Here is a 57671-nt window from a genome sequence, read left to right on the forward strand (position 1 = left end):
CTCTCGATACCATCGACTATTTGACACGAGAGTCCGATCACGCCTGCCTCGAACGCCGCGAACAGGCCTACTGGACCGGCGCCTACGATCAGCACATCGGTGCGTATATCGGACACGCTGGAGTTGGTTGTCGTGGATACCATATGGATTCCTCATGGACGTCACGCGGGGCGCACCAGAGCCCCACGACTTCACCATACAGTTCCAATGCCACACCCGCAACGAAACTATTACAGCCGGCGCGGGATACTCCGGGGAATGAGGAAAATGCAGTAGCGTGGCGGCACTTGCCACCTGCGTGCCGAAATATGAGTGGCTCCCCGATGTCGATTAGGTAAACGAAACTGGCTCGCCACCGCGACAAATCGCAATGACGAGCCAGCAGGGGCAACCACCGGATCACGACGGAAAAGGCGCTCCGCCGACAACCCTCGGCTTTCTAGCCGGAAAGCTTACTGTGCAGCGTTGCCTTGCTGCGACGTGCCGCTGGTCACACCACCCACTGCAGCGTTTTGCGCGGCAACACGGGCTTCGGCGGCCTGAATGTTCGACGGGTATTCATTCGGGTTCGAACGCGCCGGGTTGTAGCCAGCCTTTTCGATCTGAACCAGTTGTTCACGGACTTGCGCGCGGGTCAGCGGCTGGTTCGATTGGGCGAACACAGCAACAGGGGCAGCAAGGGTGGCGGCGATAACGACAGCTTGAACGAGCGATTTCATGACTATTACCTCCAGGTTTGTTTTGTTGGCTGCGAAGGGGTATGTCTGCAGCGCTGACGACAGTGTAGGAGGGCGAGATACTAGGGTAAATACCTAAATTCCGAATTCACTGTTTTCGCTGAGTAAACAATAACGTTGGAACCCGGTCGGGGTCTCGGCCGCACGGAGACAGTCTGCGTGCAGCGCTCGCCACCGGGCGGCGCCCTTCCGGCGCGGCCAAAGGCTCAACTTCAGCCCGATCAGACAGATGCGCAGGCATCGAATGGGGAAGTCAAACGACGACACAGCCGTGTCGTTTTCACGCCAGTTGCGCGAGATGACCGTGTGGATGGCAGGGCGGGGCCGTCTAAAGTTCAGATGAATTGACGTGCTTATCCGCGACATTCAACGGACGCCGCTTGAAGGCGCTGGGAAGCCGGAACAGATAAAGGCAGTTATGTCTGCGGATTTCGGTGAATGCGATCAATCAGACCGGCAACGCGATAACCAGGCTCGACACTCGCGAACGCCGAACTGGCGATTCAACCGGACCGGGTGAACGTCCACATAGCCGTGAATGTCCGTCAACGCACGTCCGGCAGACAGGCGGGATAGTAGGCTATGAGCAGTGTTCTACACCCTACGGATGTGCACCATGTCTGTGCCTGGCGATAGTACTGCGTTGCTTGATATATCCCGCGAACTGCCTTCAGACGACAAAATTCTTCAGGTTTGCAAGCACGAATTCAAAAGTAATTTGAATCGGCGCCCGTTCAAATTTCATTCATACAACGCATCAGCGAGGCTTGATCGAGATCCCTGGAATCACCTGCTGGGAGATAGGGAATGAGCACAATCGATTCTGCCGCGAGACGGCAGCATTTGCGTCGACGAGTACTGCGCATTGCGCGTGAGTTCTCGGAACTCCCCGTCATAAGGCTCTTGAGTGCGCAGTTCTACCGACGCTATTTTCGCAAGCCCTCTCGTGGTGGAAACTTGTATTTTGGCGTCTACGGTACATATCAAGAAGCGCTGAATGAGGCGCAACGCATCTCTTCGGAGCGGTTGCCGTCTACCTACGACGTCGAAGCGGTGACCACCAAATATCTGGATCAGTTGGACTCGCTGCCAACGTGCTACTACCCATCACTTTTCTGGATCAATCGGATCCTGAGCGAAGGTGGGCGCAGGGTCTTTGATCTCGGTGGCCACCTGGGTCTCGCCTACTACGGATATCAGCGTTACATCTCATTTCCAGCCGACCTGGTTTGGTGCGTGCATGATCTGCCTCACGTGGTGGCAGCAGGCAGGTGCATGGCCTCTGAACGCGACAAATTGGGAGCACTGCAATTTTGCGAAACGCCGCACGAAGCTAACGGCTTCGATGTTCTCATTTGTTCCGGCGCGCTTCAGTATCTTGGATACAGCCTGCCGTCGCTTATTGGAGGGCTTTCGCACCCACCGCGTCACGTTTTGTTTAACCTCATACCCCTGCACCCCGAAAAGGCGTTCTTCACCTTGCAGAATCTGGGGGTCGCCGTATGCCCCTACCGCGTGGAATCGATCGAACGCCTGGTCGCCGACATGAAAACCCACGGCTATCGGGTGCGAGATCACTGGGACCTTGATCGCCGCATGCGCATACCCTTTAAGGACGAGTACGAAGTCGAGAGTTACTACGGGTATTACTTTGAACGTGTCGTACCCGAGGTCTAGTCCACTGAACCAGAAGAATCGCACCGGATGCGGCACGCCGGATCGACGTATTTCCATTTCAGCGGGTCATCCGCAAACGGCACAACCTGACGTGCACCTATCCCACGGAAGCCAGTGGTGGCAGGTATGCCGCTGCGCGCAGTGTTCAGGGCGCGCCCCGTGACGGCTGGCAGCGTTCGTAAACGAAACTGGCTCGCCATCGCGACAAACCGCGATGGCGAGCCAGCAGGGGAAACCGTCAAAACGCCGGGAGCGAAGCCCCCGGGCGAATTTCAGCCGGACAGCTTACTTGACAGCGTGGCCTTCCTCAGACGAACCGCTCGTCACACCGCCCACGGCGGCGTTTTGCGCGGCAACACGGGCTTCGGCAGCCTGGATGTTCGCCGGGTAGTCGTTGGGGTTCGAATGCGACGGGTTGTAACCGGCCTTTTCGATCTGAACCAGCTCTTCACGGACTTGCGCGCGGGTCAGCGGCTGGGCCGATTGGGCGAAAACAGCGACCGGAGCAGCAAGGGTGGCAGCGATAACGACAGCTTGAACGAGCGATTTCATGACTATTACCTCCAGATTTGTTTTGTCGGCTGAGAACTTGTGTGTCTGCAGCACTGACGACAGTGTAGGAGGGCGGAATACTAGGGTAAATACCTAATTTGTGAATTCACTGTTGCCACTGATTTAACAATGGCAACTAGATCTGGCTAAAAGTCGCGAATTTTTGCAGCGATAGGTAACAGCGAGAGCGGAGAAGCGAATAGTCCGGTTGACGGGGTTCGCACAACCGGCAACGGTCCGCCGCGCGGGGTCATGCCGCCGGAGCCGGGGCAGGTCAGGGAACTCAGCCTGGCGCGAGAAGCGCCCAGGCAGCGCGGCGGAACGGTTTGCCGATCCGGGCCGCGCCACCCGTGTCACAACATCAAAGCGCGCCCTTCAGGCAGTCCTCGGCACGCCATCCGTACAGCCATTCGAGCGAATCGTAGAACTGTTCGCGCGTGCGGCCGACCCAGAGTTGGTTGCGTACGAGGCGTTCGACACCCTTCGCGTGATACACGCGGCCCATTTCGCGCGCGCTCCAGAGCACGCGTGCCGTGCGCGGGATGCGCACTTTTTCGTAGAGCCTGAAGGCCTCGACGAAATCGCCATCGGTTGCGCCGATGGCGGCCCCAAGCGTGACCGCGTCCTCAAGCGCTTGGCACGCACCCTGCGCGAGGTACTGCGTCATCGGGTGGGCTGCGTCGCCGAGAATCGTTGCGCGGCCATAACTCCACTGTTCGACCGGATCGCGGTCGGCGGTGGCCCAGCGGCGCCACGAGGTCGGGCGATCGAGCATCTGGTGCGGCAGCGGATGGATTCCTTCGAAGTACGACAGCACTTCCTCCTTGCTGCCGTCGGTGACGCCCCAGACTTCCTTCTGGCGGCTGTGGAACGTGACGACCAGGTTGTATTGCTTGCCGCCGCGCAGCGGGTAGTGCACCAGATGGCAACGCGGACCGGCCCAGACCACCGGCGAATTGATCTGCAGATCCTTGGGCATGTTCTCGACGTCGACCACCGCGCGATACACCACGTGGCCGGTCACAGTCGGCTCGTCGCCGACCAGCGTGGCGCGCACCGCGGACTTCACGCCATCGGCGCCGATCACGGCGTCGGCGTCGTAGCGGTTGCCGTGTTGATCGATCACGGTGACGCCACGTTCGGTCTGTTCGATCCGCTGGACGTGCGTGCTGGTGCGGAACTGGATCAGGGGATTGCCCTGCACGGCCTCGAAGACCGACAAGTGAATGTCGGCGCGATGGATCACGCCATACGGGTTTGCGAAGCGCTCACGGTAGGCGTCGCCGGTTTCGACGCGCGCGATTTCCCGGGCATCGACTGCGTCCATCAGCGTCAGCGAATCGGTGAAGACGGCGCGGTTGCGCGCGGCCTCGCCGGCGCCGAGCGCATCGAGCGCGTTGAAGGCGTTGGCGCCGAGCTGTATACCGGCGCCGATCTCGCCGATCTGGTCGGCCTGTTCGAGCAGCAGTACCTCGACGTTCTGGCGGGCGATGGCGAGCGCCGCGGCCAGGCCGCCGATGCCGCCACCCACCACAATCACGCGGCGGCGGGCCATGGAAGTCTGGGTCATGTCTGTCTCCTTGGTATTACGCATTACTGATTATCTGGGGAGCCCACGGGCGAGGGGGCTCAATTCAGGCGCTAAAGTCCGGCTGGTTCTTCGGTTCGGCCTTGACGAACGCCGGGTGCTCGACGGCGTGGCGATACACCGCCATCACACGCGGATACACGTTGACGTCGCAGCCCATACGCTGTGCGTTGGCGATTTGCGGCACGAGGCACAGGTCGGCCAGCGTCGGCGCGGCGCCGAAGCACCACGGGCCGCCTTCGCGTACCGCGGCTTGCTCGAGCAGGCGTTCGGCAGCGCCGAGACCCTCCGAAATCCAGTGCTTGTACCAGGCGTCCTTCTGCTCGGGCGTGACCTTGAGCACGTCGGTCAGATACTTGAGCACACGCAGGTTGTTGACCGGATGGATGTCGCACGCGATCAGGTTCGCGAATTCGAGCACGCGCGCACGCAACGCAGGCTCGGACGGAATCAGCCGCGTTTCGGGATGCGTGACATCGAGCCAGTCGATGATCGCGAGCGACTGGCCCAGATGGAAATCGCCGTCAACGATCGCAGGCACGCTGGCCGAGGGATTGATGCCGCCGACGTAATCGGCGTCACGATGCTCGCCGACACGAATGTTCACGCCGTGATACACCGTGTCGAGTCCCTTGAGTGCGAGCGCGATGCGCACGCGGTACGAGGTCGAGCTGTTGAAGAAGCTGTAGAGATCCACGTCGGTTGTCCGGTTCGTGCTGAAAGGGTGCGTCGCTCAGACGACCTTGACGGTCAGTTCGCCGAGACGCTCGACGCCAACCTTCATGGTGTCGCCGCGCTTGACCGCACCGACGCCTTCGGGCGTGCCGGTATAGATCAGGTCGCCCGGTTCGAGCTTGAAGAAGCGCGACAGATACGACACGGTTTCCGCAACCGACCAGATCAGGTGCGTGACGTCGCTCTTCTGGCGGGTTTCGCCGTTCACGTTCAACCAGATGCCTGCTTGCTCGAAATGACCGACTTGCGCGACCGGATGGATCGGGCCGATCGGCGCGGACTGGTCGAACGCCTTGCCAATTTCCCACGGACGGCCCATTTCGCGCATCTTCATCTGCAGGTCGCGGCGCGTCATGTCGAGACCGACCGCGTAGCCCCAGACGTACTCGAGTGCCTGTTCGAGCGGCATGTTCGCGCCGCTCTTGCCGATCACGGCAACCAGTTCGGCTTCGTAGTGATAGTTTTCCGTCTCGGCCGGGTAGGCGAGTTCGAGCGTCTGGTCATAGGCGACCGGCACGACCGCGTTGTCCGGCTTGCAGAAGAAGAACGGCGGCTCGCGGTCCGGATCGAAGCCCATTTCGCGTGCGTGGGCGGCGTAGTTGCGACCGACGCAGTACACGCGGCGCACCGCGATCGAGTCGCTGGAACCTGCGACCGGCACGGCGACCGGAGCTTCGGGCTGGAAGACGAATGCCATGGATAACTCTCTTTCTTTCAAATTGATTCGGATGACTTATTGACTGGTGCTGTGTCGCGCGTTTTCACGCGCGTCGCAAGCTCAGATGCGCTCTTCGCGCAGCAAGCCGAGTGCAGCGAGCACGGGGCGATTCGAGTAACTGAACAGGACGGCATCCTCGTCGGACTCGAAACGGACCGGCTGCCACGACGGCGCGACAAACACGTCGCGCGGCGCGAACCGGAAGGTCGAGTCGCCGATCTGCACGGTGCCGTGACCTTCGACGACGCTGAAAACGGTCGACTCACTCGTGCGGTACGCCTTGCCGCGGAATGCTTTCGGCAGCAGTTGCATGAAGGTCGCCATAGTCGGCATCGGATAGCCACCCGTGGCCGGGTTCACGTAACGCAGCTTGTGGCCGTCCCAGGCGTCGGCCTCGCTAGTGCGCGAGAGCACGTCAAGTGCCTCGCGGCTGCGTGCATACGGATAGTTGAAGATCGGCGAACTGCCGTCCTTCACTTCGTGGCGCACCGGCAGCATGTTGTGGCCATAGCGCGCGAAACTGTCGCCCTCCGGGCGGCTGATTGGCTGCGTGTCGGCCGTGAAATTCTCGGCGAAACCCGCATCGAGTTGCTGGATCAGCGGGATGTCGAGGCCGTCCAGCCAGACCACGGGCTCGCCGCCGGCCTCGATGGTCGGGTTGCCGTGGTCGTGCCACTGCCACGACGGCGTGATGATGAAGTCGCCCGGATGCATGGTGGTGCGTTCGCCCTTGACCGCGGTCCACGCGCCCTTGCCCTCGACGATGAAGCGCAGCGCCGACTGCGTGTGCCGGTGGCTCGGCGCGATTTCGCCTGGAAGGATCAACTGCAGGCCGGCGTAGAGGTTCGACGTGATGCTCGCCTTGCCCGGCAGCCCTGGGTTCTCCAGGATCAGGACACGGCGGATGGCCTCGGCGGCAGTGATCACACGGCCGGATTCCATCACCAGCTCGCGCAGTTCGGCGTATTTCCAGTGCGCGGGCACGATCTGCGGGCGTGGCTCTTTCGGCACCAGTGCGTGCAGCGATTCCCAGAGCGGCGCCAGATTGCGTTTCGCGATTTCGCCGTAATAAGCCTGGCGTTCGGCCGACGGGGCAGTCGTCATGCGTGTCTCCTCTGTCGACTGGAGTTAGCGTGTCGACCAGAGTTCGTGCCTTGGCACTCGCTCGGGCCCCTTACGCCGACTCCGGTTCCATGAAAGATGGTTGCTGTATTTCCGGCGTGTCGCAGACGCCGGGGCGCTGCGCGTTTCGGGTTCAACTTGTTGATGGAGCGTATTTATAAGGCAGCCGAGCTATATTTGTATAATCGCGAATTCATCTCATCCATATAATTCTGGATATACCTCGCCAGGGACGCGTGACATGGACTGGACTGACCGCCTGAGACTCAGGCACCTGCAGATGCTGTTGTCGATGGCGCAGACGGGCAATCTGAGCCAGTCGGCGGAGGCTTTGCACACGACGCAGCCCGCGTTGTCGAAGTGGCTCAAGGATCTCGAAGAGGACATTGCGCTGCCGCTGTTCGAGCGCCATGCACGCGGGCTTCGGCCGACCGCGCACGGCGAAGCACTGCTTGAGCACGCGCGACGCATCATTGGTCACCTCGACAGCGCGCGCGACGACATGGACGCGTTGCGCGAGGGCGGCAGCGGACTGATTTCGATCGGCACCTCCGGGGTCTCGGCCGCAGACACGGTGCCGCTCGCCGTCGCGCGTCTCGTGCGGCAGATGCCGCGTGCGCAGGTGCGGCTGGTCGAAGGCACGATGGACCGTCTTATCCCGCAGCTCCAGCACGGCGAGATCGACATCGTGGTGGGGCGCGCGGCGAACCGGCAGATGACCGCGCAACTTCGCGCCGAGATCCTCTATCACGATCCGGTCAATTTCGTATCGGGGCTCGATCACCCGCTCGCGGCGCGCGACAAGGTCGGCTGGGACGATCTGTTCCAGTATCAATGGATCGTCTGGCCCGAGGGCACACCCGTGCGTAACGCGCTCGAAACCGCACTGATTACGGCGGGGCGCGCGATGCCACGCCATTGCGTCGAATCGAACTCGTCGCTTCTCAACATCACGCTGCTCAATCATTCGATGTTGCTCGGCGTGGCTTCGCAACGCGCCGCGCGGCGTTTCGAGCGCTCGAACCTGCTGCGCGTGCTGCCGATGCCGTTCGGGGGCGCCGGAGCCGTGTCGATGTACTGGCGAGCCGACGCCGTGAGCAGGAATGCGGTGACGCTGGCGCTCGATTGTCTACGTGCCTGCGCGGAACCGTGAGCCACTGAGCGTCGGCTTCAGAGCATGGTCCCGCGCACCCGTAGGCGAGATGGCGACCTGCCGCCGCCCGAAATGCGCATTGCTCTCACGCATCCGCTTACATGGATCTGGCGCTAATACCTTGCAGTCATATTGATAGCGCGAAAGATCGTTTCGCTTTGCATTAGGCCCTACCTATACTTCGCCCCACCGGCGTGGACCTTAACCATAAATCAGCTCGCCATTGCGATGACATGGAGCGTCGGGACTCCTTAACTCTGCACGCTAGCCTATGACCACCCATCAAACCCTGCCGGCCGACGCGTCGCCGGCTGAAGCCCCGTCGCAGCGCACCGAGCGCGGCGGGCTCTTTTCCAATGAAGACTGGTGGGCCGTGTGGATCGGCCTTGCTGTAATCGTTGTCGCGTGGGGCCTGTTCAGTAGCGGTCACAGCATCAAATGGCTCGCGGTGGCGCCCGCGAAATGGTCGTCGCTCGCGCAGACCGGCGCCGACTTCTCGCATCATTGGCCGAACTATGTCGCGCTATTCGTCGTGCTTGCGGGGCTGTTCAGCATCAGCATCGTCGCGCTGCGCCAGAAGATCGCCCATTTCTTGCCCGCGTTCTTCATCCTGTTCGTCGCGTCCGGTGTGATTTTCACGCTCGGCGCGTGGACCGGCGCGGCAAAGTACAACCTCGAACCTCCGCTCGTCGCGCTCGCGGTCGGGCTCGTGATTTCCAACGTGTTCCGCCTGCCCGAGTGGTTCGCGGCAGGACTGCGCGTCGAGTTCTATGTGAAGGTTGGGATCGTGCTGCTCGGCGCGACGCTGCCGTTCACGCTGATCGCGTGGGCCGGGCCCGTTGCAGTTGCTCAGGCGGGCATCGTGTCGCTCGTGACGTTCTCCGTGATCTTTTTCACGGCGCGGGCATTCCGGCTCGACCCGCGCTTTGCCGCGGTGCTCGGCGTTGGCGGAGCGGTGTGCGGCGTGTCGGCTGCAATCGCGGTGGCCGGTGCGGTGCGCGCGAAGCGCGAGCAGGTGTCCGTCGCCATCACGCTCGTCGTGGTGTGGGCCATCGTGACGCTCTTTGTGCTGCCGTTTGCGGCTCGCTCGTTCGGGCTGTCGACGGGGGTTGCGGGCGCGTGGATCGGCACGTCGGAGTTCGCCGACGCTGCCGGCATCGCCGCCGCGCAGGCCTATGGCGATATTGCGAAACAGACCGCTGGCGCGATCGCCGGTGCGCCCGATGCATCGGTGCAGGCGTTCACGCTGATGAAAGTGGTGGGCCGCGACATCTGGATCGGCATCTGGGCGTTCGTGCTCGCGCTGATCGCAACGACGCGCTGGGATCGCACGAGCGATGGCGTAAAGTCGAAGGCTGACGCACGCGAAATCTGGGCACGCTTTCCGAAGTTCGTGATTGGCTTTCTGATCGCTTCGGCGTTGGTCACGTGGATCGCCAGCCATTATTCGCTCACCGACTACCGCAAGATCGTTACGCCCGAGTTCGTCGCGCCGATTACCGCGCTGCGCGTTTGGGCGTTCACGCTGTGCTTCTTGAGCATCGGGCTGACGACGCGGCTGCGCTCGCTTTCCTCGACCGGCGTAAGACCGTTTCTTGCGTTCACGGTGGGAGTGGCCGTGAACATCGTGATCGGCTACGCGCTCTCGGCGCACGTGTTCGCGTCTTACTGGAATAGCCTCGGGCAGGGATCGTGATGCCTGGCACCAGCTTGCTGACACGGCTGCGGACGCTGGCGGCAGCGCCCGTGCCCCAGCCGTGCGACGGAGCGGCATGCGCACGCTGTCGCCATCGCGACAATGAGCGCGGCACGCTCGAGCGGCGGATTCCGGGGCTCGTCGTGTTCAGTTCGGGTTACGGCGCGAGCGCGGCTGAGAGTCGGTTGTGCCGGCTGCATGACCGGCTGACCGCACCCGGCGATAGTTGTGCGGAGTTTTCACCGCACAACTGAGCCGCGAGCGGTGTCCGGCGTGGCGGCAAGCGGAGCGCGAAAGCGGTTCGGTCACGCTGGGCATGAGCCAAACGTCGTTTGAGGCGTTTCCGGGCGTAGCTCAACCTGGATCGCTTGTGTTCTCGTCTGCCGGGACATATTCAAACGAGCGGAGTCGCATTCCCGAACTCGCTTCTTTAGGCGATTTTCTCAACCCGACTTTGCTGGCAAATTGAACGGGCCTTTTGTGCCATGCCGCGCGGTCGCGCTCACACCCAATGCGGCTTCGGACAACTGGCGATGCGTGACTTCCCTTTGTCTTGTTACGCAAAAAAAGCCGGACGATACCACCTACCCGGAATTCAACAGACGCATTCTGGTTTCTTCGGCTAAGCAACTAATAAGGTGGTAATGCGAGCTACGCCACATATTCGCGCCGCCCGCTCGTGGTACAAAGATTCCCAGTCGCCGAGGTCACTGCGTACAAGGCATATACGGACGCGTGCGGTATCGCGGTGCTGAGGATGCACATTCGTCGCTTCTGCGGGTGGAAGACATCCCTCTCACTGCAGGAGATCGATTCATGAAGTCTGTATCCGTGGCAATGGCTACCTACAACGGTGGCCGATATCTGCTCGAGCAACTCCAGAGTCTCGCGTCACAAATTCGTCCGCCGGCGGAACTGGTCGTCACGGACGATGTCTCGACCGACGACACGTTAGCCATCCTTGCCGAATTCTCCGATACCGCACCATTCCCGGTGCGCGTTTACGTGAATCCGCAGAGGCTCGGCTATCGCGCCAACTTCATGCGCGCCGCCAGTTTGTGTAGTTCGGACATCATCGCGTTTTGCGACCAGGATGACGTATGGCAGCCCGATAAACTCCAGCGCTGCGTGGACGTGCTCGAACGCACAGACGCCTTGATGGTCTACCACAATGCGATTGTGACGGACAGCGCCCTGAACCCCATCGGTACCCTCGCAAGGTACGCGCTCGCCAAGTCCTACAACCCGCCGTTGAGTGTCGACCCCTTCCTGGGCTGCTATGGCTTTACCTTCGTCTTCGACCGCCAGCTCGTACAGTTTTCGTCCCTATGGGATCGTCCTATCGGTATAAGGGAGGACGGCAAAAATCCGAACCCTCATGACCAGTGGTACTTTTTCCTCGCCCATACCCTCGGCGCGCTCGCCTACGTTGACGCACCTCTAGCGAAGTACCGACGGCACGAGTCTACGACGACGTCATCCGAATCCGATTGGATCGGCGAGTCGCGTCTCTCACTGGCCCCGCATTTTCTGTTCGAGTGCCTGGGTCGCTGGGAACATCTTGCGCTGGTATTCGAGCGACGCGCGGCAATCCTGGATGAGATTGCGCAACAGCCCGCGATCCCCCAGGCGGCCAGCGCACGGGCCGGGGCAGAAAAATATCAGGCGATTGCGCGCCTTTACCGCGAACGCATCGCGCTATATCAGGGTGACAGGATTGTTCGTCGGTTCCGGCGGTTCATGGGCATTCTCACATCGGGTGGATACCGGTCCGGGGACGTATGGGCCAAGGGGCCCAAGAGCGGGATAAAAGATCTGCTTCTCGGCGTACTGGGCGTCAGTCGGATCGTGCCCGCCGCCGCGAAGAGCAAGCTGCGTGGATACTGAGTCGGCCCTGTAAAATTCGAAGCGCCTTGCGCAGCAAGGGTTTGACGCTGATAGTTGTTGATGGATTTGAGCACGCGCGAAACGTCCTTTAAGACGTTACTGCGCGCAGCTCAACGTGGGCCACGCGCAGGCGCTCCCACGCCCGCGCGAACCCGTTAGGCGTCAGTTAGCCATTCAGGCAACGACCTCTGCACCATTCGCGATGACCTTCGTCGTCGTCACCTGCCTCGTTTCGCCTCCCGATACGCGCAAAGGCTTCTGCCACATCATGTCGATGATGGCGACATCGGTATGTTTCATCGGCTGGGTCACCAGTCGGCACAGGTTATTGATTGTGTCCTCAACGTCCTCGCAGACGATTCCGTCACCCGATCCTGCACAAATGCGTTGTCGGGCGAGCAGAACGGACCGGAAGGCGCTGGTGGTGGCTGTCGAAACCTTCATTGCGCAGGTATTGGATGCGCCATCGCAAATGATCCCGCTGATATCGCCGACCATGTTCGACACCGCGCGTTCCAGTACCCCGAAATCCTTGGAGAACAGCCAGCTCATCCCGGCCGCCGCGCCCATGGCGGCCGTAGTCACGGCACACAGTGCCGAGAGGCGCGTATAGCGCGCATGAATGGAGATCGCCACCAGGTGTGAGAGCGCGAGTGCGCGCGCCAGCGCCTCGTCGTCAGCCTGGAGGTGCTCCGCGACGGTGACGACCGGCATCGTCGCGGCAATGCCCTGATTACCCGAACCAAAGTTCGTCATCGCGGGAAGCGTAGCGCCGCCCATGCGTGCATCCGACGCACTGGTCGTATTGATCACGATCCGGTTGAGCAGATCGTCCTGCATCAGACCCTGCGAGATGGCGTCTTGCAGCGTTCCGCCGACGTTGAGGCCGTAGTGCACGCGCCGTCCTTCAGCGGAAAGTGCGCTGTTGATTTTCGCCGCATCGAGCATGAACGCGATGTCTTTGAAGGCGACTGAATCCGCGAAATCAAAAGCGTCCCGCAGGGTAAAGTCGGGCAGCCGATTGTCATTGCTGCGCGAGGCGCGGGCAGGGCGATCGATCTCGACGTGATCGTTGACTCGCAGGTACGTGATATTGGTGTGCCCGCCACTCACAACAATCCTGCACTGATCGTTTCCGCCTTTCAGCGTGAGATCGACATGGAGGAATTCGGCTGTTTCCTTTTGCTCGATAGTGACGCGGCTTTCGTCCACCATCATGCGTGCGTTGGCAACGTGCTGAGGCTCGACGCTGCGGAAAACTTCGAGGCCCACAGTCGGATCTCCGCAGATCGCGCCCAGTGCTGCCGCCAGTTCCACGCCGCACGAATTAGTGCCGGGTATGGTGACACCCATCGCGTTCTTGTAAAGATTCCGGGACACATGGCCCGTAATCCCGGTAACGGGTTCACTCAGGTGCTGTGCCGCTGCAGCTGCGGCGAACGCGATGGCTACCGGTTCGGTACACCCCAGTGCCGGCGACACTTCCCTCTTTAACCACTGAATCAGTACTTGCGGATCCATTGCCATACTTTTGCTCGTGAAGCGAAAAAGTATATGCCGCGGCATGGAGATATTTCTTCCATATTTCACTTCATTAAAGTCGGGTTATGGAATTTTTTATCTGTCAAACGAGCGCCGGGTAGTCGGGTGACCGGTCAGGCAAGGTGCGAGGGTGTTCAATCCCGACGGTAACAGCAGCACCTGCCGCTATCCCTTGGCTCTCTGCGCAACCAGCGCAATCCGCTCCCGCACGACGCCAATTGCCTGCTTGAGGCCATACACGTCCTCAAAATATTTATACGGAATTCGTATCTGGCTCGCGTTAGCGTCGATGTTTTCGATCTCGTCGCGCCATTGCGCAATCTGCGAGCGGGTCGGGTTGCTGTTGCTCCACACTTCGTCTTCCAGTGCCTTGATCTCGCGATACCAGACCACGAGGCGCTTTTTCATCCGCGCTTCGAGCAGGCGCGGCAATGCCTGAATCAATCCGATCAGCAGCGCCGCGAAGGGCACGAGGATCAACAGGCGTCGTTCGATCAGACTCGCGAGCCAGAACGGCAGATTGCGGTACAGAAATGGCTGGCCGGATTTGAAGTAGCGAACGCTTTCGTCGGAGACGGGGAATTCTTGCGAATTCAGGTTCGGGAACGTGCCGAACGGTGTGAAGTAGTCTTCGCCAGTGTGAACGGAGCGGGCCGCATCGAGCAGCAGGTAGACGAGCGCGGGATGCATCGCGTCTTTCGATACGAGCAGCGCCGTTGCCGCCAGCAGCGTGACGTCGGTGCGCGGCAGATCTTCAGCGACATTCGTCGATGCGCGCGGCAAAACGATTTTCACAAGCGACGGGATTTTCTGGGTCAGCGCATCGGCCTGCGCGAAACTCATCAGTTTCAGATCGCTGTTCAGCAGTGTCTTCTGCATGTCGGCGTCGGGTCTGCCGATGAAGAAAGCGGCGTCGATCTTTCCGTTTTCGAGTTCCTGATAAGCCTTAGCGGCATCCAGTTGCAGCAGTGTGGCGTTCTGGCTCGTGATGCCGCTATGGCCGAGCAATTCCTGCGCGACGTTCAGCAGGCCACTGCCGGGCACGCCGATCGAAATCCTCTTGCCACGTAGTTGCGATAGCCTGTCGACCGTGGCGTCGCCGCGATAGAACACCCAGATTGGTTCGTACGACACGGCAGCAATCAACTGCAGATTGTCGGTCTCTTTTGGACGTGTGGTTCCAGACTGGATGAAGCCGACCTGGTAGACGCTCTTCGGGTCCCTCAGTCGCTCATAGTTTTCCACCGAGCCGGTAGAACTGTGAATAACGAGTTTGATGCCTGCGCGCTTCAGGATCGGCGCATAGCGATCCGCAAAACCGCGATAGATGCCGTTGTCCGCGCCGCTCGTGATGACGATGGTGCGCTGGAACGCGGGTTCGACCACGAGCCCCATCCCCCAGCCAGACGCGACGACCAGAACGATTACCCCAATGACCAGCAGGCGTCGTTTCGCCGGGGTCATGGGCCGTTTCTGGCTGCGTTGCAGCGCAGGATTACGTCTACGCATCGTTGTTCACGCCTCCAGGTTTTGCCGTGATCCGGTACGTTAGCGTACGATTAAGATACCAACGAATTAAATTCTCTGGCGGAGCAGGCCCTTGAACGAGCCAGGTCGCGGATCGAAGCCGGGCCTGCGAATCTAGACGGATAGCGTGTCATCGATCTGACGCCGCTCACGACGCCCGTACTCACCCCACAGAGCAATACAGCGGCCGAAAGCTTCATGAAGATAATGAAGGGTACTTGCGTCGCCTTCATGCCGACACGTGACGCAGCAACTGACGTTCGCAATCTGGCCATTGCATTAGCACACTACAACAAACGGCACTAACACCGTGCACCGAAAACATACCGCTCGCCGCGCGTTTTTCCGCGCACGGCCGAATCGTCAACCGCAGTGTGAGGTTGTGCCCGGAAGTACGGCGGAATATCCAGGGGCACAGCGCGAAGCGCGTAGATTCGGGTCAATGCTTTCCACAGTCGCGGTAATCAACAAGTAAGACTTTGGTCCGATTGCCCCGCCCGGCGAGGCGGCCATACGCTAAGGATCGGGCTGGTGTCTCGCGTACCGAGAACCGTCGCGGCGAGACACGTGGGTACGCGCGGGCGGGCGATGCCGCAAGCGCCCATTACCCCGACCGATCACGATTCGTTCTACCTGGCATTATGCCGAGGAGGCAGTGTGGGCAAGTCTATGAAACGCCACATCCGTGTACTGGTTGTCGCGGGACTGTTGCCTGCGAGCCTGGTGAGCGCTGGGCCGATCGTCTATCCGGCGAAGGGCCAGAGCGCTCAACAACAGCAGAAGGATGAGGGCTCGTGTTACGCATGGGCCAAGAGCAATACCGGAATCGATCCGACCCAGGTGTCGACAGCGCCTCCGCCTTCCGGTCCTGCTGTCGGCGGTGGTGAGCGGGTCGGCGGTGCTGCGCGTGGCGCGGCGGGTGGCGCGGTCATCGGCGCAATCGGGGGCGATGCAGGCAAGGGCGCGGCCGTCGGCGCGGTAGCCGGGACGATGGTCGGCGGCGCGCGTGCACGTCAGAATCGACGCAACCAGGAAGCGAACGCGCAAGCCCAGACGCAAGGCGCAATGGACACCTTCAATCGCGCCTACGCCGCATGCATGGAAGGGCGTGGCTACACGATCAAGTAAGCGCGCGCCATTGAGCCGTCGAGCGACGTAGACGAAGCGTCGTTTACTCCGCGCTTGTAGCGGAGGCGGGCGAGTTCGTGCCGTGCAGTTCGCCGACCGGCAGAAAGCACAAGCAAGCGGCAACAACCGGAGGCAACTAGGACCAAGGTCCGATAGAAGCTTTCGTTTGCATTTGACATCATGCAATCACCGTATGGGCGGCGTCACCAGCCGATCCGGTAACCGGCGCACACGTTGCGGGTGGCCTTTGAAGCCAATCGGAGGACGATAATGAAGCGAAGGACTTTTGTGCTTAGGGCTGCTGTGTTGCCCGCTGCGGTGAGCTGGGCCATTTCGGGTTGCAGCACGACAACGAGCAGTGGCGCGAGCGAACAAACTTCCGCATCGAAGCGCCAGGAGATCGACGCCGCCGTGGACGGCGTGATGTCGAGGTTGTACGCGACGGTGCCCGGTTCGCAGGAGCTGGTTTCCAAGGCGCGCGGCGTGCTGGTGTTCCCTTCCGTCGTCAAGGCTGCGTTCATTGTCGGCGGCGCGTATGGGCAAGGATCGTTGCGCGTTGGCGGTCAGACCGTCGGCTACTACAGTACGGCGGCGGCGTCATTCGGATTCCAGGCGGGCGCGCAGTCGACGGCGATCATTTTCCTGTTCATGACCGAGGATGCGCTCGCCAACTTCCGCAATTCGGCGGGCTGGTCGGTCGGCGGCGATGTGCAGGTTTCGCTCGTGAAAGTGGGCGCGAACGGCATGATCGACACGCGAACCGCGACGGCACCGGTGTCGGCGATCGTGATGACCAACACGGGGTTGATGGCGGACGCGTCGCTGTCGGGCACCAAGGTCACGAAGCTGGATCTGTAAAACGCCAGTGTGCTGTACTCGACGCAGTGGCGTGTATCGATCGAGGCATGCGTCGCCGCGTGTTGCGTGTAGCGGCGTATAGCGCTCCGGCGCGCGCCGCCCCTAGTTCAGACGGAGAGATCAATGCCGAAGCTAAAACTGCTCGCAGCCACGGTGATCGTAGGCATCGCGCAGCTTGCATGCGCACAGGCTCAGGCGCAAACGAACGCGGCTATAGCGAGAGCGCCGGGTAAAGTCGCCGCCTCGGGCGTCCACAAGGTGACGGCGGAGGTGCTGAGCGTCGATCCGGCAACGCGCACGGTCAGGCTCAAGCGTGAAGACGGCCAGACGTTTGAAATTCAGGTCGGCGACGAGGCCCGCAATTTCGATCAGATCCGGGTTGGCGACAAGGTCACAGCAACGTATCGCGAGTCCCTCACGATGAGCCTGAAGAAGGGCGGAGGTGAAGCGACTTCGCTCTCGGAGACGCCGTCGATGGAACGCGCGCCAAAGGGAGCGAAGCCCGGCGGGACGGTTGGGCGTGAGGTACGGGTCGTGGCGGACGTCGTGGCCGTCAACGAGAAGACGAAGACAGTCACGCTCAAGGGGCCCGAGGGCAACACGGTTGACCTGGTCGTCGATGATCCCGCGCAGTTGGCGAACATCAAGACGGGCGATCAGGTCGAGGCTGTGTACACGGAAGCGCTGGCCATCTCTGTCAAGGCAGCTCACACGAAGTAACCACGTGTGGGGCGCCTGCGTGCTTTGTTTGCGCATGCGCAGCAGCGTCCATACCTGTAGCCGCGGATCGCCAGGCGTTGATGGCTCGGGAACGACCAATGCCCGGACCGGCTTTTCGGCCTGGTGGATCAAATGAGCGCTTCGAGGCAATCTGTGGCGATCGTGGACGACGAAGAATCCGTTGGGCGTGCGATCCGCCGTTTATTGAAGTCCGCAGGCATCGATGCCGTTGCTTTCGCGAGCGGCGAGGCCTTTCTGAAGGCGTTGCATGCGACGCCTCCGTACGAGCCGGCGTGCGTGATCCTCGATTTCCAGATGCCGGGGTTGACCGGCCTCGACGTGCAACAGCGCCTTTCAGGCTCCGGTCTGCCGGTCATCATCATTACGGCTCACGACGAACCGCGCGTACGCGAGCAGGCCCGTGCAGGGGGCGCGCTGGCGTACCTGTGCAAGCCGTTCGACGAACTGGACCTCATCGACGCCGTACGCTCCGTGCTCGACGGGGACCCTGACGCTTGAGCCGGTATGCCGACATGAAATCGCCTCCCGCTCAACCGCCGCGCGCCGTTCTGCTGGAGAGGCGGGCGATCGTGCCTTGCCGGGTGCTGGAATTCGAGGCGCGGGTCGCGGATATCGACGCGGCCGATCGCGGAACCTGCGAGCGGCGCGATGCCGGGCCGTACGCCGGCCCGCCGGCACGGGAGCATTCCAGATGAATGATGCCGGTCTGCTTCTATGTCACGACTGCGATCTGCTGCAACGGCGCATGCCCTGTCCGCATGGCGGCGTGCTGCGCTGCTGGCGTTGCGGCGCCGAACTCGAACGCGATCATACCGATAGCGGGCGACGTTCGCTGGCACTGGCGTCGGGTGCGCTCGTGCTCTTCGTCATCTCCAACATCTATCCGATCGTGGGCCTTGCGGTCAACGGCAATATCGTCGAAGCGACGCTATGGGGCGCGGTCAAGGTACTGTACCGCGATGGCATGTGGCCGATCGCGGGCCTGGTGTTCATCACGACGATCGTGATGCCCGCGACCCAGATCGTGGCGTTGCTGTGGCTGCTCGTGCCGCTCGAGTTCAGGCGCAAGCCGTGGAGCGCGAACATCGTCTTTCGCCTGATGGGCATCGCGCGGTCGTGGGGAATGACCGAAGTGCTGATCCTCGGGCTGCTGGTCGCGCTCGTCAAGCTCGCCCACATCGCAACGGTCGTGACCGGCGTTGCGCTGTGGTCTTTTGGTGCGCTGATGGTCGTGCTCGTAGCCACCGGCGCGGCGCTTGACGTGCCCGCTCTCTGGCATCGCATCGCGCCCGTTTCTTCCTCGGCGGCGCCGCACGCTGGCCCGCACGCGGCACCACTTCGCGGGCTCACGGGTGCCGCGTGCGGCATCGCGTTGTGCCCTTGCTGCGAACTCCTCGTGCGTATGCCGTCGCAAGGATACGCGGTGGCGTGCCCGCGCTGCGAGACCCCGCTGCATCTGCGCAAGCCCGCGAGCCTGTCGCGCACGTGGGCGTTTCTCGTGGCGTCGGTGGTGCTTTACATCCCGGCGAACGTGTTGCCAGTGATGGACACGAGTTCGCTATTCGGGACGCAAAAAGACACCATCCTGAGCGGCGTGGTGTACCTGTGGGTGTCCGGTTCATGGCCGCTCGCCGTAGTGGTGTTCATCGCGAGTATTGCGGTGCCGATGTTGAAGATTCTCAGTCTTGCGTATCTGGCGTGGTCGGCACAGCGCGCCTCGACGTGGCTGCCCACCGAACGCGCGCGAATTTACCGGGGGGTCGAGCTGATTGGCCGCTGGTCGATGCTTGACATCTATGTCGTCACGATGCTGGTCGCGCTGGTGCAATTCAACGCGCTCGCGATGATCAAGGCGGGGCCCGCGGCAATCGCCTTCGGGGCTGTCGTGGTCCTGACGATGTTCGCCGCAAACGCGTTCGACCCGCGCCTCATCTGGGATCCTGTGGAGGTCGAGCATGCCTGATCCCGGCCCTGGCGACGCGTTGCCCGATCTGCCGCAAGCGAAGCCGGTCGCGGGTTCGCGCTGGCGCATGCAGATTGTATGGCTGGTGCCGATCGTCGCGCTGTTGATTGGCGGCTGGCTCGCCGTGAAGGCGATTCTCGAAGAGGGGCCGACCATCACGATCAGTTTTCGCACCGGCGAAGGGCTCGAGGCCGGCAAGACGAAGATCAAGTTCAAGGACGTCGACATCGGCATCGTGAAGTCGGTCACGCTGTCACCCGATCACAAGCGTGTGATCGCCACCGGAGAACTCGTGAAGGACGCGGCGAACATGCTCGTCGATAACACGCGCTTCTGGGTCGTGCGTCCACGCATCTCCGGCGGGACGGTGTCGGGCCTCGGCACGCTGCTTTCGGGCTCTTACGTCGGCATGGACGCGGGCAATTCGACAAAGGGTCGCCACGATTTTGTAGGCCTCGAAGTGCCGCCGGTGTTTCCGAGCGACATACCTGGCCGCGAATTCGTGCTCAAGAGCTCAAACATGGGGTCGCTCGACGTCGGTTCTCCGGTGTTCTTCCGTCGTCTTGAGGTCGGGCAGGTTTCCTCGTATGAGCTTGATCCGAACGGGCGGGGCGTGACGTTGCATGTGTTCGTGAACGCGCCATACGATCGCTTCGTGCGCAACGACACGCGCTTCTGGCATGCGAGCGGGCTGGACGTGTCGCTCAGCCCGGACGGCGTGCAGATCAATACGCAATCGTTCGTCTCGCTGCTTATCGGCGGAATAGCGTTCGAGACGCCGGAGATCGACCGCAATATGTCCGAGGTCGCCGATAACACGCCGTTCGACCTGTACGCCACGCGCGCGGAGGCGATGAAGGTGAATTACCACATCGTCGATACCTACATCGTGAACTTCTATGATTCGGTGCGCGGGCTGAGCGTCGGCGCGCCGGTCGATTTCCGCGGTGTCCAGGTCGGCGAGGTGACGCGCATCTTTACGCGCTTCGATCCGGTGAAGCGTCAGTTCAGCATTCCGGTCGAGATCAACCTGTATCCGGAGCGCTTCACCTCCCGCTTTCAGAACGACGGTGCGCAGGCGGGGGGACGCCTTTCGAACTCGCCGCATCAACTTGGCGACTTCCTGATCGCCAGCGGCTTCCGGTTCCAGTTGCGCTCGGGCAACCCGCTCACTGGGCAACTGTATATCGCTTTCGATATTTTCCCGGACGCGCCGAAGGCGACTATCGACTGGTCGAAATCGCCGCCGGAACTGCCGGCAGCCCCGCGCACGCTCCAGTCGCTGCAGGACTCGCTGACACGCCTTCTCGCGAAGCTCAACAGCATTCCGTTCCAGCAGATCGGCTCGCAGGCGCAACAAACGCTGCAGAGTACGAACAGCGTTATTTCGAAGTTCGGCACGGACGTGGTGCCTGAGGTGCAAGGTACGTTGTCGTCGGCGCGTTCGGCGCTCAATTCGGCGAATTCCGCCTTGCAGCCCGAGACGCAACTGCAACAAAACACAAGCGATGCCATGCGCGAACTGGCCCGCACTGCTGCATCGGTGCGCAACCTCACGGACTATCTGGAGCGGCATCCGGAGGCGGTGGTGCGCGGCAAGCCAGGAGAGGGACAATGACCCGCGCAACCGTGCTCGCCGCCTGCGTGATCGGGCTCGTCGCCATCGCAGGCTGTCGCTCGCCTGTGGCGACGTATTACGTGATGCATGGCGATGCGCAGCATGCCGATTCGCCCGTGCCCGCGACCATGAGCGTCGTTGTGAGTCCCGTTACCATACCCGACGTCGTCGACCGTCCGCAGATCGTCACGCGCACCGCCGACAACAGGATCGAGCTGAACGAGTTCGCGCGCTGGGCGGAGCCGCTGAAGGCGGACATTGCCCGCGTGATCGCCGCCGACCTTGCGCAGCGCCTCAACACAGCGCGCGTGTCGTTGTACGATCTGGGCGCAGGCGCTCCACCGGAGTGGCGTGTGCGAGTGGACATCATGAGTATCGACAGTGTGCCTGGAGACGCCGTGACGATCGACGCGCAATGGGCCGTGCGCCCACCGGACAGTGGCGCCACAGTGCTGGGGAAAACCGTGGCCCGCGAGCCGGTTGAAGGCAAGGACTACGCCGCGCTGGTGGCGGCTCATGAACGCGCGCTTGGCGTGATCAGCACGGACATCGCCGCGGCCATTCGCGCCGGTCAGACACATTGAAGAGGTGTGCAGGACCGGTTTTCGCGGAAATTGACGGTCCGCGAAGGGAAATACTGATCCGCTCATGCAGCAGCCCATTGCCAGGGCAACAAGTTCGGATCGGGTTCACTACCTGTTTTATTTCGGAAACCTGAACTATTCTGGAAATTAACCTCTACCTGGTCCAGTCACCCGCCCGGGTGTCTCCCGGCGCTATTCATTCCGCTCATGCAACCTGACAAGTCCGATCTCCCCGGCAGGCGTCCCGCAAACAGAATGCACGGTTGGTTGCGTTGGCTGCCAGGCCTCATCACACTGCGGGAGTACCGCCTCAGCTGGTTATCGAAAGATGTGGCCGCCGGGCTCGTCTTGACCACCATGCTGGTGCCAGTGGGCATCGCCTACGCCGAGGCGTCCGGCGTGCCAGGTGTCTACGGCCTCTACGCGACCATCATTCCGCTGCTGGCCTATGCCGTGTTCGGGCCCAGCCGGATTCTGGTCCTCGGACCGGACTCAGCCCTCGCTGCGCCGATTCTGGCCGTCGTCATTTCGACTGCCGGCAGCGATCCCGCGCGCGCGATCGCCGTTGCCAGCATGATGGCCATCGTTTCCGGCGCGTTCTGCATCCTCATGGGATTGCTGCGCCTCGGGTTCGTGACCGAATTGCTCTCGAAGCCCATTCGATATGGCTACATGAACGGCATTGCCATCGCCGTTCTGATCAGCCAGTTGCCCAAGCTGTTCGCCATTTCCATTGAAAAAGCGGGTCCGGCGAGGGACCTGCTGAACCTGGGCATGGCTATCGCCGATGGGAAAACCAACTGGTACAGCGTTGCGGTCGGCGCGGGAACCCTCGTGCTAATCCTGTTCCTCAAGCGCTTCGAAAAGGTACCGGGCATTCTGATTGCCGTTGTGTTCGCAACTCTGTGCGTCAGCGTGTTCCATCTCGACGGCTACGGTGTCAAAGTGCTCGGCAAGATTCCCCAGGGGCTGCCGTCCTTTGCCGTACCCTGGGCAAGCGATGCCGATCTGGTCAAGATCGTCCTCGGCGGATGCGCGGTCGCGTTGATATCGTTCGCGGACACCAGCGTGCTGTCGCGCACCTTCGCGGCCCGTTTCCATACGCGGGTCGATCCCAACCAGGAGATGGTGGGCCTCGGTGCGGCCAATCTGGCGGCAGGGTTCTTTCACGGGTTCCCGATCAGCAGCAGTTCCTCGCGAACGCCGGTCGCAGAAGCTGCGGGCGCGCAAACGCAAATGACGGGCGTCGTGGGCGCGCTGGCCGTCGCGGCACTGTTGCTCGTCGCACCGAATCTGATGCGATATCTGCCCAACAGCGCGCTCGCAGCCGTGGTCATCGCGGCCGCTATCGGTCTGTTCGAAATCACCGACCTCAAGCGGATTTATCGCATCCAGCAATGGGAGTTCTGGCTTTCGATGGTGTGCTTCGCCGGTGTCGCGGTCTTCGGTGCGATTCCCGGCATTGGCATCGCGGTGGTCATCGCCGTTATCGAATTCCTGTGGGATGGCTGGCGGCCTCATTACGCCATTCTCGGTCGTGTGGAAGATCTGCGCGGATATCACGACATCGAGCGCTATCCGCACGCTGCGAGGATTCCGGGGCTTCTGCTGTTTCGCTGGGACGCACCGCTGTTTTTCGCCAACGCTGAGTTATTTCAGGAGCGCCTGCTGGAAGCGGTCGACGAATCTCCCACGCCTGTACGCAGAATCGTGGTGGCCGCGGAACCCGTGACCAGTGTGGACGTCACGTCCGCCGACATGTTGCGTGAGCTTGTTCGAGTGCTGGAAGACCGCGGCATCGCGCTGCATTTCGCCGAGATGAAGGACCCCGTCCGCGACAAGCTCAAGCGTTTCGAACTGACGCCGCTGATCGGCGGCGAGCGGTTTCATCCGACCGTGGGCAGCGCGGTGGATGACTATCTCGGCAAAGTGGACAGCGATCCGCAAGCGGGCCAGGCTGGCGAGGCCCGCCCCTGACTTGAGGATCATGAAGCGAAGGCGGCGCTGTGCATGCCACTACTGTGCGTCTTGCACCTTCGTGTCTTGCACCTGCACCCAGCCAGGACCGGGATCGAATGACTTCATCGCCTGAGCTTTGGCTGCGCTATCGGGCCCGAGGTCGCGCTCATATACCTGGCCTGCGTGGCTCACGATGAAGCTCTTGATGCCGGTGTCGCCATATTGGACCGGCCACGCAACGACGGCGAAACCGCCGAACAACTTGTCGCGAACCAGGTAGTCGTATGCACCGCCCTGGGCGTGCGGCCCTTGCGAGGTCAGCAGCTTGTAGCGGTAGCCGTAGTAGCCTTTGGTCGGTTCGCTACGCTTGACTGCGTTGACGAACGCCTCACCGAGCGGGCTCGGGTCTTCGTTCTCTGCCGTCGGCCAGTAAAGTCCGTCGTGCTTGCCAGGTGTACTGGCGAGGCGGCGCGCGTAGACGTACATCGTGCTGCCGTCGTGGTAGGACGATGCGTACTCACGCTGCGCGTCGTAGACCGCGAGCATTGTCTGGATGACCGCGAGTTCGTTGCGGCCGATGCGCCGTACCCGCATTTCCTGGGCGCCTGCCGCCATGTCGAAATGCCAGCCTTCGGCGTTCTTGACGAGTGGAACAGGGAAGGTCCAGCCGTCGTTGCCAACTGTGATATGAGCGCCGTCCGCGCCCGCGGCCTGGATCCCATGCGATTCCTGCCACTTGGCCAGGAACACCTCTCTGAGTTGCGCGCCAACTGGCGGCAAAAGTTTCCGGAAGTCGCCGCCAAACAGTTTCTTCAGTTTCGCTTCATTGTTGCCGGCGACCGCCTCGCCGAACGCGTTCATTGCCGCTTCGGGCGAGGCGAACGAGGCCTGTGCCGTGGCGGCGAACGGCTGAGCGGGAGCGATTGTGAGCGCCACCGTCAACGCCGCCGTGATCGCAAGGCTGGTGGCAGGGCGAATCCGCGATAGTCCTTTCATGGAAGTTCTCCCTAGCGTCTGCCACCACGGCCACCACCACCGCCGGCGCGCATGCCGCCACCGCCGCCACCACCGCCGCGATTGAAACCCGAGGACTGCAGGCTCGCGTTGCCACGGCTGACATCGCGTTGCATGCCGCCGCCATTGCCGACGCCCTGGAAGGCGCTGTCGCGGCCTCCGCCAGCGTAGCCGCCACGTCCGCCCGGTCCGCCGGCACCTCCTGGTCCACCTACGCCGCCCGCTCCGCCGACGCCTCCCGGTCTGCCCGCGTTGCCGACTCCACCCGCACCGCCTGCGCCACCCGGTCTGCCGGCGTTGCCGACTCCACCCGCGCCGCCTGCGCCACCCGGTCTGCCTGCACCGCCCACGCCGCCTGGGCCACCAGGCCCGCCAGCTCCGCCCACGCCGCCCGCACCGCCTGCGCCTCCCGGCCTACCCGCGTTACCGACACCACCCGCGCCGCCTACGCCGCCCGGTCTACCTGCACCACCCACGCCGCCTGCGCCGCCAACGCCACCTGGTCTGCCTGCACCGCCCACGCCGCCCGGACCACCTGCGCCTCCCGGACCGCCTGCACCGCCCGTACGGCCGCGAAAGTCGTTACGCGCACCGCCGCCTGGCACGTCACGCGCAAACTGCTGGCGTGTGGCGTTGTCGCGGTACGCGACGCCCTGGCGATGGCCAGGGTCGTGCTGCCACTTGCCGCCCTGGACTTTGGTGCTGTCGAAATTACGATTGACGTTCCTGGCCTTGTTGACGTTGATGTTCACATCGCCGCCGCCCCAGTTGCAGTTGCCGAATATCGCGCCCGCCGCTGCGAGTCCGACGCCCCATGCGAAGCCCGTCGCCAACGCGGCGCCAGGGTAGTACGCAGGAGGCGGGGGCCAATAGGTCGGCGGATAGGCCGGGTAGCTCCATGCGCCATAAACCACCGTTGGGTTGTATGCGGGTACGTAAATCACCTGGGGATTGGTGGGCTCGATGCGCACGACGGTCTGCCCGCCTTGTTGTTGGGGCTGCTCGACGACCACCTGTTGCTGCTCATTCGACTTCAGGTTCCCGGCCTGCTGTGCGCGGCCTCGCAGCCGCTGCACAGCGGCGAGCACGTCTTTTTCCTGGGCAAGGAAGGCGTCACCGAGTTTCTGCGTCCAGTCGATTTTGTCGCTCATCGGCTCCAGAATCTGCGGGAAGGCGACCAGGGATTTCACGCTGGTGTCCCACGTCTGGTCCTGCACGGCCTTGATCGCGTCATCGCCCTTGGCGTCCGGGTGTGCCTTGACCCAGCGCGCGGCCTGGACGATCTCCAGCGGATAGGTCGAAGCCATCAGGACCTGTGCGAGCACCGAGTCGGGGTAGAGCGCGATCGGCGCGACGAGCGCCTCGATCTCCTCGGGTTTGTAGGGCGCGGGCTGCGCCTGGGCCTGTGCCGGGGCTTGGGCCTGGTCTTGCGCGAACGCCGCACATGACATCGCGCTCAACAACACCAGCAACAGCAGTCGGAACGCGCCGGAGATTCGTTCAGTGTACCTGGTCATGGCCACTCCTCCCATTGCCCCGCCGATCCAGCCGATGTGCGGATTACGACATGACGCAGCCGACGGCAACCAGCGCGATGTCTCACGAGCAGGCCATCGCAGGCATGCCGGGGTCAGCGGTGGTCACAGACCTTCGTCGCGCGAAGTGAGGCAGCGAGGAAGGCTATCGCCCAATATTTGCAGTCACGTACCGCGGGAGCAATCGGACCAGAGTCCTATTGACTATTCGTGCCAGTGTGTAGCGAATGAATCACGCCTGCGCGTAAGAATTGCACAGGGTGGCGTCTCATTTCAGATGATGACCTACCATTGCTTTTCGAATCCCATCCAGTTGCTTTCTTTTGAAGCGGGCTGCATATAGCGCGCGTTTACGTGCGTTTAAAATGTTGTAGTGATCACGTAAACTAACGGAAGTCTACGAAGCACGCGCGTTGAGGCACCCATCGATTGAGGTGAAATTCATGATCCTGTCTCGCGCGTGGCGACGGCTATTCCTGACGATGCTGGCCGTTTCATCGATCGGCATTGTGCCGGCTCATGGGCAAACGGGTTCGCCGGGCATGAAACATATGCAGGACGTACAACGCAAGGCGGAGCAGAAGGCGAGGGCGAATAAACATTCATCCGGCCATTCAGGGCAGCACAAGGCGGCGGCCAGCGGTGTGCCGGCTTCGTCACCGTGACGGGAAAAGCCCCATGCTTTAGCGATGACGCATGTTTGCTAGCCAATCGCGCAGTCTAATTTTCACCGAGGCAATGTGCACCGTGCACGCGTGCGATTCACCAGAAATTCGGAATACGAGTTTGCAAATATTATTTGACCCGTTCTCGCACTGAAGCCACCACGCGATGTATGCACATTGCACACGAAAAACGCGAATGAATGCGTAACGCGTATTACGTCTGGATTGGGAAATAATGACCTAGAATCCGGATAGCACTTTAAAGGAAGCAGAATTTTTTCCTGATAATTAACATGTGTTTTCTCGACATGCCGAGCACACGTTCAATTGGAGTTACGCTGCGACAACGGTTTCAGTTGTACATACCCAGCACGTATTTCAATACTTCAATTTGCCACGCCCGAGCCACAACGTTGCCGCACAATCAATTAAATAACGCCGTTGGTCGCCGTAGTTCGTCGCGGTTGTAAGCACATAACGTATGTCGTCGCCGTCTCCAGGCAGGTAAACGAAATCTCGCGCATATTTTCGCCTGGTGTTCGCATCGCGCTGCATGGCGTTCAAACAGGGACGCCTGACTCTGCAGCGATGTCGAAATTCCATGGCTGGATTGCGCGTTCGGAGGCCACCATGTATGGCGAGAACGTGGGAACCCGGAAACGGCCTTTTCGGCTGACGGGTCCGGTACACACCCGAGAGAATCTGCTTCCGCGGCTTGCCGGGGTAAAAGGCCACATTGCTCATCTGGCATCGTTCATCAACGTACCGTGGGGGCCACGCACGAGGGACGATGTCGAATGCGCTGCGCCGCAAATGCTTCGCAGCATGATCGACGTGGTTCCGTCCGCTGCGTTGGCGGTCGACGCAGAAGGCAGCATAGTCGGCGCGAATGCGCGAGCGGCGCTGCTCTTCGGATATGCCACGGCGGAGATGATCGGGGTGCCGGTGGATGTGCTTGTGCATCCGTCGCAGGACAAGGAGGTCGCCGCTCCGATCAGCAGGTCCTGGGTGATGGGCGCCGCCGCAGGCAGCGCGAAGCGTGCGTCCATCGTGCGCAAAAAGGAGGGCGATCAGGACGACGTGCAGGTAACGCGCTCAGTCTCGTTTGAAGTCGATAACGCACGCTACGCGGTGGTCGTCATCGAACCCGCTCACGATGACGCTGCGAGTGCATTAGAGCCCGCATTTCGAAGCGACAATCCGGCACGTCTTCATCGCGAACGCGTTTCCGATGTTGGCGACAAGGCAGCAGCGCTCGCGCATGAGGTCGATCAGCCGCTTACCGCCATTCTCAGCAATGCTCAGGCCGCGCGGCGGTTTCTTGCGATCGAGCCGCTTAACAAGAGCGAACTGTTCGAGCTGCTCGGCGAGATCGTGGCCGATAGCACTCGCGCGCACGCCATCGTCCGCAAGATGCGGAAGTTCGGGAAACGCGAGCAGACCGAGATGGGCACGATCGACATGAACCGTCTCGTGTGCGATGTTATGCAACTTCTGCACCGCAGGGCGACGGAGTGCGACGTGTCACTGAACTCGCACATCGATAAAGGGTTGCCGTTGCTGCATGGCGATGCTGTCCAGTTGCAACAGGTACTCGTCAATCTGATCATCAATGCATTCGATGCCGTGCTGGACTGCGGCAGCGACGACCGCTCGGTCTACGTCCACGTCTGCCCGATGGCGGGCGTCAGCGGCGTACACATTGCGGTACGCGACCGAGGTATGGGCATGAGCGACGATCAGTTAGCTATCCTTTTCAAGCCATTCTCGACGTCGAAACCGGACGGAATGGGCCTTGGATTGTCCATCAGCCGTATCATCGTCACGGTGCATGGCGGGCGCTTGTGGGCCGAGCGCAATGCCGACCGTGGCATGACATTTCATATCGAGCTTCCTGCGGAGGGGGCGACCATGAATACATGCGTGCGAGAGCGACCATGAATACACCCACATCCGTTGTGTTCGTCGTCGACGACGATGAGTCGATACGCAGGGCGTTCGGTCGCCTGCTCGGTTCGGCGGGCTATACCGTTCAGACGTTCGGTTGTGCTGGCGAGTTTCTCGACCACGCCGATCTGACCAGTGCGCCTGCCTGTCTCCTGCTCGACCTGAAGCTTCCCGACCTTAGCGGCATTGCATTGCAGCAGCGGCTGCTCAGCAGCATTCCGATTATCTTCGTGTCGGGTCACGGAGGAATCGGCACCGCCATCGAAGCGATGAAGGCCGGCGCGACGGATTTTCTGTTGAAGCCAGTGGACGAAAAACTTTTGCTCGAAGCGACGGATCGTGCATTGGCGCTCGCGCAGCAATGGTTCGAGCAGCGCGCGCAGCAGGCTGAAATCCAGCGTCGCGTCAACCAGTTGACGCCGCGCGAGCGAGAAGTGATGGCGCTGGTTGTTGCCGGCCGGCCGAACAAGCTCGTGGCGGATGCGCTAGGCGCGGCGGAGAAGACGATCAAGATTCATCGGGCACGCGTGATGGAAAAAATGCGGGCCGAATCGCTCGCGGAACTCGTTCGTCTCGCCGAACGAGCCGAGCTGGGTAGTTCCCCCGTTACGATGCCGGCGCGCACGCTCGCGCGTCATCCGTGAGTCGCACGAGCAGACGTTTGTGAACGGGTAAAACGTGATCCGGCGGGGCGACGCAGGTGGTCTTCTTTTCCCGCCTGCGCGCCTGCGCGCCTGAACAACTGAACACTGCCTATACGCTCAGGAATACGTGCGTGCCACTTCCAGACCCGAACCGCTCAGTCTTCGCGTCTCGGCGGCACGACCTGGACGACGATCGTGCGGTTTTTCCAGAAAAGATTGTGAATTCGCGGCTGGAGCATCCGCAGTGCCTCGGCGTCGACCTTCTCGAAGGTCAGCACCACGGCGGGACGCTCGCCGGTCCCGGGTACGTACTGGATTTCGTCGAACGGCGGAAATCCGTATCTGCCGAGGAACTCGTTAAGCTCTTCCGACGACACGTCGGCCTCGACATTTCCAATCCACAGATCGGCCATCATTGTCCTCCGCGTTGGCTTCGCCTCGAACACACCCGGAACGCCCGGATTTCGGCATCACCGTCATTTTGCATCGTTCCACGTGTTCTCACCTGCGGCCTGGCACGCCACGTTGCGGTTACGAGTCTGCCCTCCCGGTCCTGCGGCGCGGGCCGGCTAGAAAGTCTCCGGCACGTATTTATAGGGGTATTCCGGCTCCACGTAGCCCGACGCCTTCTGCCGCTTCGGCAACACCACCTTGGAGCGGGGCACGCTCTCATAGGGAACCGTGCTGAGCAGGTGCGTGATGATGTTGAGCCGTGCACGCCGCTTGTCATTGGAACGCGCGACATGCCATGGCGAATAGTCGAGGTCGGTCTTCGCGAACATCTCGTCGCGAGCTCTCGAATAGTCGTGCCAGCGGCTGTACGAATCGAGATCCATCTGCGACAGCTTCCAGGTCTTGCGCTCGTCGTGGATGCGGCCTTCGAGACGGCGGGTCTGCTCGTCGGGGCTCACTTCGAGCCAGTACTTGATCAGGATGATGCCCGACGCGATGATTGCTTTCTCCACCAACGGTACAGCCGTCAGGAATTCGTCCGCCTGCTTCTGGGTACAAAACCCCATGACGCGTTCGACACCCGCGCGGTTGTACCAGCTCCGGTCGAATATCACGACCTCGCCCGCTGCCGGCAAGTGGGGAACATAGCGCTGCAGATACATCTGGCTTTTTTCGCGTTCGGTGGGCGCCGGCAGTGCAACGATCCGGAAGACGCGCGGACTCACGCGCTCGGTGAGCGCCTTGATCGTTCCGCCCTTGCCCGCGCCGTCGCGCCCCTCGAATACGATGCAGATCTTAGCGCCGCTTTTGACGACCCATTGCTGCATCTTGACCAGTTCGACGTGAAGCCGCTCCAACTCCTTCAAATAGTCCTTGTTGCTCATCTTTGCTTCGGACTTTTCCTCGGACTTCGCTTCGGTCTTCACCTCCCGGCCTTTCGCATGATTTGAAGTTCCAGACATGGTTTCACTCCCAGGAAGATACCCTTGCGCTGTGGTGAGGCATCGCGATCAAAGTCCGTGCCGATGATTCCTGAAAGCATGAACTGCAGGTCAAGGAGGGCACCATAAGACCTTGGTCCTATTGAGCCGCGCAGCCAGTTTCTTACACAGTGCTCGTGCGTGAGGCGAGGGATCCGCTCGACCGCCAGCTAGGACCAAAGTCCGATTGTTGCCGGCATGGGGCGTCGCCATACTGATCTTTACCGAATCAGCGACAGGTCTGCTGCGCGCTGCCATTTCGCCGCGAGCAGGCGTAACCCGGTGGGTACGTTCAAACAGTCGGAGCCCCGTCCTTTCAAGCAGCGCGCGTTGGACCGGAAGCTGTCGCGTTCGCCGGTCCATGCCGGGTCGAAGGCGGGCCTTACGAGATCACCCTGAGGCAATGATGGCGCGCGCGTGCATGCATGAGAAGCAGCCGCTGCAATGGCGAACGGCACAGGCATCCGTATGCGGGTCCGTCCTGAAAGGCGTGCTCTCAATTGCCTTTGCCATTGCGCTTCCTGGCCTGCTCGACGGTTGCAGCAAGAAGGCGCCGGTCGCGGCTACCCCCCCGATAGAGGTCACCATAACGACGGTGGCGCCGCACGATACCCCCGTGGATTTCGAGTTCACCGCGCAGACCGAGAGCTCGCGCGAGGTTGAAATACGCGCTCGGGTCGATGGCTTTCTCGATCGGCGCATGTATGTGGAAGGGCAGTTGGTCAAGACAGGCCAGGTCATGTTCCTGATGGACCCCAAGCCTTTCGAAGCGGCGTTGAGAACCGCTCAGGGACAATTGGCCCAGCAGCAGGCGCGCCTCGAAGTGGCAAAGGCGAACCTGGCGCGCGTGCAACCCTTGGCGGCAGAAAACGCGTTGAGCAAGAAGGACCTCGACGATGCGGTCGGCAACGAAAAGCAGGCGCGGGCCGCCGTGATCGCCGCGCAGGGCGAGGTCGACACGGCGCAACTCAATCTCAGCTATACGACGATCAAGTCGCCTTTGAACGGACTGTCCAGCTTCGCGCGACAACAGGACGGCAGCTACGTCACGTCGACGCAGAATGGGTTGCTGACCTATGTCTATCAACTGGACCCGATGTGGGCCAACTTCAGCATTTCCGAAAACCAGCAACTGCGATATCGCGATCAGATTTCAGCGGGGCAGTTGCGGTTTCCGGCTAACAATGCGTTTTCGGTATCGCTCCAGCTTGCCGATGGCTCGATCTACAAAGGACGCGGCTCGATAGACTTCGCCAATCCCGCGTTCAACACCGAAACGGGCACGTTTCTCGTGCGGGCGGTCTTCAAGAATCCGGATGGCTCGCTGCGTCCCGGCCAGTTCGTGCGTGCCCGCGTCTCGGGTGCCATCCGCCCCAACGCCATACTCGTGCCGCAGCGCGCCGTTCTTCAGGGTGCGAAAAGTCACTTTGTCTGGGTCGTGGACAAGGATGGCAAGGCGCGTCAGCGAGTGGTCGAGGTGGGCGAATGGCACGGTGACGACTGGTTCATTCTCGATGGCCTGAAAAACGGCGAACGGGTTGTCGTCGATGGCGCGATACGCGTCGTGGCCGATACGCCCCTCAAGATCGTAGCGAGTCCGGCGACGCCTCAGGCTCAGGCCAATGAGGAGTCTGGTGCGTCCGGGCCGGCCGCGGCGCCGCCGTTGAATCGCCCTGCGGGCGGAGAGGCGGCATCGGCCGCGTCCAACTGAAGGGCGCTGGCGATGAGCATCTCCCACTACTGCATCGACCGGCCGATTTTCGCTTCGGTCATCTCCATCGTCATCACCCTGGGCGGCGCGCTGACCATGCTGGCGTTGCCGGTCGCGCAATATCCGGACATCACGCCGCCGCAGATCACGATCAGCACAACGTATCCGGGGGCGAGCGCAGAAGTGGTCGCCAACAACGTAGCCGCGCCGATCGAGCAGCAGGTGAACGGCGCGGACAACATGATTTACATGAATTCATCGAGTTCATCGACCGGAAACCTGACGATCAACGCCTTCTTCGAGATTGGCACCAACCCGCAGCTTGCGCAGGTCGACGTGCAGAACCGTGTCAATCTCGCGTTGCCCCAGTTGCCGCAATCGGTTCAGGCGCAAGGCGTCCAGGTGCAGAAGAAGTCGTCGGCGTTCATGATGGTGATCGCGATCTATTCGCCCGACGAGCGCTATGACGCCACGTATATCGCGAACTACGCGAACATCTATGTGCTCGATGCGCTCAAGCGGATACCGGGCGCGAACCAGTCGAGCATCTTCGGCACGCCGGACTACGCGATGCGCATCTGGCTCAAGCCTGACCGGATGGCGCAGTTGGGGATCACGGTGGCGGATGTGCAAAACGCCGTGCAGAACCAGAATCAACAGTTCGCGGTGGGGCGCATCGGGCAGTCGCCGACGGGCTCGCCAGTCGAGCAGTCGTTCGCCGTGACGACCACCGGACGGCTTGCCCAGCCTTCCGAGTTCGACGACATCATCCTGCGCGCGGCCAGCCAGGGCGCGGCGATCGTGCGGCTGCGGGACGTGGGTAGGGCAGAGCTCGGGCAGAAGGACTACTCGATCCGCAGCCGGTTCCAGGGCAAGCCTGCCACCATCATCGCGGTCTACCAGCAGCCGGGCGCGAATGCGCTCGACGTGTCGAAACAGGTACTCGCCACGCTGGCCGAACTCAAAAAATCCTTCCCTGAAGGCCTCGAGTACCGGATCGCGATGGATACGACCGAGTTCACACGAGCCTCGATCTCCGACGTCGTTCACACATTCTTCGAAGCGCTGGTGCTGGTCGTCATTGTCGTGTTCGTGTTTCTGCAGAGCCTGCGCGCGACGCTGATTCCGATTCTGGCCGTGCCGGTTTCGATCGTCGGCGCCGCCATGGGCATGGCGGTGCTCGGGTTTTCGATCAACATGCTGACGCTATTCGGCATGGTGCTGGCGATCGGCATCGTGGTCGACGACGCGATTGTCGTGATCGAAAATGTCGAGCGCAACATGACGGTCCACAAGCTAAGCTCGAAAGACGCGGCCAAACGTGCAATGGACGAGGTGGCGGGGCCAGTCGTCGCTATCGTGCTCGTGCTGTGCGCGGTGTTCGTTCCGGTCGCTTTCGTGAGCGGGATCACCGGGCAACTGTACAAGCAGTTCGCGATCACCATCGCCATTTCGGTCGTGATTTCTGGCGTCGTTGCGCTCACTTTGTCGCCCGCTCTTGCGGCGATATTGCTCAAGAGCACCCATCACGAGAAGAAAGGTTTCTTCCGCTGGTTCGAGAATGCGTTTACACGCATGACCAAGGGCTATATCGGCGTGGTCAACCTCGTCATCCGGCGCTGGGTGATCTCGCTTTTACTGTTCGCGGGCATGATCGCGCTCGCGGTCATGATGATGAAGTCCATTCCGTCTGCCTTCCTTCCTCCGGAGGATCAGGGGTACCTGCTCGGCGCAGTCGTGATGCCTGACGCCGCAAGCCTCGACCGCACGGCGGCGGTGTCCGATCAGGTAGCCGAGTACTTCATGAAGCAGGATGCTGTGGCCGGTATCGCAACCGTCGACGGTTACAGCCTGCTCGATGTGCAGAACAAGAACAACGCCAGCACGTTCTTCGTCGGGCTCAAGAGTTTCGATGAACGCTATGCACGGGGCAATGCCCGCACGCAAAATGCTCACGCTGTGCTGGTCGACGCCTACAAGGCGCTGTCGACCATCAAGGAGGGGATCGTCATTCCGGTCAACCCGCCTTCCATCCCCGGTCTCGGCACCACGGGCGGCACTGAGGTATGGATTCAGAGCAAAGGCGACGCGACCATCGCGCAACTTGGTGAGGTGGTCCGCCAGTTCATCGCGCGGGCGCGGCAACGGCCCGAACTCGCCCGTATCACGACCACGTTCAATCCGAACTCCCAGCAACTGCTAGTCGATGTCGACCGCGAACGCTCGGAAACGCTCAGCGTGCCGGTGGAAGATGTGTACAGCGCGATGCAGACCATGTTCGGTTCGCTTTATGTATCGCAGTTCAATCGTTCGAGCCGGCTATGGCAGGTGATCCTGCAGGCCGATCCGTCCACCCGGCTAAGACCGGACGATCTCGACCGCATCTACGTGCGCAGCAGGACCAATACGATGGTGCCGTTGCGTGCCGTGGCGACTTACCGGTTCGTGACGGGACCGGACCTTCTCACGCGCTTCAACAACTTCCCGGCGGTCCTTGTCACGGCCAACGCAGCGCCTGGATTCAGCTCCGGGCAGGCCATCGCCGCGCTCGAGGACGTCGCGGCCCAGATGCCGAACGGATTCGGCGTGGCGTGGAGCGGTGAGGCTTATGAAGCGCGCAAATCGGGTGGGACGTCAGGCTCTGTGTTCATCTTCGGCCTCGTGATGGTCTTTCTGATTCTCGCGGCGCAGTACGAAAAATGGTCTCTGCCGGTCGGCGTGCTGATGGCGGTGCCGTTCGCGATTTTCGGAGCGTTGCTCGCCATCCTGATGCGCGGACTTCAAAACGACATTTACTTCCAGATCGGGCTCACGATGCTGGTCGCGCTGGCGGCGAAGAACGCGATTCTTATCTTCGAGTTTGCAGTGATGAACCGCGAGGGGGGCGCCTCGGTGCACGACGCGACGATCGTGGCGTCAGAAGAGCGGCTGAGGCCGATCGTCATGACCTCGCTCGCGTTCATTCTCGGCTGCGTGCCGCTGGCCATCGCCGTGGGTGCATCGGCCAACAGCCGCCACTCGATCGGCACGGGTGTGATCGGCGGCATGCTCGGCGCAACCGCGATCGCCGTGTTCTTCATCCCGATGTTCTACTACCTGCTCGAAACGATGTCGTCTCGTTCGAGCAAGAGTTCGGCGACGCCGGACAAGGGCGGCGATGCCACGGGCACCGGAGGTCACTCCGGAGCGGCAGGGGCGCCGAATGAAACGCCTTCCGCGCCGCGCGAGGATGACTGAGATGCATGCGTCCACCCGTGCGTGCTTCCATGCCGGCGCCCGTTTGTCGGCCATAACGCGGCGGCTCGCGCCGTTGCTGGCATTCACGCTGAGCGCTTGCCTGCTCGGTCCGGATTACGTGCGGCCTAACGTCGAGGTGCCCGCGAACTACCGGTTCGCAAGCGCTGAAGTGGCCGATGTGGCCAATACGCTGTGGTGGGAGCAATTCCAGGACCCGGTGCTGGATCAACTGATCGGCACGGCGCTTGAACGCAATCGCGACGTGAAGATCGCCGCAGCCCGCATCGACGAATTTGCCGCGCAGTTGCAGATTACGCGTTCCGCGTTCTTCCCGCAGGTGAGTGCCGGGTTCGACGCGTCGCGCCAGCGCGTGTCCCGCTCGAGCGGCATACCGCTGCCCGCGAATGTCGATCCCGTCTACAACCTGTTTTCCCCGACGGTTGCCGCGTCGATGAACATCGACATATTCGGGCACACCCGCCGCCTGACCGAGGCCGCGCGCGCACAACTCGCTGCGACCGAGGAGGGGCGGCGCGATACCATCCTCACCCTCGTCGCTTCGGTGGCGGTTTCGTACATCAATCTGCGAAGCCTCGACCGGCAGCTCGATATCGCGCAGGCAACGGCCACGAGTCGTGCCGAGGCGGTGCGGGTGTTCACGCTGCGTTTCCAGCACGGGGAAGTGTCGGAGATGGAGCTTGCGCAAAGCCAGTCCGAGTACGAGTCCACGCTCGCCACCATCCCGCTGATCGAGATGCAGATTGCGCAGCAGGAGGACGCGCTGTCCGTGCTGCTCGCCCAGAATCCTGGGCCGATCCCGCGTGGCCGCGAACTGCCGGCGATCGCGTTGCCGGCAGTTCCCGCAGGTGTGCCATCGGACTTGCTGGTACGGCGGCCCGATTTGCTGGAGGCGGAACAGAACCTGATCGCGGAAAATGCGCTGATCGGGGCGGCGCGTGCGCTGTACTTTCCTTCGCTGTCGGTGTCGGGGCTGATCGGTGCGGCGAGTACCGTGTTTTCCAGCCTGCTCACCGGACCCGCGTATATCTGGTCGGTCAGCGGATCGATCGTGCAACCGATTTTCACTGGCGGCAACATCACCGGGCAGGTCCATCTCGCCGAAGCGCGGGAGCAGGAAGCGCTCTATACGTATCTCGAGACCGTCCAGACAGCATTCCAGCAAGTCGAGGATTCGCTCATCGCACTGCAGAAGAGTCAGGGACAACTCGCCGCTCAGGGCAGACAGGTCGATGCCCTGACGACCTATGCGCGGCTCGCGCGCAAGCGCTATGAGGGCGGCTATACGAGCTATATCGAGGTACTCGATGCAGAGCGGAGTCTTTTCAACGCGCAGCTTACCTATACGCAAACCCAAGCGGCGGAGTTGACTTATTACGTCAGCCTCTACAAGTCGATGGGCGGAGGATGGGTGACGCAGGCCGAGCACATGACGATGCCAGCGCCGCCGACTCCCGCATCGGAACCACAGGTGCCGCAGGCGCAGGTTCATTCGGCGGATATCGCGAGCGCGGCGGGTCGATAGCGTTGCCCGGATTCGAAGTCATCGTTTCGCTCGATGGCTGACCGGATCATTGCGCAGTGGGCCGTGCGCGCATGGCGAACTCTCATTCAGCCTGTCTCTCAGTCACTCCTGCAATTTCTGTTCGCTTGCCCGCTGCGACGCCTCCTGAATACCCCGAACGGCAGCGGCAACCATCAATCCCGTGATCACGAGTCCGACCAGACCCAGCAGAATGGCATCGATCCGGCCAAACGTCGAAGTCGGCACGACATCGCCGTACCCGATGGTGAGGGCGGTGATCGCGCAAAAGTACACGGTTTCCCCCCACGGCGAAGGTGTCCGGTTCGCCGTTTCGACGGGGGCGCCGAAGTACCACATTCCGATCGTCAGCAAGACGAATAGCGCGAGAAGTCCGATCAGGATCGCACGCAAATACCAGAGGGTCCTGCCCATTTCCTGCAGGATGTCGCGTGCATGCAGGCGGACGACGGTGTCGTTTTTCGCAGCATTCATTGCACATACCTCGTTGATGGCGCATTAGTGCCAGGCGAAACCTCAGCCTGTACCTCGGCGTTGCTCGAAGATAAGGAGCATCAGGCAGGCATAGACCGTTACAGCCAGAAAGAGCCCCATTCGCACCGCAAATGCCGTGTACACATCCTTGCCGGCCACGCTGTCCTGCACCGACTGCCCAAGCAGGATGATCATCGTGACGAGGCTGTTCAGCCAGAATCCGGGCGAGTAACGCGTTGGGCTGATGCGATACAGCTTGCGTCCCACCAGCAGGCCGAACAGCAGCATCCACAGGAAAAACATCCACACGTGCACAAAGAGCCTGAGCGCGAACCAGAACGCGATCGCGAGCAGGCCGCCCAGCAGCGTGGAGCCGATCAGATCTCGCGCCGCATGGCGGGCCGTCGTTGTGCAACTCTGCCTGCCAAGGCTCACGGACTTCATGATGATCGGCATGTAGCTCGCTGGATCGGTCATCGCGAGCAGGTACGCCGGCATCACCACGAGCGCGGCGCGCAGTGCAATACGCGTCGCTTGTGCGTCGGGCATCACCTGTGCGGCAGGCGCACGCCGCGCGTCGGCAGGTTCGGGAAACAGGCGGTGAGTCAGGGCCGACACCAACGTCGCAAGCAATAGTCCCTTCGCTAGTGCACCGACGACGGTCACGGCCAGTTGAAATTCGCTCGTCCCCGCAGCGGAGATCATCGTCAATCCTGCAACCAGAAATGTGGCGACCAGATTGTTTCCGCCACGCAGGCCGTATCGAAAGGCCAAATAAAGCATGAGGCCAACGATCATCACGCCAGCGAACGCGTAGTGACGAAGCAGCGGAACAAGAAGCAAGCCGCTGCCTGTGGTCAATGCCACGACCAGCACGAGAACCGTACCTGTCTTGAGCGACAGCGGCCGCGTTTGCGTCGCAAGAAGAAAGACGGCGAACACCGGCGCGACGACGGGAATCGGGAAATCCAGCGCGAAACTGATCGCGAGGCAGAGCGCAGTCCCGGTAGCAAGGCGTAGCGCACGGCGGCCGGGCAACAGGAGCCTGTTTTCCATGGACGTGGTCAGTAGACGTACGAGACCCAGCTCATCACGCGCACAAACACGCGACCGAGCGGATTGAGCGGATTGCCCTGAGTCGGAAACGCCATCACCTCTGCCTGGCCGCCTACACGCATGTTGCGCAGACGTTCGCGTTCACGCGGGTCGAACTCGACGATCACTGGAAAGCGTTGAGCAGGCCGCAGCCAGTCGCGGCTGTTTTGCACGGTGGGCAGACTGCCCGGCGGCGTGCTCTGGCCCGTGCTCACGCCATAGCCGATACTGCGAATCCGGCCGTCGAAGACCTGGCCCGGCAGCGCGTCCAGCGAGATTTCCACCGGCGTGCCGGGCCGGAGATGGCCGAGGTTGTTCTCGGTCATGTCGGCGCTGACCCAGACGTCGCGGATCGCAATCAGCGTCATCACCGGACTGCCTGCCGCCGCGAACTGGCCGACTTCCGTCCGCAGATCCGTGATGACCCCGCCCGAGCCGGCCAGGATCCGCGTGTTGGCCAGATCGAGTTCAGCCTTCTTCACGGCGGCGGCCGCGCTGCGCAACTGCGCGTTTTCCGCTTCGCTGCCGCCTTGTTGTTCCCGTGCGCGCTCCACTTCGGCACGCGCAGCCTCGACCTGGCTCTGGGCCTGCTCATACGTGGCTCGCGCGACTTCGATGCGTCGAAGTGAAACCGTGCCTTCGTCTTCGCGGTATAGCCGTTCCAGGCGCTCGCTGTCCTGGCGCGCCTTGACTTCGTTCGCGATCGCCGCCCGCAGCGACGCGAGCGCCGATTCAATGCCGGCGGTGCTGGCGCCGACCTGTCGGCGTGTGGACTCGTAATCGGCCCGCGCACGAACGGCGGCTATCTGGTATTGCTCGCTATCGATTTCGAAGAGCACGTCGCCCGCGTTGACTTCCTGGTTGTTGTGCACGAGTACGCGCGTGACATGTCCCGACACTTCCGCGGCGACGGGCACGACGTAGGCCTGCACGCGCGCCTGTTGCGTGTACGGCGTAAAGCGGTCGGCGAGCAGATACCAGACGAGGCTCACGACGATCAGCCAGACGATCCACTTCACCGCCTTGCTCGAAGGATCGGCGGCCGGTGCCGGTGTCGGCGCAGCGTTCGAGGGTTCGGGTGTATCGCTCATCGGGATGCACCTTCCGGGTGGACGGCGGCGCTGGATGGGGCGCTCACTTCGTCGAGCAGGTCGCCCCAGTCGGTGCGTTGCCGCATCTGCTTGCGGGTCGCGTCATCGATTAGCGACTGCTCCGTGTACCAGCCGCCTCCGAGTGACTTGTAAAGGGCGACCAGGCTGCCTACGGCGTTGCTGCGGTTGACGATATAAGCGTCCTGCTGGGTGAACAGAGCGCGCTGGGCATCGAGCACACGCTGAAAATCCGAATACCCTTCGCGGTAGATCGTATTGGCGAGCGTGAGGGAGCGCCGCGCGGCCGCTTGAGCGTCGTTCAGAATGGTCTCGCGCTGCAACGCGGCGATCAGTGCCGTGGCGGCGTCATCGGCCTCGCGAGCCGCCTCGCGCACGGTATTCTGGTAGGCGACAGTCAACTGTTGCAGCCGGGCATCCTGCACGCGCACGTTGTTCGTGATCCTGCCGTGATCGAACACGTTCCAGGTCACGCTTGGGCCTACTGCAACGCCCAGGGTATTCGGTGAACCCGTGAGCGAACTCGCGCTCCAGGCAAGCGAACCCAGCAACGACACGGACGGATAGAAGTCAGCCTTCGCCACGCCGATGAGCGCCGACTGGGCGGCCATCTGATATTCGGCGGCGCGAACATCGGGACGACGCAATAGCAGATCGGCCGGCACGTTCTGCAGCACCGCGCGGTCCACCAAAGGGACCACGCCTTCTTTGCCGGGCTGCACGTCGAGTTCCGGCAGCGGGCCGGGTGGCTGGCCCGTCAACACGGACAACCCGTGACGCGAAAGCGCGATCTGGCTCTCGAGATCGGGGATGCTGCTGAGCGTTCCCAGATACTGCGTTTTCGCCTGTTGAAGATCCAGTTCATCGGTCTCGCCGCTCTTGAACAGTTTCTCCGTGATCTCGAAGCTGCGCTTTTGCAGCTGTGCGTTCTCGCGCGCGATACGCAGCCGGGCCTCTGCCGTGCGCAGCGCGAAATACGTATCCGCGATCTGCGCGTGCAACAGCACGAGCGCGGCATCGCGGTTGGCTTGCGCGGCAAAGAACGATGCATCGGCGGACTCGATTGCGCGGGCGAAACGCCCCCAGAAGTCGAGTTCCCAGCCGACACTGAAACCCGCTCCGTACTGCAGATAGGCCCCCGAACGCGGATCGAATCCATCGGAGCGCTTGCGGGCCGAGGCGAGCACGTCGGCATTGATCTGCTGTACCTGAGGGTAGCGTCCGGCGAGCGCGATACCGAGTTGAGCGCGGGCTTCGATCACGCGCAGACCGGCAATCTTCAGGTCGCCGTTGTTGGCATCCGCAACGGCCATTAGACGTTCGAGATTCTGGTCGCCGAATATCAGCCACCATTGGCGCAGGTCAGGCTCTGCGGCCTGTTGCGTTACCTGATTGATCGAAGCGCTGCTCCAATGCTCGCTCCACGCTTCATGCTGCGGCTGAAAGTCCGGTCCCACACGCATGCACCCGCTCAGGCAACCTGCGCCGAGCAGCATCGCCGTCGTGAAGGGGCGCATGGCAGGCAACACGGCTCCACGCCTGCAGCTTCAAGGCTGCTTCTGTTCCTGAGCCGGGTCGGACTGTAGCTTTGGCGGATCTTTCACCCATCGCCAGAAGAGCTGATAGCCGACCGACAGCATCACAGGACCAATGAACAGGCCAATGACGCCACCCGTCACCATGCCTCCGAGCGCGCCGATCAGTACGACGGGCATTGGCACCGCGACGCCTCGCCCCAGCAGCAATGGCTTGAGCACGTTGTCCGCCAGACCTGCGACGAACACGTAGACGGAGAAGATGATCGTCGCCGTGCTCACGCCCTCGGTCACGATCACGAAGATGATGACGGGCACGGTAATCAGCGTAGCGGGCAGTTGCATGATGCCGATAAGCAGCACGGCGAGGGCGAGCAGACCTGCACCGGGAATGCCCATGATGATGAACGCGACGCCGATCAACAGCATCTGGATGAACGCGATACCGACGACACCCTGGGCCACTGCGCGAATGGTCGCCGTGCACAGGTCGGTGATCTGGGTGCCGTTCTCCGCGCCGAAGATGCGCGAGGCGATCTGCACGGCGGCGCCGTGCCCCTTCTCGCCAAACGCCATCAGAATGCCCGCGACGATCAGAGCGGCGAAGAATACGAGCAGTCCCGCGCCCAGACCGGTGACCGTTCCTAGCAGGGCACGACCCACCTCCTTGAGTTGCGGTGCGAACTTCTGCGCAAAGCTGACGAGGTCCGTAGAGGCCGCGAGCCAGCCGGCATACACACGTTTGCCAACCAGCGGCCAATTCGCCACCGAGTCGTCAGGTGGTGGTATCTGAAAGCTGCCGCTCTTGACAATGGCCATCGCGTTCTCAAGCGAGTCGGCGAGCGCAACGCCGAGCATATAGGTCGGCCCAAGAACGACGACAAAGGCGACGAGCACGATCAGCGTGGCAATCAGACCGTCCTTGTTGGCGAGCGTTCGGCGAAGCATGACCTGAAGAGGATAGAGCGTGATAGCGAGAATCAGCGCCCACACCATAAGGTTCAGGAACGGAACGAAAATCCGGTAACAGAAGACAGCCAGCACAGCAACGAGTCCGGCGCGAATCAGTACATCGAGTAATTCTCTGGACAAAACCCGTTGTGTGGTCGGTGTTATCAGCATGAGTTTTTCTCCTGCCAGGTCGCATCGAGAATCGTCGGTGACACAAGCGTATCTGCGATCACGGCCACAGTGGCCGTTGCGAGGAACTGTCGTCGGGATTGTTGCCGTGCTCTTCAGAGAGCGATCCCTCACTATCGGATTGGGTCCGGATAGCTTCAATCGGACTTTGGTCTCATATCGTCCCGTGCGGATCGAAAGCGGTTCAAAAGCTGATCGCAAACCCGAATGACACGCCGTGCACATTGTGGCCGAACACGTATCGCACCATCGCCCGTGTGCGGGTGATGATGATCGGGTACCGGCTGCTGTCGAGTTCGAGGCCCACGCCTAGCGAAGTGAGGTCATTGAATCCCAGCACCCCGGCGCTGTCGCCAAAGTAGTGGGAGTAGGCGGCTTCAAGAACATAGCGGACCGGCCGGTCGAGCGCGTGCCAGCCGGTTGGCGCGCGCCAGCGTGTCCAAAGGCTCACTTGTTGCGCCACGGCCGAACCCTGAACGGCCTCCGACGAGCTACCAAAGCTGTGCAGGTAGATATCGGTCGCGCGCAGTTCAGCGTCGATTTCATAGTTTTCGCGGTAGTGCTCGAAATCGAGCATCAGCGAGCCGCCGTAGCCATACGCATTCAGTGCGCCATTCTCGAGAAACTGGAGGTTGCTGTCGGTGACGTGATTGAAGAGCGTCTGTCCCACCCGCAGATCGCTCGCGACGCGCCCAACCATGCCGTTCAGGATCGGACGGAAGGCGAGTTCGTCCGTGATCCGGAAGTCCCAGCCGACGCCGATCGTCGTACTGACGGTATTCCATCGGGTCGGCACCGAACGCTGCTGGGCGCCATCCGTCGCAATGAAAACCGGATCGTAACGGCTGTAGGCAATCGTGCCTTCCAGATACACCGGATACTTCCTGCTGAGCGTAAAGCCACCGCCCAACTGTGACTGACCGAAGCCTGGATTCCCGCTGAGGCTGTTATTGACCGACAGGTTACTGGTCGTGACGTCAGGGACAGTCGTGTAGGTCATGATGGCGAGCACGGCGTCGGCGTGCCGCTTCACGTTGCCACCGATGACGGTGTTGGGCGACAACAGGCCAGGGACGACCTGAGCATTCGACTGGCAAGGCAGCAGGACCGCTAGAAAGCAGGCACATACCCATACCCGTGCTGACTTATCCGATCTACCACGCATGAAGCACTCCTGTTGTTGGAGCATCGTTCATTTCCCGTTGTAGTCGGCCAACTGGAAAACGCCAGGATGTGGCGATCAATATTTGATGTCACGCGCCGTCTGACGGCCCTGCTGCTTGGTGTGGCGCTTGTCCTGCCGGCATTGTGAGTTGCTTGTCTGGTTAGCGGCGCGGCATTCCTGTTTGGTGTGACGCGAGCCCTGACGCGTTTCCTGGCGAACGTCGCGGCCTGCGCGACGTTGTTGCGCTTGTTCAGTGGCCGTTGCATTGCCGAACGAAGCTGCCAGAAGGAACGCAGTGAACGTAGCGACGAGTCCACGGGTGCATGCAGCCATGATGCAATCTCCCATCAAGGTGTGAGTCTGACCAGGCCGAGATCCAGACGTCGTATGGCTGCGCGCAGATTCCGCGTACGATCTCGCGAGTTTGTGAGCGCTCGAAAATTCTCGGCATGGACCTGTTCTCCGTTTTCGCACTGGAAAACAAGCGTGCGTGCGATTCGCCGACAAGATATCGATTCCCGACATAGCGTTGAAGTCCGTCCGCTTTCAGGTTCTTCAGCTTGAGTCAGCACCACATAACCGTATCCCACCTGGATCGCGCCTTGAAAATACGACTTTGGTCTCATTGTGCGGTTGCACAATCGCCGACATACTCGGCCCGATCGAAGCGCTAATAGCGCGAAGTTGGCACGCTCGAACCGGACATGCGTTCGACACACGCAGGGACGAGAATCGGCTCGGCAATCTGGCCGCTACCTCACGAAGGCCGCCGGACACCACGTTGGCGCGCTGCCAGGCGCCAGCACGTTCGACAGCACGATGTCGTATGGCCTCGTACGCGGTTGAGAGAGTGAAATCATGACAGTCGATCAGATCAGCCCGATTCTCGCAGGCGCGAAAGCGCTCGTCACCGGCATCGCGAACGAGCATTCGATCGCCTATGGCTGTGCGAAGGCGTTCAGGCAGGTCGGCGCAGAAGTCGCCATCACCTACGCTAACGAAAAAGCGAAGGCCTATGTCGAGCCGATTGCCAAAGAGCTGAACGCTCCAATTTTCATGCCATACGATGCGACCAGCGAAGGCGACCTTGAGGCCGTGTTCGAGCGCATCGAACAGGTGTGGGGGGGCCTCGATGTCCTGGTCCATTCGATAGCCTTCGCGCCGAAGGAAGACCTGCAAGGCGGCCTGCTCAATTGCTCGAGCAAGGGCTTCGGGATAGCCATGGACATTTCGTGCCACTCCTTCGTGCGGATGGCGCGCCTTGCCGCTCCGCTGATGAAAAATGGCGGGACGATGCTGACCATGAGCTATTACGGCGCGAACAAAGTGGTGACGAACTACAACGTCATGGGGCCGGTGAAGGCAGCACTCGAAGCCTGCGCGCGATATCTTGCGTATGAACTCGGACCGCAGCGTATCCGCGTGCATGCGATTTCGCCGGGTCCGCTGAAAACCCGTGCGGCGTCGGGCCTGAAAGACTTCGACTTGCTGCTCAATGAGGCCGCCCAGCGCGCGCCGCTCGGGGAACTCGTAGACATCATGGACGTAGGCTATACGTGCGCGTTTCTCGCGACGCCATATGCGCGCCGCGTTTCCGGCGAAACGCTGTATATCGACGGCGGCGTCAATATCATGGCGTAGTCCGCGGGAACCGTGCGAAACGTAGAATTTATCTTTGTGCTGCCCTGAACGGCTCGCGTGCGCATGGACCACCTCGTTGCTCTCTTTTTCGACCCCTCCCCCTGGTTGGCGCTCGTGACACTCGTGGTCATGGAGGTCGTGCTCGGCATCGATAATCTCATCTTCATTGCCGTTCTCAGCAACAAGCTACCGCCGGAGAGTCGAACGAGGACCCAGCGGATCGGTATCGGGCTCGCACTCGTGATGCGCCTGCTGTTGCTTGGCACCGTGGCGTGGATCACACGATTGACCCAGCCTGCGCTCACGTTGTTTGATCATGCCTTTTCGTGGCGCGACATCGTTCTGATAGGCGGGGGAGTTTTCCTTGTCTGGAAAGCGACGAAGGAAATTCACCACAACGTCTCACAGTACGAGGAGGAGGAAGAAGAATCGACTGGCGTCAAGCTGGTCAGCCTGACGGTGAGAGCAGCGATCGTTCAGATCTTGATGCTCGACATAGTGTTCTCCATCGACAGCATCGTGACCGCAGTCGGCATGACCAATCATCTGGCCATCATGTATCTCGCTGTGATCGTCGCTGTCGCAGCGATGCTTTTTGCGGCCGGCCCGCTGACGCGATTCATCGATCACAATCCGGCGATTGTCATGCTGGCGCTAAGTTTTCTTCTGGTGATCGGTATGACGCTGATCGCCGACGGGTTTGGCACTCACGTTCCGAAAGGCTACATTTACGCGGCGATGGCGTTCTCCGCGTTCGTTGAAGGCATGAACATGCTGGCGCGACGCGCGAGACATAACCGTCGTCTCAACCAGGGTGTCTAATCCAACGGACAGTCGTCAGCCTCGATAATTCGGCAGACGTGCAGCAGATCACTGGTGCACTGGCTTACTGCCTTCGCATTCGGCGGGCATGCTGCCTTTGCCGCTATTCTTTAGCGTCAATGTGAGTCGGCTTCCCCGGTTTGCCGTGAGGATCTGGCCGTAACTGACGGTCGGGATGAATTGAATATCTGGGGCAACGGCTATGGGAGGGTTCTTCGAACCGTCCACGGTCAGATCGAACTCTACGGTGATCGAGTCGAAAGTAACGCCCTGGCCCTGTCCTCGTGCCGCCTCATCCTTTTTGAAATCGCAAAGCCCTTCCAGGACACTCCGCAAAGCAGTGGAAATGTCGACTGGCTTTCCAGGCGGAATGGGCGGCGTGTTGCAGCCAGCCACCACAAACGGCAAAGCAATCAGGAATGGAGAGAGAAGGGCACGCATTCAGTTCTCCTGCTGAGTCACCTACGACAGTCCGTGTGTCCTGATGGCGCCAACGTCGAGGATGGCGCCAGGCACTCGATGGAATGACATTGACCGCATGACGTTCCGATACGCTTGCCGAACACGCGTTGGCCATTCTGAGTCTAGGACACTCATGAAAAAGGAACAACGTCTCTTCGGCAGATCGGCGACGTTGCCAGCGGATAGGACCAAGGTCCGATTTCATGCCGACGCTTAATGTGGTCTTGTCGGGAGAGTCGGGATCGGTTCGAACGGCCGTTCAAGCCATCGTAGCCATCGGTGCACGCGGGGCTTCACTATCAGGAAACGCGAGAACCCTCATCCGCCTGATGGACCCTTCCCGACCCACCGTCGGGAGAACGAGCACGATGACCGAAGAGCAGTTTCCCGCCGCAAGCGCCGTCGATAACGCGCCCGCCAGAGGCTGGCGCACGACACTGGCCGCATATCAATGGCTGAGGCACTACAGGCTGCAGTGGCTTTTGTCCGATCTCGTGGCCGGGGTGACGCTCGCCGCCTATGGCATTCCCGTCTCGCTGGCCTATGCGACACTCGCTGGGTTGCCGGCTCAATACGGCATCTATTGCTATCTGGTCGGAGGAATTTTTTACGCGCTGTTCGGTTCGTCGCGGCAGCTCGCAATCGGCCCCACGTCGGCAATTTCGATGCTCATTGGCGCGACGGTGGTGGACATGGCAGACGGCAATCCTGAGCGGTTCGCGTCCATCGCCTCGTTGACTGCGATACTGATCGCAGCCATGTGCCTGCTCGGGTGGATCCTGCGGCTAAGCTCGCTCGTCAACTTCATCAGCGAAACGATACTGCTTGGTTTCAAAGCCGGAGCGGCGCTGACGATTGCACTGACTCAACTGCCGAAGCTGTTCGGCGTCAAAGGAGGCGGGGAGCAGTATTTCGAACGTATCGCAATTCTGGCCGGGCAGCTTCCTGACACTCATGTTGTCGTGCTGGCGTTCGGGCTTGGCGCGCTGGGCCTGCTGCTCCTCGGCGAGAAATATTTTCCAGGGCGCCCAGTCGCCTTGTTTGTGGTGGCGCTCTCCATCGTTCTGCTGTCGGTGACACCGTTGAGCCGTATGGGATTCACGGTCGTCGGCGCCTTGCCCAGTGGCCTGCCCGATTTTCATTTGCCTTCGATCCATATCCGGGATGTCGATGGCATCGTTTCGCTTGCATTCGCGTGTTTGCTGTTGTCGTACGTGGAAAGCGTATCGGCAGCACGTGCGATCGCACAAAAGAACGGATATGAAATCGACGCTCGCCAGGAGTTATTGGGAATTGGCGCGGCGAATCTCGCCGCGGGTGTCTTTCACGGGTACCCGGTGGCGGGCGGCTTGTCGCAATCGTCAGTCAACGACAAAGCAGGCGCCAGGACCCCGCTCGCGCTGGTATTCGCGTCGATCGCGATGGGCCTGTGCCTGATGTTTCTCACGGGTCTGCTCAGTAACCTGCCCAACGTCGTACTGGCCGCCATCGTGCTCATAGCGGTGAAGGGCCTCATTGACGTTCGCGCGTTGCGTCACGTCTGGTACGCCAGCCGTCAAGAGTTCCTGGTGTCCATGGTCGCATTCATCGCCGTACTGCTGCTGGGCATTCTTAGCGGGGTGATTTTCGCGGTACTCGCGTCGATGCTGGTGCTCATCGTGCGCGCCGCGCATCCGCATGTGGCGGTGCTTGGACGCATTCCGGGAACACACCGGTATTCGGACAACCAGCGCCATCCCGAGAATGAGTCGATACCCGGCGTACTGATGTTCCGCGTAGAGGCTTCGCTGCTTTACTTCAATGCGGACCATGTGCGGGCGACGGTACGGGCGGCAATCCGGTCGGCAACGAGCCCGGTCAAGCTGGTGATAGTCGATCTGTCCAATTCCCCGTCGGTGGACATGGCAGGCGCCCGGATGCTGGCCACCTTGCACTCCGACCTCGCCAAGGCCAGAGGGACTTTGCGGATCGTTGCCGCGCATGGAAGCGTGCGCGATATGCTGCGCGCGGAAGGACTGGATCAGCAGGTTGGCGATATCGGCCGCCGGGTCTCGGTGGATGACATTATCGAAACGCATTTGCGCAATGTCGATTTGAAGGTCGTGGGATCGGATGATCCGGTGCCGTAAACACGGCCCGGTGGCGGAACGTCGGGTTATCAACCTTGAGGCGAGGTCATATGAACACCACCATGCAAGCCCCGCAAGACAAATCAGATATGCGCAGGCAGGTGCTCAACACCGTCGATCGCGTGTGCGAACTTTGCTTTGGTCTGTTCATGGCCCTGACGTTCGTCGGCGCCGTCAAGGCAGTCACCGCCGGCGCAGACGAGGGGAACAAGATGTTCTTCACCGCACTCGGATGCAATCTTGCGTGGGGCCTGGCGGACGCCGTGATGTATCTCGTGCGCACGCTCGCCGATCGCGGACAGCGCCTGAAACTCGTGCAAACTGTGCGGCAGGAGCAGGATCAGGCGGTCGCCGTGCGTGCCTTGCGCGAGGCATTGCCGGACAAACTTGAGCCCCTCGTCGAAGACGCTGACCTCGAGCGGATTCGTGCACGCCTGGCGACCGTGCCGACGCTGCAGCCTCGCGCGAAATACGTTTTCGATGACTTCGTCGGCGCGCTGGGCATTTTTCTGCTTGTTGTCCTCGGTACCTTTCCGGTCGCGCTGCCGTTTCTAGTCATCCAGGATCTCAGGACGGCACTCATCGCATCACGCGTGCTCACACTCGTGATGCTCTTTATCGCGGGCTATGCGCTGGGGCGCTACAGTGGTGGTGGGGCGATGAAAGCTGGGTTAACGATGGTTGCGCTTGGCGTTCTTCTGACGATGGCCATCATTGCGCTGGGCGGGTAATCGGCGTAGACCGTCGGCCACGCCCACGCCAACGCACGTTGTTGTCGCGTTCAGCGACAACAACGTGCGCTGATACTTCAGGCCTTGCGGGCCCGAAGAAACTTGAAGAACTCCACGCCTTCCTGCAGGCGCCGTCTCATCATTTCCCAGCTCACCAACATCTCGCGGAGAATTTCCCAGATCTTCGACGGCCTGAAATAAAAGCGCTTATAGAACTCCTCGACACCAAGATAGATCTCATCGCACGAAAGATGCGGATAGCCGATAGCTGCCGCCTGGGTGCCAGCTTCATTAACGAGCGTGATGACCTTGCCGTCATTCAGCCATCCATTCTCGACCGCCTGCTTGTGAAGGACCGTACCCGGATAAGGCGCCGCGAGCGACACCTGAATCGTGTGCGGGTTGATCTCTTTCGCGTACTGAATCGTCTTCTGGATCGTTTCGTGCGTCTCGCCGGGAAGTCCAAGAATGAACGTGCCGTGGATCTTGATTCCAAGCTTGCGGCAATCCTCGCTGAACTGGCGAGCCATATCGGTCCGCAGTCCCTTCTTCACGTTCACGAGGATCTGATCGTCACCCGACTCGTAGCCGACCAGCAACAACCGCAACCCGTTGTCCTTCATCACCTTGAGGGTTGAATAAGGCACGTTCGCTTTCGCGTTGCACGACCACATTACGCCCAGCTTGCCAAGGCCGCGCGCAATCTCTTCGGCTCGCGGCCTGAGGTCGGTAAAGGTATCGTCATCGAACATGATCTCCTTGATCTCGGGCATGTTGTCCCGGATCCACTTCACTTCTTCGAGGACGTTCTCGACCGAACGTGTGCGATAGCGATGGCCGCCGACCGTGTGCGGCCAGAGACAGAAGGTGCACCTGGATTTGCAGCCGCGGCCCGTGTAGAGCGATACATAGGGATGCTTGAGGTAGCCGCTGAAATAATTTTTCGACGTCAGGTCGCGCTTGTAAATGGGCGCAACGAACGGCAGCTGGTCCATGTCTTCGAGAATCGGCCGGGCTTCGTTGTGCGTGATTGACCCATCGGGCAGACGATAGCTGAGGCCGAGAATCGACTCGAACGGAAGACCCTGTGCGATCTCGCGACACGTGAAGTCGAATTCTTCGCGGCACACAAAATCGAGCGCATCGCTCGCGGTCAGCGAGCCTTGGGGATCGACGGCTACTTTTGCGCCGACCATGCCGATGAGGATCGACGCTTTACGTTGTTTCAGATGTTCCGCAAATCGAACATCACTGGAGAAGGACGGAGAGCTCGTATGAATGATGACCAGTTCATATTCCTGGGCAATATCAAGCGTGGTTTCCAGAGAAAGGCCATCTGCGGGAGCGTCCACGAGGCGGCTACCCTCGACCAGTGCTGCGGGCTGGGCGAGCCACGTCGGATACCAGAACGATTTGATCTCGCGCTTCGTCTGGAACCGTGAGCCCGCTCCGCCATCGAAACCGTCATATGAAGGTGCCTGCAGAAACAACGTTTTCATGAATGCCCTCGAAAAAATAGTCATCCCGACCTGGGTCGGTGACCTGCAGGAACTCGCCATGTATCGGCGATGTTCTCGAATTGTTTCAATGCCTTCAAAAAATTGACACGTGCTGCATAGCGACTGTAGACGCCGTCCTTTCCTGTGTCACCGGGAACGAAAGACGATCAAGGATACTACGTCTTGCTGTTTCGACTTTGCAAAAAAATTGGCCCTTTAATCCGCTGGTCATTACAAAGATATTACGTTTGACATTTGCAGTTGCATCGATTTCAAGCAGATATTCCGCTTCATGCTTCCCGCATTTAAGCACGCACTACAGAGCGATTTATGCGCGGCGTGCGTTTCCATCAGCAACTCTTTCTGTGCTATATCTGCGGTGAATTCGTAGCAGCATTCGCCACGCCCGGTACGGGCGTGCGCAAATGCGCTTGAACCCGTCTGCCGGAGAATCCGATTCGGAACGGGCAGCGACAGTCACGACGCGTATCCGCGCGTTCGCAGCGCTCGATGCTCCATAGCGGGAGGCGATGTATGACGCTAGTTCACAGCAATGCGGGTGGTGTGCCTGTTGGCGATGGCCAGCACATCAGCCCGGCGGAATTCTTGCTGATGGCAGGCTTTCTTGCATACCGGGCGCCACGGGCGCAGGTCGATGCGCGAGCAGCGGCCCGACGCGTTCTCGATGCTGTTCTCGGGGTAGCGACAGCGCACGGGTTTGCCGATTCAGACGCTCTCGAATCGATGATGGCGAGTGCAGAAAAATCTACACGCGTGTGGAGTCTCGCGGAGCAGGCCACCGCTGCCGTCGGCGACACGGCCGCTTACCTGCAGGTACTTCGCGGCGCTGGCGTAACGCTGGAAGTGGACCCTTGATTGCAGCCGTTGGCGCGGGTCGCGGCTTTTCAACTCGATGCAAAGGGGCCGGGTCCGGAAGTGCCACTCATGGGTTGCCGGTTCCGAGGCCCGAAACGAATGCAGGCCTTTGTGTCGCGCTTCGGTCCAATACCCCAGCACTCCGCGTTTAAGCGCCATCTGCTCTACGCATCATTTAATCGCGACCCATGCTGAGCCCGTTTTGTCGCGTGGTGCGAATTCATCGGGCTCGCCCAAAATCAGTCGGTAGATGCCTGAACGATCCACATCATCCGACTCGACTCCTGCCCCGGCAAGTTGACGGCCCATTAGCCGGAAGCGGCCATCGATTCCGTCACAAAACAGCCTCGTCGATCGTGAGCATGGCAACGCCATCGCCACATTGTCATTTCATATGACTATTGCGCCAGTCGCGCGGCGTCATGCCAAAGCGCGCGCTGAACCAGTTCGTGAATGAACCCTGCTGCGAATAGCCTAACAAGGTGGAAACGCGCCCGATCGGATACCGCGGATTATTCATGTAGCGCACCGCCAGCTCGGACCGCACTTCTTCGATTAGGCGCGTGAAGCTCGTATTGGCAAGCCCAAGCTGGCGCTGCATGGTGCGAACGCTCAGATGCAGATGCGCGGCCACTCGCTCGACGGTGGCCTGCTCGACTGGAAGCAGGAGGTAGATCGCCTTGCGCACTTCGAGCGCGGCGGAGGCGACACCCGTCGCATTGAGCGAATCGGCGAGGCTCTCTGCGTAACGCACCAGTTCCGGGTCGGCGGCAGGGTTGGGGTAGTCGAGGTCGCCCGCCGCGCATACGAGGCCGTTGAAGTCGCTGCCGAATTCCAGCGGGCACCCAAAGAAGCGGCGGTGAAACGTGAGGTCTGCCGGCCCCTGATGAACGAAATGAACGGAACGCGGTTTCCATCGATCGCCGAGCAGGGCGCCGGCGTGGCGTGCGAGCACGCCAACCGCGAGTTCGATTGCCTGATTCGTGCGAACACCCGGATCGACGACGATTTCCTCGCGGATGGTGACCGTTTCACCCGCATCCTCGATATACACCGCGAGGGCTTCGTTCAGCAGATGCCGGTATTCGACTGCGGCAATCAGCACTTCGCGCATCGTGCGCTTGTGCGCGAGCAGAACGTTGATGAGGCCCGTGCCGAACTTCTGCCGTGTCTCGGCCATTTGCAGCGCAAAAGTCGGAGACGATGCCTTTTCGGCCGTGAGCTCCAGTATCCGGCAGGCCGCTGCAGCGGATATGCGCTCGTCCGGGTTCGCGAGCGCTGCGGCGTCGATCCCGGCCTGCTGCGCAAGTTCGACCGGGTTCAGTCCAGAGCGCCGCGCCACGTCGAAATAGCCGCCTAGCGAGCCCGCGCGCACCATCGTTTCCATCGTTGTGTCTCCTCCACGCATCGTGGTTTGCCGCGCTTCGCCAGCCGGCAGCAACCGCGCTTTCGCAATTATTGGTGTAAACGCCAGGTGGCGTTGGTGTTAACGCTCGGTGGTGTTAACGCCTGGTGGCGCGAAAGCCTAAAACGATGGCGTTCATTCACAAAAGTGTAGCGCGGGAACGGCGTATTGTTCCAGCTCAACGGACAACGCAATTCCGGGCGGTATTTCAAGCGACCAGCTGCGTCGCGAAACGTCGGAATACCGTCACCCATATTGGAGAACACGATGCAATTCCTCGACGACTCGCTGCACCCCGAGAATCAGGACAAGGTGGTCATCACGACCGCGCCGTACGGCCCGGAGTGGATGCCCGAAGATTTCCCGGAAGACATTCCGGTGACGATGGAAGAGCAGGTTCAGAAGGCCGTGGACTGCTACAACGCGGGCGCGACCGTGTTGCATCTGCACGTGCGTGAACTCGACGGGAAGGGCTCCAAGCGCCTCTCCAAGTTTAACGAGCTGATCGCCGGCGTGCGCGCCGCCGTGCCCGACATGATCATCCAGGTGGGCGGCTCGATCTCGTTCGCCCCGGAAAATGAAGGCCAGGCAGCACAGTGGCTCTCGGACGACACGCGCCACATGCTCGCTGACCTCGATCCCAAGCCCGATCAGGTGACGGTGGCGATCAACACCACGCAGATGAACATCATGGAGCTGCTCTATCCGGAATACCTGGAAGGCACCTCGTTGTCCAACCCTGCGTTCATGGCGGCCTATAGTGAAATGACGGTTCCGGCCGGTCCGGCCTGGGTGGAGGAACACCTGCGCCGTCTGCAGGCTTCCGGCATCCAGCCGCACTTCCAGCTCACGGGCATTCACGCGCTCGAAACGCTTGATCGCCTCGTGCGCAAGGGCGCGTACAAGGGCCCGCTGAACCTGACGTGGATTGGCATCGGTGGCGGCTTTGACGGCCCGAACCCGTTCAACTTCTTCAACTTCGTGCACCGCGCACCGGACGGTTGCACGCTGACCGCCGAGTCGCTGCTGAAGAATGTGCTGCCGTTCAACATGATGGCGATGTCGATGGGCCTGCATCCGCGTTGCGGCATCGAAGACACGATCATCGACCAGCACGGCAAGCGCTTCACGTCGGTGCAGCAGATCGAGCAGTGCGTGCGCGTGGCGCGGGAACTGGGCCGCGAGATCGCGACCGGCAAGGAAGCGCGCGAGATCTATCGCATCGGCGTGCAGTACGACACGATCGATGAGACGCTCGCAGCGAACGGTATGGCGCCGAACCGAAAGCCCGGCGTGAAGAACGTGCCGATGTACGCGGCGTAATGCGCTGCTGACGACCCGGCCAGCATCGACAATCGGCCGCATTTTTTCCGGCGGCCCATACCGCCCGACCACGAGCGGAATCTAAGGAGACGACATATGCTTTCCACGCATGCCGAGCCCACCGCGGGCGAGTTTGCGTCGACGAAAACGAACGTGCCCACGTATGCATGGGTCGTGTTCGCCTTGACCGTCGGGTTGCTGCTTTCGGACTATATGTCGCGGCAGGTGCTGAATGCCGTGTTCCCGCTGCTCAAGGCGACGTGGAATCTCTCGGACACCCGGCTCGGCTCGCTGAGCAGTGTGGTCGCGCTGATGGTGGGCGTGCTCACGTTTCCGCTGTCTGTGCTGGCCGACCGCTGGGGCCGTGTGAAGAGCATCACCCTGATGGCGGCAATGTGGAGCGTCGCGACGCTCGGCTGCGCGATCTCGGCCAACTATGGTCAGATGCTCCTCGCGCGTGCATTCGTCGGTATCGGTGAAGCCGCCTATGGCAGCGTCGGTATTGCAGTCGTCCTAAGTATTTTTCCGGTGCATCTGCGTGCCACGATCACCGGCGCCTTCATGGCCGGCGGCGCGTTCGGATCGGTGTTCGGCATGGCAGTCGGTGGTGCGGTTGCGGCTCATCACGGCTGGCGCGCGGCGTTCGGCGCGATGGCGGCCATGGGGATCCTGCTGGTCGTTCTCTATCGTATCGTCGTCACCGAAAAGCGGCTCGCGCCGCTGCAGCCGCAAAGCGTGAGCGGACACGCGCAGGACCTCGGTATGCGTACGAGCTTGCGCGCACTGATGAAGGGGCTGTTTTCCACGCGTTCGGTCGTTTGCGCCTACGTCGGCAGCGGTGTGCATCTGCTGGTTCCGGCCGCCATCTGGAGCTGGATGCCGAGCTTCCTGAACCGCTACTACGGCATGGAAACCGGCAAGGCTGCCGTGACCGCCGCGGCGTTCGTTCTCGTGACGGGCGTCGGCATGGTGGTGTGCGGAAACCTCGCGGACCGCTTCAGCAAGCAGGTCCGCGAAAGGAAATGGAGCGTTGCGATTGCGTACTGCCTGATCTGCTTCACGCTGCTCGCAATCGGCCTGCACATGCCTGCCGGTACGGCGCAACTCGTCGTGATCGGTGCCGGCATGTTCTTCTGTGCAGGCGCGACCGGCCCCTCGGGCGCGATGGTGGCGAACCTCACGCCGCCGTCGATCCACGCCTCGGCGTTTGCCACGCTGACGCTTGCAAACAACCTGCTGGGGCTCGCACCTGCTGCAGTGCTGACGGGCATCGTGGCCGATCGCATCGGGCTGCTCGGCGCGCTGCAACTCGTGCCGTTTGCCCCGCTGGTTGCGGCAGCCGTGTTCTTCATCGGCAAGCGCAATTACACCGCCGATATCGATCGCGCGAATACCCTGCGCGAAGAAGCTGCGCGCTAGATGAAAACAAACAGTACGCAATAGTGCATCAAGGGTGGGACGAACCGTCCCACCGCAAATGAAACGATTTAGCAGTTTGAGTAAAGGATAGGAGAGTAGAAATGGCGAAAGCAGTGCGCTTCCATGAAACCGGCGGACCCGAAGTCTTGCGCTACGAGAGCGTCGAAGTGGGCGACCCGGGCCCCGGACAGGTCCGCCTGCGCCACGAGGCGGTGGGACTGAATTTCGCCGACACCTACTTCCGCAGTGGTTTGTATCCGGTGCCGCTGCCTGCGGGCATGGGTGTCGAGGCTGCGGGCGTGGTCGAGGCCGTGGGCCCCGAAGTCACGAACGTCGCGGTCGGCGACCGCGTGACCTACACCGGCTTCATCAACACGCTCGGCGCTTACAGCACCGAACGCCTGATCCCGGCGGCACCGCTCATCAAGCTGCCGGACGCAATCTCCTGCGAAACGGCTGCCGGCATGACGATGCGCGGCCTCACTTCGTCGTACCTGATGCGCCGCATTCATGACTTCAAGGCCGGCGACACGATTCTGCTGCACGCGGCCGCAGGCGGCGTGGGCCTGATCGTTTCGCAATGGGCGAAGCTGCTGGGCCTCACGGTGATCGGCACGGTATCGAACGAAGCGAAGGGCGAAGTGGCGCGCGCACATGGCTGCGATCACATCGTCTATTACAGCCGCGAAGACGTCGCGAAGCGCGTGCGTGAGCTGACGAATGGCGTGGGCGTGAACGTCGTGTTCGACAGCGTCGGCAAGGACACCTTCGAGGCATCGCTCGATTCGCTCAAGCGCCGCGGCCTGATGGTTTGCGTCGGCACGGCGTCCGGCGCGATCCCGCCGTTCAATCCGCAGATCTTGGCGATGAAGGGGTCGCTCTACCTCACGCGCCCGGCGCTCGCTGACTATATCGCGGACCCTGCCGAGAAAAACGCGCTCGCCGAAGAACTGTTCGGGCATGTCGCAGCGGGCCGCATCAAGATCGAACTGAACCAGCGTTACGCGCTGGAAGACGCGGTGCAAGCGCACCGCGATCTCGAATCGCGCAAGACGACGGGCTCGTCGGTCTTCGTTATCTGAGGAGAGCAACGTGCGAGTCGAACAACTGACCTGCGCCATCGGCGCCGAGCTGACCGGCGTGAATCTCGCCGATGCGATTCACGACGACGGCCTTTTCGCCGAGATTCGCGCGACGCTGCTCAAGCACCGCGTGCTGTTCCTGCGCGACCAGAACATCTCGCGTGCCGAGCATGTCGCGTTCGCGCGCCGCTTCGGCGAGCTGGAGGACCATCCGGTCGCCGGAAGCGATCCG

General features: G+C 61.4%; 51 protein-coding genes and 1 pseudogene (2 of these 52 cut by a window edge). 28 read left to right on the forward strand and 24 right to left on the reverse strand.

The window, feature by feature from the left end; genetic code table 11:
- A protein-coding gene (locus L0U80_RS26940) for an NAD(P)/FAD-dependent oxidoreductase (RefSeq protein WP_233873253.1) crosses the window boundary here: on the reverse strand, window positions 1–143 show its beginning. 913 nt of this gene lie to the left of the window's left edge; the window shows 143 of its 1056 coding nt (coding positions 1–143); its start codon is at window positions 141–143; its stop codon lies off the left edge, out of view.
- A gap of 309 nt (window positions 144–452) precedes the next feature.
- Complete coding sequence (locus tag L0U80_RS26945; protein ID WP_233873256.1) at window positions 453–719, reverse strand: DUF4148 domain-containing protein; 267 nt, start codon at window positions 717–719, stop codon at window positions 453–455.
- 825 nt (window positions 720–1544) lie between these two features.
- Between L0U80_RS26945 and L0U80_RS26950 the strand changes: the two genes are divergently transcribed.
- Window positions 1545–2414, forward strand: a complete 870-nt coding sequence (locus L0U80_RS26950; protein ID WP_233873259.1) for a TIGR04325 family methyltransferase — start codon at window positions 1545–1547, stop codon at window positions 2412–2414.
- 285 nt (window positions 2415–2699) lie between these two features.
- Here L0U80_RS26950 and L0U80_RS26955 read toward each other — a convergent pair whose 3' ends face one another.
- The 5 genes from L0U80_RS26955 to gtdA all read right to left on the reverse strand — a co-directional run bounded on the left by L0U80_RS26955 (window position 2700) and on the right by gtdA (window position 7111).
- Window positions 2700–2966, reverse strand: coding sequence for a DUF4148 domain-containing protein (locus tag L0U80_RS26955; RefSeq protein ID WP_233873262.1), 267 nt, complete (start codon window positions 2964–2966; stop codon window positions 2700–2702).
- Window positions 2967–3327: 361 nt separating this feature from the next.
- Window positions 3328–4536: a 3-hydroxybenzoate 6-monooxygenase gene (locus L0U80_RS26960; protein WP_233873265.1), complete on the reverse strand. Its 1209-nt coding sequence runs from the start codon at window positions 4534–4536 to the stop codon at window positions 3328–3330.
- 64 nt (window positions 4537–4600) lie between these two features.
- Entirely contained in the window at window positions 4601–5251 is a 651-nt protein-coding gene (maiA, locus tag L0U80_RS26965; protein ID WP_233873268.1) for a maleylacetoacetate isomerase, read from the reverse strand.
- A 36-nt stretch (window positions 5252–5287) separates the two neighbouring features.
- On the reverse strand, window positions 5288–5986 hold the full coding sequence (locus tag L0U80_RS26970) for a fumarylacetoacetate hydrolase family protein (RefSeq protein WP_233873271.1): 699 nt from the start codon (window positions 5984–5986) through the stop codon (window positions 5288–5290).
- Window positions 5987–6067: 81 nt separating this feature from the next.
- A complete protein-coding gene (gene gtdA / locus L0U80_RS26975) occupies window positions 6068–7111 on the reverse strand; it encodes a gentisate 1,2-dioxygenase (RefSeq protein ID WP_233873274.1) in 1044 nt (347 codons plus the stop codon).
- Between the two features lie 259 nt (window positions 7112–7370).
- Here gtdA and L0U80_RS26980 point away from each other — a divergent pair, with 259 nt between their 5' ends.
- From L0U80_RS26980 to L0U80_RS26990, 3 genes are all read left to right on the forward strand, one after another.
- Complete coding sequence (locus tag L0U80_RS26980; RefSeq protein ID WP_233873277.1) at window positions 7371–8282, forward strand: LysR substrate-binding domain-containing protein; 912 nt, start codon at window positions 7371–7373, stop codon at window positions 8280–8282.
- A 271-nt stretch (window positions 8283–8553) separates the two neighbouring features.
- Window positions 8554–9978, forward strand: coding sequence for a YeiH family protein (locus L0U80_RS26985; protein WP_233873280.1), 1425 nt, complete (start codon window positions 8554–8556; stop codon window positions 9976–9978).
- Between the two features lie 816 nt (window positions 9979–10794).
- Window positions 10795–11865 (forward strand): glycosyltransferase, encoded by a 1071-nt coding sequence (locus L0U80_RS26990; RefSeq protein WP_233873283.1) that lies wholly within the window; start codon window positions 10795–10797, stop codon window positions 11863–11865.
- A gap of 174 nt (window positions 11866–12039) precedes the next feature.
- Here the strand turns inward: L0U80_RS26990 and L0U80_RS26995 are convergent, their stop codons facing one another.
- Both L0U80_RS26995 and L0U80_RS27000 read right to left on the reverse strand, forming a co-directional pair.
- Window positions 12040–13392, reverse strand: coding sequence for an L-cysteine desulfidase family protein (locus tag L0U80_RS26995; protein WP_233873285.1), 1353 nt, complete (start codon window positions 13390–13392; stop codon window positions 12040–12042).
- A 180-nt stretch (window positions 13393–13572) separates the two neighbouring features.
- The gene (locus tag L0U80_RS27000; protein ID WP_233873288.1) at window positions 13573–14871 is read right to left on the reverse strand and encodes a TAXI family TRAP transporter solute-binding subunit; all 1299 of its coding nucleotides are present in this window, start codon (window positions 14869–14871) and stop codon (window positions 13573–13575) included.
- Window positions 14872–15066: 195 nt separating this feature from the next.
- Between L0U80_RS27000 and L0U80_RS27005 the strand changes: the two are divergent.
- From L0U80_RS27005 to L0U80_RS27050, 10 genes and pseudogenes are all read left to right on the forward strand, one after another.
- Window positions 15067–15312 (forward strand): annotated as a pseudogene (locus L0U80_RS27005) (IS3 family transposase); the annotation flags it as partial.
- A gap of 291 nt (window positions 15313–15603) precedes the next feature.
- Window positions 15604–16062 (forward strand): glycine zipper domain-containing protein, encoded by a 459-nt coding sequence (locus L0U80_RS27010; protein ID WP_233873290.1) that lies wholly within the window; start codon window positions 15604–15606, stop codon window positions 16060–16062.
- A gap of 270 nt (window positions 16063–16332) precedes the next feature.
- Window positions 16333–16920 carry a BPSL1445 family SYLF domain-containing lipoprotein gene (locus L0U80_RS27015; protein WP_233873293.1) on the forward strand — a complete coding sequence of 196 codons (588 nt, stop codon included), beginning with the start codon at window positions 16333–16335 and terminating at the stop codon, window positions 16918–16920.
- 123 nt (window positions 16921–17043) lie between these two features.
- Window positions 17044–17640, forward strand: coding sequence for a hypothetical protein (locus tag L0U80_RS27020; RefSeq protein ID WP_233873296.1), 597 nt, complete (start codon window positions 17044–17046; stop codon window positions 17638–17640).
- A 132-nt stretch (window positions 17641–17772) separates the two neighbouring features.
- A complete protein-coding gene (locus L0U80_RS27025) occupies window positions 17773–18159 on the forward strand; it encodes a response regulator transcription factor (protein ID WP_233873299.1) in 387 nt (128 codons plus the stop codon).
- Window positions 18160–18173: 14 nt separating this feature from the next.
- Window positions 18174–18356 carry a hypothetical protein gene (locus L0U80_RS27030; RefSeq protein ID WP_233873302.1) on the forward strand — a complete coding sequence of 61 codons (183 nt, stop codon included), beginning with the start codon at window positions 18174–18176 and terminating at the stop codon, window positions 18354–18356.
- Complete coding sequence (locus tag L0U80_RS27035) at window positions 18353–19624, forward strand: paraquat-inducible protein A (RefSeq protein WP_233873305.1); 1272 nt, start codon at window positions 18353–18355, stop codon at window positions 19622–19624. The genes L0U80_RS27030 and L0U80_RS27035 overlap by 4 nt, the downstream gene beginning before the upstream one ends.
- Window positions 19617–21242, forward strand: a complete 1626-nt coding sequence (locus L0U80_RS27040) for a PqiB family protein (RefSeq protein WP_233873309.1) — start codon at window positions 19617–19619, stop codon at window positions 21240–21242. The genes L0U80_RS27035 and L0U80_RS27040 overlap by 8 nt, the downstream gene beginning before the upstream one ends.
- Window positions 21239–21826, forward strand: a complete 588-nt coding sequence (locus L0U80_RS27045; RefSeq protein WP_233873311.1) for a PqiC family protein — start codon at window positions 21239–21241, stop codon at window positions 21824–21826. The genes L0U80_RS27040 and L0U80_RS27045 overlap by 4 nt, the downstream gene beginning before the upstream one ends.
- Before the next feature lie 207 nt (window positions 21827–22033).
- On the forward strand, window positions 22034–23803 hold the full coding sequence (locus L0U80_RS27050) for a SulP family inorganic anion transporter (protein ID WP_233873314.1): 1770 nt from the start codon (window positions 22034–22036) through the stop codon (window positions 23801–23803).
- 39 nt (window positions 23804–23842) lie between these two features.
- Here L0U80_RS27050 and L0U80_RS27055 read toward each other — a convergent pair whose 3' ends face one another.
- Both L0U80_RS27055 and L0U80_RS27060 read right to left on the reverse strand, forming a co-directional pair.
- A complete protein-coding gene (locus L0U80_RS27055) occupies window positions 23843–24781 on the reverse strand; it encodes a DUF2950 domain-containing protein (RefSeq protein ID WP_233873317.1) in 939 nt (312 codons plus the stop codon).
- 11 nt (window positions 24782–24792) lie between these two features.
- On the reverse strand, window positions 24793–26316 hold the full coding sequence (locus L0U80_RS27060; RefSeq protein ID WP_233873320.1) for a DUF3300 domain-containing protein: 1524 nt from the start codon (window positions 26314–26316) through the stop codon (window positions 24793–24795).
- Between the two features lie 1124 nt (window positions 26317–27440).
- On the opposite strand from L0U80_RS27060, the gene L0U80_RS27065 reads away from it, so the two are divergent.
- Together L0U80_RS27065 and L0U80_RS27070 are read left to right on the forward strand one after the other, a co-directional pair.
- Complete coding sequence (locus L0U80_RS27065; RefSeq protein WP_233873323.1) at window positions 27441–28940, forward strand: PAS domain-containing sensor histidine kinase; 1500 nt, start codon at window positions 27441–27443, stop codon at window positions 28938–28940.
- The gene (locus tag L0U80_RS27070; RefSeq protein WP_233873326.1) at window positions 28937–29590 is read left to right on the forward strand and encodes a response regulator transcription factor; all 654 of its coding nucleotides are present in this window, start codon (window positions 28937–28939) and stop codon (window positions 29588–29590) included. Before L0U80_RS27065 ends, L0U80_RS27070 begins: the two co-directional genes overlap by 4 nt.
- Before the next feature lie 155 nt (window positions 29591–29745).
- Here the strand turns inward: L0U80_RS27070 and L0U80_RS27075 are convergent, their stop codons facing one another.
- Window positions 29746–30003, reverse strand: coding sequence for an RNA recognition motif domain-containing protein (locus L0U80_RS27075; RefSeq protein ID WP_233873886.1), 258 nt, complete (start codon window positions 30001–30003; stop codon window positions 29746–29748).
- 156 nt (window positions 30004–30159) lie between these two features.
- Window positions 30160–30927, reverse strand: coding sequence for a polyphosphate kinase 2 (gene ppk2, locus L0U80_RS27080; protein WP_233873889.1), 768 nt, complete (start codon window positions 30925–30927; stop codon window positions 30160–30162).
- 457 nt (window positions 30928–31384) lie between these two features.
- On the opposite strand from ppk2, the gene L0U80_RS27085 reads away from it, so the two are divergent.
- The 3 genes from L0U80_RS27085 to L0U80_RS27095 are packed head-to-tail and all read left to right on the forward strand — an operon-like array spanning window position 31385 to window position 37514.
- Entirely contained in the window at window positions 31385–32734 is a 1350-nt protein-coding gene (locus L0U80_RS27085; protein ID WP_373322319.1) for an efflux RND transporter periplasmic adaptor subunit, read from the forward strand.
- 12 nt (window positions 32735–32746) lie between these two features.
- Entirely contained in the window at window positions 32747–35971 is a 3225-nt protein-coding gene (locus L0U80_RS27090) for an efflux RND transporter permease subunit (protein WP_233873329.1), read from the forward strand.
- 1 nt (window position 35972) lies between these two features.
- The gene (locus L0U80_RS27095) at window positions 35973–37514 is read left to right on the forward strand and encodes an efflux transporter outer membrane subunit (protein WP_233873332.1); all 1542 of its coding nucleotides are present in this window, start codon (window positions 35973–35975) and stop codon (window positions 37512–37514) included.
- A gap of 102 nt (window positions 37515–37616) precedes the next feature.
- Here L0U80_RS27095 and L0U80_RS27100 read toward each other — a convergent pair whose 3' ends face one another.
- The 7 genes from L0U80_RS27100 to L0U80_RS27130 all read right to left on the reverse strand — a co-directional run bounded on the left by L0U80_RS27100 (window position 37617) and on the right by L0U80_RS27130 (window position 44383).
- A complete protein-coding gene (locus tag L0U80_RS27100; RefSeq protein WP_233873334.1) occupies window positions 37617–38006 on the reverse strand; it encodes a potassium channel family protein in 390 nt (129 codons plus the stop codon).
- A 42-nt stretch (window positions 38007–38048) separates the two neighbouring features.
- Window positions 38049–39062 carry a DUF2955 domain-containing protein gene (locus L0U80_RS27105; RefSeq protein WP_233873337.1) on the reverse strand — a complete coding sequence of 338 codons (1014 nt, stop codon included), beginning with the start codon at window positions 39060–39062 and terminating at the stop codon, window positions 38049–38051.
- A gap of 8 nt (window positions 39063–39070) precedes the next feature.
- A complete protein-coding gene (locus tag L0U80_RS27110) occupies window positions 39071–40192 on the reverse strand; it encodes an HlyD family secretion protein (protein ID WP_233873340.1) in 1122 nt (373 codons plus the stop codon).
- A complete protein-coding gene (locus L0U80_RS27115) occupies window positions 40189–41727 on the reverse strand; it encodes an efflux transporter outer membrane subunit (RefSeq protein WP_233873894.1) in 1539 nt (512 codons plus the stop codon). Before L0U80_RS27115 ends, L0U80_RS27110 begins: the two co-directional genes overlap by 4 nt.
- Before the next feature lie 30 nt (window positions 41728–41757).
- A complete protein-coding gene (locus tag L0U80_RS27120) occupies window positions 41758–42867 on the reverse strand; it encodes an AI-2E family transporter (protein WP_233873343.1) in 1110 nt (369 codons plus the stop codon).
- Between the two features lie 202 nt (window positions 42868–43069).
- A complete protein-coding gene (locus L0U80_RS27125; protein ID WP_233873346.1) occupies window positions 43070–44050 on the reverse strand; it encodes a hypothetical protein in 981 nt (326 codons plus the stop codon).
- A gap of 75 nt (window positions 44051–44125) precedes the next feature.
- Window positions 44126–44383, reverse strand: coding sequence for a hypothetical protein (locus L0U80_RS27130; RefSeq protein ID WP_233873349.1), 258 nt, complete (start codon window positions 44381–44383; stop codon window positions 44126–44128).
- Window positions 44384–44908: 525 nt separating this feature from the next.
- Here L0U80_RS27130 and fabI point away from each other — a divergent pair.
- Together fabI and L0U80_RS27140 are read left to right on the forward strand one after the other, a co-directional pair.
- Complete coding sequence (gene fabI / locus L0U80_RS27135; RefSeq protein ID WP_233873351.1) at window positions 44909–45691, forward strand: enoyl-ACP reductase FabI; 783 nt, start codon at window positions 44909–44911, stop codon at window positions 45689–45691.
- Between the two features lie 63 nt (window positions 45692–45754).
- Window positions 45755–46513, forward strand: coding sequence for a TerC family protein (locus L0U80_RS27140; protein ID WP_233873355.1), 759 nt, complete (start codon window positions 45755–45757; stop codon window positions 46511–46513).
- Window positions 46514–46561: 48 nt separating this feature from the next.
- Here L0U80_RS27140 and L0U80_RS27145 read toward each other — a convergent pair whose 3' ends face one another.
- Window positions 46562–46954 (reverse strand): hypothetical protein, encoded by a 393-nt coding sequence (locus L0U80_RS27145; protein WP_233873358.1) that lies wholly within the window; start codon window positions 46952–46954, stop codon window positions 46562–46564.
- Window positions 46955–47343: 389 nt separating this feature from the next.
- Between L0U80_RS27145 and L0U80_RS27150 the strand changes: the two genes are divergently transcribed.
- Both L0U80_RS27150 and L0U80_RS27155 read left to right on the forward strand, forming a co-directional pair.
- Window positions 47344–49104 (forward strand): SulP family inorganic anion transporter, encoded by a 1761-nt coding sequence (locus L0U80_RS27150; protein WP_233873361.1) that lies wholly within the window; start codon window positions 47344–47346, stop codon window positions 49102–49104.
- A 50-nt stretch (window positions 49105–49154) separates the two neighbouring features.
- The gene (locus L0U80_RS27155) at window positions 49155–49835 is read left to right on the forward strand and encodes a VIT1/CCC1 transporter family protein (protein WP_233873364.1); all 681 of its coding nucleotides are present in this window, start codon (window positions 49155–49157) and stop codon (window positions 49833–49835) included.
- A 77-nt stretch (window positions 49836–49912) separates the two neighbouring features.
- Here L0U80_RS27155 and hpnJ read toward each other — a convergent pair whose 3' ends face one another.
- Window positions 49913–51334, reverse strand: coding sequence for a hopanoid biosynthesis associated radical SAM protein HpnJ (hpnJ, locus tag L0U80_RS27160; RefSeq protein WP_233873367.1), 1422 nt, complete (start codon window positions 51332–51334; stop codon window positions 49913–49915).
- Between the two features lie 534 nt (window positions 51335–51868).
- On the opposite strand from hpnJ, the gene L0U80_RS27165 reads away from it, so the two are divergent.
- Complete coding sequence (locus tag L0U80_RS27165; RefSeq protein WP_233873370.1) at window positions 51869–52210, forward strand: hypothetical protein; 342 nt, start codon at window positions 51869–51871, stop codon at window positions 52208–52210.
- A 385-nt stretch (window positions 52211–52595) separates the two neighbouring features.
- On the opposite strand, the gene L0U80_RS27170 is transcribed toward L0U80_RS27165, so the two are convergent.
- On the reverse strand, window positions 52596–53597 hold the full coding sequence (locus L0U80_RS27170; RefSeq protein ID WP_233873373.1) for an AraC family transcriptional regulator: 1002 nt from the start codon (window positions 53595–53597) through the stop codon (window positions 52596–52598).
- Window positions 53598–53665: 68 nt separating this feature from the next.
- The gene (locus tag L0U80_RS27175; protein WP_233873376.1) at window positions 53666–53881 is read right to left on the reverse strand and encodes a hypothetical protein; all 216 of its coding nucleotides are present in this window, start codon (window positions 53879–53881) and stop codon (window positions 53666–53668) included.
- A gap of 1 nt (window position 53882) precedes the next feature.
- Between L0U80_RS27175 and L0U80_RS27180 the strand changes: the two genes are divergently transcribed.
- From L0U80_RS27180 to L0U80_RS27195, 4 genes are all read left to right on the forward strand, one after another.
- Window positions 53883–54938, forward strand: a complete 1056-nt coding sequence (locus L0U80_RS27180) for a beta-keto acid cleavage family enzyme (protein ID WP_233873378.1) — start codon at window positions 53883–53885, stop codon at window positions 54936–54938.
- 96 nt (window positions 54939–55034) lie between these two features.
- Window positions 55035–56357, forward strand: coding sequence for an MFS transporter (locus L0U80_RS27185; protein WP_233873381.1), 1323 nt, complete (start codon window positions 55035–55037; stop codon window positions 56355–56357).
- Window positions 56358–56458: 101 nt separating this feature from the next.
- Complete coding sequence (locus L0U80_RS27190) at window positions 56459–57439, forward strand: quinone oxidoreductase family protein (RefSeq protein ID WP_233873384.1); 981 nt, start codon at window positions 56459–56461, stop codon at window positions 57437–57439.
- Window positions 57440–57449: 10 nt separating this feature from the next.
- Window positions 57450–57671, forward strand: partial view of a TauD/TfdA dioxygenase family protein gene (locus tag L0U80_RS27195; protein ID WP_233873387.1) — the 5' portion only. 627 nt of this gene lie beyond the right edge of the window; the window shows 222 of its 849 coding nt (coding positions 1–222); the start codon lies at window positions 57450–57452; its stop codon lies beyond the right edge, outside the window.

Origin of the sequence: Paraburkholderia adhaesiva, assembly GCF_021390575.1 — a bacterium.
GTDB lineage: Bacteria > Pseudomonadota > Gammaproteobacteria > Burkholderiales > Burkholderiaceae > Paraburkholderia > Paraburkholderia adhaesiva.

Excerpts from the sequence above, each read along its gene's own strand:
- L0U80_RS26945 (WP_233873256.1), bottom strand. The coding sequence starts at position 719 with ATGAAATCGCTCGTTCAAGCTGTCGTTATCGCCGCCACCCTTGCTGCC.
- L0U80_RS26950 (WP_233873259.1), top strand. The coding sequence starts at position 1,545 with ATGAGCACAATCGATTCTGCCGCGAGACGGCAGCATTTGCGTCGACGA.
- L0U80_RS26955 (WP_233873262.1), bottom strand. The coding sequence starts at position 2,966 with ATGAAATCGCTCGTTCAAGCTGTCGTTATCGCTGCCACCCTTGCTGCT.
- L0U80_RS26960 (WP_233873265.1), bottom strand. The coding sequence starts at position 4,536 with ATGACCCAGACTTCCATGGCCCGCCGCCGCGTGATTGTGGTGGGTGGC.
- L0U80_RS26970 (WP_233873271.1), bottom strand. The coding sequence starts at position 5,986 with ATGGCATTCGTCTTCCAGCCCGAAGCTCCGGTCGCCGTGCCGGTCGCA.
- gtdA (WP_233873274.1), bottom strand. The coding sequence starts at position 7,111 with ATGACGACTGCCCCGTCGGCCGAACGCCAGGCTTATTACGGCGAAATC.
- L0U80_RS26980 (WP_233873277.1), top strand. The coding sequence starts at position 7,371 with ATGGACTGGACTGACCGCCTGAGACTCAGGCACCTGCAGATGCTGTTG.
- L0U80_RS26985 (WP_233873280.1), top strand. The coding sequence starts at position 8,554 with ATGACCACCCATCAAACCCTGCCGGCCGACGCGTCGCCGGCTGAAGCC.
- L0U80_RS26990 (WP_233873283.1), top strand. The coding sequence starts at position 10,795 with ATGAAGTCTGTATCCGTGGCAATGGCTACCTACAACGGTGGCCGATAT.
- L0U80_RS26995 (WP_233873285.1), bottom strand. The coding sequence starts at position 13,392 with ATGGCAATGGATCCGCAAGTACTGATTCAGTGGTTAAAGAGGGAAGTG.
- L0U80_RS27000 (WP_233873288.1), bottom strand. The coding sequence starts at position 14,871 with ATGACCCCGGCGAAACGACGCCTGCTGGTCATTGGGGTAATCGTTCTG.
- L0U80_RS27010 (WP_233873290.1), top strand. The coding sequence starts at position 15,604 with ATGAAACGCCACATCCGTGTACTGGTTGTCGCGGGACTGTTGCCTGCG.
- L0U80_RS27015 (WP_233873293.1), top strand. The coding sequence starts at position 16,333 with ATGAAGCGAAGGACTTTTGTGCTTAGGGCTGCTGTGTTGCCCGCTGCG.
- L0U80_RS27020 (WP_233873296.1), top strand. The coding sequence starts at position 17,044 with ATGCCGAAGCTAAAACTGCTCGCAGCCACGGTGATCGTAGGCATCGCG.
- L0U80_RS27025 (WP_233873299.1), top strand. The coding sequence starts at position 17,773 with ATGAGCGCTTCGAGGCAATCTGTGGCGATCGTGGACGACGAAGAATCC.
- L0U80_RS27030 (WP_233873302.1), top strand. The coding sequence starts at position 18,174 with ATGAAATCGCCTCCCGCTCAACCGCCGCGCGCCGTTCTGCTGGAGAGG.
- L0U80_RS27035 (WP_233873305.1), top strand. The coding sequence starts at position 18,353 with ATGAATGATGCCGGTCTGCTTCTATGTCACGACTGCGATCTGCTGCAA.
- L0U80_RS27040 (WP_233873309.1), top strand. The coding sequence starts at position 19,617 with ATGCCTGATCCCGGCCCTGGCGACGCGTTGCCCGATCTGCCGCAAGCG.
- L0U80_RS27045 (WP_233873311.1), top strand. The coding sequence starts at position 21,239 with ATGACCCGCGCAACCGTGCTCGCCGCCTGCGTGATCGGGCTCGTCGCC.
- L0U80_RS27050 (WP_233873314.1), top strand. The coding sequence starts at position 22,034 with ATGCAACCTGACAAGTCCGATCTCCCCGGCAGGCGTCCCGCAAACAGA.
- L0U80_RS27055 (WP_233873317.1), bottom strand. The coding sequence starts at position 24,781 with ATGAAAGGACTATCGCGGATTCGCCCTGCCACCAGCCTTGCGATCACG.
- L0U80_RS27060 (WP_233873320.1), bottom strand. The coding sequence starts at position 26,316 with ATGACCAGGTACACTGAACGAATCTCCGGCGCGTTCCGACTGCTGTTG.
- L0U80_RS27070 (WP_233873326.1), top strand. The coding sequence starts at position 28,937 with ATGAATACACCCACATCCGTTGTGTTCGTCGTCGACGACGATGAGTCG.
- L0U80_RS27075 (WP_233873886.1), bottom strand. The coding sequence starts at position 30,003 with ATGGCCGATCTGTGGATTGGAAATGTCGAGGCCGACGTGTCGTCGGAA.
- ppk2 (WP_233873889.1), bottom strand. The coding sequence starts at position 30,927 with ATGAGCAACAAGGACTATTTGAAGGAGTTGGAGCGGCTTCACGTCGAA.
- L0U80_RS27085 (WP_373322319.1), top strand. The coding sequence starts at position 31,385 with ATGCCGGGTCGAAGGCGGGCCTTACGAGATCACCCTGAGGCAATGATG.
- L0U80_RS27090 (WP_233873329.1), top strand. The coding sequence starts at position 32,747 with ATGAGCATCTCCCACTACTGCATCGACCGGCCGATTTTCGCTTCGGTC.
- L0U80_RS27095 (WP_233873332.1), top strand. The coding sequence starts at position 35,973 with ATGCATGCGTCCACCCGTGCGTGCTTCCATGCCGGCGCCCGTTTGTCG.
- L0U80_RS27100 (WP_233873334.1), bottom strand. The coding sequence starts at position 38,006 with ATGAATGCTGCGAAAAACGACACCGTCGTCCGCCTGCATGCACGCGAC.
- L0U80_RS27105 (WP_233873337.1), bottom strand. The coding sequence starts at position 39,062 with ATGGAAAACAGGCTCCTGTTGCCCGGCCGCCGTGCGCTACGCCTTGCT.
- L0U80_RS27110 (WP_233873340.1), bottom strand. The coding sequence starts at position 40,192 with ATGAGCGATACACCCGAACCCTCGAACGCTGCGCCGACACCGGCACCG.
- L0U80_RS27115 (WP_233873894.1), bottom strand. The coding sequence starts at position 41,727 with ATGCGCCCCTTCACGACGGCGATGCTGCTCGGCGCAGGTTGCCTGAGC.
- L0U80_RS27120 (WP_233873343.1), bottom strand. The coding sequence starts at position 42,867 with ATGCTGATAACACCGACCACACAACGGGTTTTGTCCAGAGAATTACTC.
- L0U80_RS27125 (WP_233873346.1), bottom strand. The coding sequence starts at position 44,050 with ATGCGTGGTAGATCGGATAAGTCAGCACGGGTATGGGTATGTGCCTGC.
- L0U80_RS27130 (WP_233873349.1), bottom strand. The coding sequence starts at position 44,383 with ATGGCTGCATGCACCCGTGGACTCGTCGCTACGTTCACTGCGTTCCTT.
- fabI (WP_233873351.1), top strand. The coding sequence starts at position 44,909 with ATGACAGTCGATCAGATCAGCCCGATTCTCGCAGGCGCGAAAGCGCTC.
- L0U80_RS27140 (WP_233873355.1), top strand. The coding sequence starts at position 45,755 with ATGGACCACCTCGTTGCTCTCTTTTTCGACCCCTCCCCCTGGTTGGCG.
- L0U80_RS27145 (WP_233873358.1), bottom strand. The coding sequence starts at position 46,954 with ATGCGTGCCCTTCTCTCTCCATTCCTGATTGCTTTGCCGTTTGTGGTG.
- L0U80_RS27150 (WP_233873361.1), top strand. The coding sequence starts at position 47,344 with ATGACCGAAGAGCAGTTTCCCGCCGCAAGCGCCGTCGATAACGCGCCC.
- L0U80_RS27155 (WP_233873364.1), top strand. The coding sequence starts at position 49,155 with ATGAACACCACCATGCAAGCCCCGCAAGACAAATCAGATATGCGCAGG.
- hpnJ (WP_233873367.1), bottom strand. The coding sequence starts at position 51,334 with ATGAAAACGTTGTTTCTGCAGGCACCTTCATATGACGGTTTCGATGGC.
- L0U80_RS27165 (WP_233873370.1), top strand. The coding sequence starts at position 51,869 with ATGACGCTAGTTCACAGCAATGCGGGTGGTGTGCCTGTTGGCGATGGC.
- L0U80_RS27170 (WP_233873373.1), bottom strand. The coding sequence starts at position 53,597 with ATGGAAACGATGGTGCGCGCGGGCTCGCTAGGCGGCTATTTCGACGTG.
- L0U80_RS27180 (WP_233873378.1), top strand. The coding sequence starts at position 53,883 with ATGCAATTCCTCGACGACTCGCTGCACCCCGAGAATCAGGACAAGGTG.
- L0U80_RS27185 (WP_233873381.1), top strand. The coding sequence starts at position 55,035 with ATGCTTTCCACGCATGCCGAGCCCACCGCGGGCGAGTTTGCGTCGACG.
- L0U80_RS27190 (WP_233873384.1), top strand. The coding sequence starts at position 56,459 with ATGGCGAAAGCAGTGCGCTTCCATGAAACCGGCGGACCCGAAGTCTTG.